Source organism: Bifidobacterium saguinibicoloris, from assembly GCF_019331725.1.
Classification (GTDB): Bacteria; Actinomycetota; Actinomycetes; order Actinomycetales; family Bifidobacteriaceae; genus Bifidobacterium; species Bifidobacterium saguinibicoloris.
On the sequence record NZ_JAHBBF010000001.1, the window covers coordinates 1 to 57016 of the forward strand.

Here is a 57016-nt window from a genome sequence, read left to right on the forward strand (position 1 = left end):
TCGGCCTGTATCTGATGTGGATCTTCAGCGAGCAGGCCGTCCCGACCGAACTCCTGGAGGCCGCGCGCGTGGATGGGGCGAGCGAGTTCCGCACGTTCTGGACGATCAGCCTGCCCCTGCTCGCCCCTGGTATCGTGACGACGGCGTTGTTCACGATCGTGGCGACGTGGAACAACTACTTCCTGCCCCTGATCATGTTGAAGGACGCGGACTGGTATCCGCTGACGATCGGCCTGAACCAGTGGAAGGACCAGGCCTCGACTGCTGGTGGCCAGGCGATCCAGAACCTGGTGATCACGGGTTCGCTGATCACGATCATCCCGTTGGTCATCGCGTTCCTGTGCCTGCAGAAGTACTGGCAGTCCGGCCTCGCCGCCGGCGCCGTCAAGGAATGACTCGACAACAACGCAACCCCGTCGCCATCGCACATCCACTGGCACGGACAATACGAAAGGCAATGACATGAACCACACCCTCGACCTCACCGGATTCAAGCCGAAGGCCATCACCCCGTTCCCCATCACCCGCAACGACTGGGGCGTCTCCCCGGATGGCGCCTCCGTCGACTTCACCAACTACTACATGACCTTCGACGGCAAACCGTTCTACGGCGTGTGCGGCGAATTTCACTACTCGCGCATGGACCCCTCCCGCTGGGACGCGGAACTCGCCAAGATGGCCGCCGGCGGCGTCAACGTCATCGCCACCTACGTGTTCTGGAACCACCACGAGGAGCATGAGAACCAGTGGGACTTCACCGGACGCCGCAACCTGCGCCGGTTCGTCGAACTGTGCGCCAAGCATGGGCTCAAGGTCATCGTGCGCATGGGGCCCTTCGACCACGGCGAGGTCCGCAACGGCGGCATCCCCGACTGGATGTACGGCAAACCCTATGAGGTGCGCTCCGTCGACCCCGGGTTCCTCGACAAGGTGCGCGACCTCTACGCGCACATCGCCGCACAGCTCGACGGCCTCTACTTCAAGGACGGCGGTCCGATCGTCGCCGCCCAGCTCGACAACGAGTACATGCATTCGGCCGCCCCGTGGGAGATGACCACCGGCATCTCGGACGAATGGGTGCCCGGCGGCCACGACGGCTTCGAGTACGTGCACGCGCTGCGCCGCATCGCCGAGGAGGAAGGCATCTCGGTGCCGTTCTACACGAACACCGGTTGGGGCGGCTCCCCGGTCCCGGACGACGTGCTGCCGCTGTGGGGCGGCTACGCCTACCGCCCGTGGCTGTTCTACGCCGGCCCCGGCGACCATCCGGTCACCGACGAATACCTCTACCGCGACTTCCACTCCGACGACTGCCCGCGCAACGAGGCGTTCGACCCCACCTACGAGCCGGAAAGCAAGCCCTACGCCTGCTGCGAGATGGGCGGCGGCATGTTCAGCTCCTACAACTACCGTTTCGTGCTGCCGATGAAGTCGGTCGACGCGATGGCCAACATCAAGATGGCCTCCGGCTGCAACTTCCTCGGATACTACATGTTCCAAGGCGGCTCGAACCCGATCGGCGACGGCATCTACCTCAACGAAGGACAGTTGCCTAAGATCTCCTACGACTTCCAGGCCATGCTCGGCGAGTTCGGCCAGGCGCGCGAATCGTACCGTCGCGCCAAGGCGCTGCACTACTTCGGACTGGCGTTCGCCGACCGCCTGTGCCCGCTCGGCGTCGTCGTGCCGGACGGCCAGGACGGCATCGACCCCACCGACACGGACACGCTGCGCTGGTGCGTGCGTACCGACGGCGAGCGCGGATTCGTGTTCATCGACAACTTCCAGGACCACGCCACGATGCCGGCCAAGCACGGCGAGACCATCACGGTCACGCTCGCCGACGGTTCGACGGTCACGTTCGACGGCATCGGCCTGGCCTCCGACGAGAACTGCATGCTGCCGTTCAACATGGATCTGGACGGGGTGACGCTCGTCGCTGCCACCGCACAGCCGATCACGGCGATCCGCACGCCGGGCGCCGCGAACCGCACGTTCGTGTTCCTGCGTCCCGAAGGCATGGACGACTGCTGGTTCAGGTTCGCCGACGGCACGGTGCGTCATGTCACCGACGACCGTGAGCTGTTCGAGGTCTCCGACGGCGAGGGTCACGCCGCCACGATCCTGTGCGTGAGCCGCGCCGACGCCGATGCGATGACCGTCCTCGACGGCGAAGCGCTCGTGTTCGCCGGCGACGTGGTGTCGCAGGACGTCGCGGCCCCGTCCATCGTCAACGACGGCGCGGTCGTGTACGAGACGGACGGCAGGGTCGTCGTCGAATCGACGCGTCCCGACGTCGCCGTCGCGACGTACCCGGCCGGATACCTTGCGGACGTCCCGACGGACGGCGATGTGCGCCTCGGCGACGCCGAGACGGCCGACGCCCAGCCGAAGGTCACGCGCCTCTCCGACACCCGATACGTCATCGACCTGCCGGACGGTTGGATGGCCGGCGACGGCGTGGACGACGCGCGTCTGCGGATCCGCTACTCGGGCGACATCGGCTGGCTGTGGTGCGGCGGCGTCCTCGTCGACGACAACTTCTGCAACGGCGACGTGTGGGAGGTCGGACTCAGGGAGTACGCGCAGCTGCTGGCCGACAACCGCAACCAGCTGGTCCTCACCATCACGCCGATCCGTGAGGGCGCCAACGTGAACGTCGAGTCCACGATGGCGGCGCGCATGGAGAACGCCGAAAGCACGGTCGCCGGACTCGGCTCCGTGAGCCTGCAGCCGGTGTACTCCGCGCGTCTCGCCAGGGCGTAGCGCGCACCTCCTCCCCATCCTTCCGTCTCCCGTGTTCCGGGGCATCGAACGGCATCGCGTCCGTCCGATGCCCCTTTCCTGTTCATCCCCTCCCGACCCACATCCGACCCACACGGCAAGGAAAGGCGGCCCGTCATGAAACCGGCCGAACGCAACGTCATCAGAGAGCAGTCCGAGCACTACCAGTACCGTCTGTCCAACTCCGGCGCGCAGGTGTTCCTGTACCCCGAATGGCTCGGCGTGTACCGGTACGTCGCCGGATACACGCTGAACCGCGGACCGTTGGACAACTTCCTGCTGTTCTTCATCCGTTCCGGCAGGTTCTCGATCGATCTGCCCGACCGGGAGCGCATCGTCGCCCACGCCGGCGACTTCGTGCTCATCGACTGCTACGCGCCGCAGTCGTACCGGGCGCTGGAGCCCAGCGAAGCCCTGTGGATACACTTCAACGGCGTCTCGGCGCGCATGTACTACGACTTCATCAGCGCGCGCAGGGGCAACGTGTTCTCTGCGGTCAACTCGCAGTTCGCGGTCAACCGGCTGCAGCGCATATGCGCGGGGTTCCGCGCCGGCAAGCGCATGTCGGAGCCGGTGATGGCGCGCTATCTGACCGACATCCTCACCGAATGCGCCGGCGTCCCCGACGACGGTCCGGCGGACGAATCGGCCCACGGCTACGCGATGGAGGACGTGCAGGACTTCATCGTGGCGAACCTGTCGCGGGACCTGACGAACGACGAGCTGGCCGACATGGCCTCGATGAGCACCGGCTACTTCATCAAGGAGTTCCGGCGCGCCACCGGCACGACGCCGCACGCGTTCGTCGTCAACGCGCGCATGGACGCGGCGAAGCGGATGCTGGCCGGCTCGGACGCCTCCCTCAGACGCGCTGCGGGTTCTCGTCGCCCAGCGCGTTCTGCCTGGCGTTCAGGCGACTGGAGGGGATGACCCCGCTGGAGTACCGGCGCTCGATGCACGACGCCGCCCCGCGCGCCGGCCGCGGAGCCTGAGCATCCTTCGATAACCGCAGAGCATTTTTTATATATTTCGACCCCGGTTTCGGGCATACCGTTGATGGTGACAACGCAGTCGATGGCAATAATCCACAATCGACATTCGTCCAACGAAGGAGTCCATCATGTCCTACAATCCCGTGACCGCCGGCGTCGAGAGGATGATCATCCCGACCTACGAGCCGCCCGCCCCCGACGAGATGCCCATGTACTCGGAGTTCCGCCAGCACCAGGGCTCCACAGGCTACGCCTACCCGAACCGCGTGACGCTCGGCGTCGAGCGCGACAGGCTCACCGATCACGAATACACCGTGGTCCGCCTCGAGAACGACTACATCCGCCTGCTGATCCTGCCCGAGCTCGGCGGCCGCATCCTCGAAGGCTACGACAAGGTCAACGACTACAACTTCCTCTACCGTCACCACCGCATCAAGCCCGTCATCGTCGGCTCCTACGGCAACTGGATCTCCGGCGGCATGGAGTTCAACTTCCCGTTCCATCACCGTCCCGGCACATGGATGCCCGTCGACTACAGCATCGAGAAGCTCAACGACGGCACCGTGATCGTCTGGTGCTCCGAGGCCGCACCCTCGCCGGGCCAGTACCGTCTCAAGGGCACGTGGGGCGTCAAGCTTCGCCCGGACGTCTCCTACTACGAGACCGTGGTGAAGATCGACAACCGTACGCCCGTCAAGCATCCGTTCCTCTGGTACGAGAACGCCGGCATCCACGTCAACGCCAACTACCAGCTGTTCTTCCCGCAGGACGTCGGCTACGTGCACCACCACTACGACCGCCACCACGCCACCTTCCCGATCACCAAGGGCTGGTACGCGGTGGAGAACCACGAGGAGGAGACCGACATCAGCCTCCACAGGAACACGCTGAAAGGCAACTCCTACTTCGCCGCCCCGTCGAAGTACGACTTCTTCGGTGGCTACGACCACGACCGCGACTGCGGCACCGTGCACGTGGCCGACCATCACGTGGTGCCCGGCAAGAAGCAGTTCATGTGGGCGCTCGAGGACCTCGGCGACGCGTGGAACGCCAACCTGACCGACAACGACGGCGAGCACGCCGAGCTCATGGCCGGCGCCTACTCCGACGACCAGCCCGACTTCACGTATATCGCCCCCTACGAGGTGAAGACCTGGTCGCAGTTCTGGTATCCGATCCACGGCACCAAGGCCCCGACCTTCGCCAACATCCACGGCGTGGTCACCCTCGACAAGGCCGACGGCGAAGTGCGCATCGCCGTCACCAAGAGCGTGGCCGACGCCGTGCTCGAAGTGTCAGACGGCGAGAACACGGTGCTGCGCGAGAGCATCACGCTCGACCCCGGCAACTACCGCGAGTTCGACGTGGCGCTGCCCGCCGACGTCTACACGCTGCGCCTGACCGCCGCCGATGGCACCGTGCTCATGGACTACACCGAGGACAAGCCCGACGTGCTGCGCATCCCCGAGGACAACCCCGGCATCCCCACCCCGCACGAGCTCACCACCGCGCAGGAGATCTACGTGGCCGGCGAACACATCGACCAGTACCGCGACCCGTCGTTCAAGGGCCGCGACTACTACCTGGTGGCGCTCGAACGCGACCCCGAGCACCTGCCGTCGCTGCTCGCCATGGCCGAGGACCGCTACAACAACGCCCTGTACGACGAGGCGCTCGCATACCTGCGCCGCGCCGACAAGGTGCTCAACAGGTTCAACCACAACCCGTACGACGGCACCTATAGCTACCTCAAGGCGCTGTGCGAGTACGGCAAGGGCGAGGTCGACGCCGCCTACGAGACCTTCTTCAAGGCCGCGTGGAGCAACAACGTCATCTCCCCGGCCATGACCTTCATCGCCGGCATCGACGGCCAGCGCGGCGACTGGGCCAAGATGAGGGAGCACGCCGGGCAGGCGCTCAAAAAGGAGGCCGACCACGCCGTCTGCGGCACCTACAAGGCCATCGCGCAGATCAAGCTCGGCGACCGCGAGACCGGTCTGGCGGAGCTCGAGGACATCATCGTCCGCGACCGCCTCGACCACCTGGCCCGCTTCGCCTACCTCTACTACTCCGGCAGGGACCTCGGCGAGTTCTACTCGATCCTGCTGAGCAACCCCGCGCAGACCATCCTCGACGTCACGTTCGACCTGCTGCGCGCCGGACTGAAGGACGAGGCCGTCGCCCTGCTCGAAGGCACCACGCTCGCCGGACAGTCCACGCCGATGACCCACTACACGCTCGCCTTCGTCTACGACGCCCTCGGCAGGAGCGAGGCCGCCGCCTCCAACCGCGAGGCCGTGTCCGACAGCCCGATCGTGGACGTGTTCCCGTACCGCCTCGAGGAGCTGCCCGTGCTCAAGGCCGCCGTCGAAGCCGACCCGACCGACTACACCGCCGCCTACCTGTACGGCTGCCTGCTGTACAACAAGCTGCAGTACCAGGCCGCCGCGGACCAGTGGAGGAAAGTCACCGAAATCAGACCCGACTTCCACATCGCATGGCGCAACCTCGCCATCGCCTACTTCAGCAAGTTCGACCGCCGCGAAGAGGCGCTGGAACTCATGAAGAAGGCCGTGGCGGCCAAGCCGAAGGACGACACGCTCGTACGCGAGACCAACTACGTGGCCGCCAAGCTCGGCGTCGACGGGCGTGAACGCCTCGACTGGCTGCTCGCCAACCTGCCCGACAAGCCCTCCGACACCCTCGCCTGGGACCTGGCCGACGCCTACAGCAACGTGTTCGAATTCGACAAGGCACTCGACGTACTCAAGCACCACGAGTTCGTGGCCGCCGAATGTCAGGAGACCTACCTCACCGAGTCGTACACCTTCGCGCTGTGCTGCAAGGGCCGACTGCTCGAACGCGACGGCAAGGTCGAGGAAGCGCTCGAATGTTACCGCAACGCGCAGATCGTGCCCGCCAACTTCCGCGCCGGCTGGTGGGACACCCAGCAGCTGTACTACGCCCGCTGGTTCGAGGCCGCCGCGCTGCAGAAGCTCGGCCGCGAGGACGAGGCCCGCAAGGCCGCATCCCGCCTGCTGCCCTTCATCCACAGCAACTACAGCCCCTACATGGGACCGGAGACCGACTACTACGTGGCGCTCGCCGAACGCCTGCTCGGCGACAACATCATCTCCCGCAAGGACATGAGCGCCTCCGTGGTCAAGTGGGAGGAGGACGCGAGGAACGACCTCGACCGCAAGCCCATCGTCACCTCGCTGCACCTGTCGTTCGTGCCCGACGGCGTGACCGAGCACAAGGCCGAAACGGTCCGCGCGCTCGCCTACAGCCGCCTGTTCTTCAACGACAAGGCCGGCGCCCGTGAGCTGTTCGAGGAGAGCCTCAAGCTCAACCCCGACAACCCCAAGGCCAGGTTCGAGCTGCACCTGCTCGAGCTGGACGGCGAGTGACGCCGACGGTTCGGCACTTGCCGCGACGATGACGCCGCACGCCCCGGTCCCCGCCGGGGCGTGCGCATGTCCGGACACGAATCCGCGGCGCGTCCCCTCCGGGACGGGGGCACGCAGCCGTCCCGCCTCCCCGTTGTACACTGGAATGCGGCGCATGCGGCGGGACGACGAGGAGGCGGGCCTGTGGACATCAACGAGATCGAGTATGCGGACGCCGCCTCTCATCTGGTCTGGGGCGGCGACTACGACTACTACATCCACACGCCGAGCAAGGTCGCGCGCGACACGTTCCTCTACCCGCTGCAGACCGGTATGTTCCACTACAAGGAAGGCATGAAGGCCGAACGAACCCGATTCGACAGCTTCCTGATCATGTACCTGCGTGACGGTTCGATGCTCGTGCGCACCAAGGACGACGAGGTCACCGCGCGCGGAGGCGATTTCGTACTGCTCGACTGCTACGAATACCACCGCTACCAGGCGTTGGAGCCCACTGACGCGATCTGGCTGCACTTCGACGGCGGGTACGCCCGCGCCTACTGCGAGCTGATCCACGAGCGGCGGGGAATCGCCTTCGCGCTGCGGAACCCGGCCTACGCGCTGAACCAGCTGGCGCGCATCTACGAGACCTTCAGGAACGGCGAGCGCATCCGCGAACCCCTTCTGGGCAAATACATCGTAGACATCCTGTGCGAGATGCTCGCGGAGGACAACGGCATCGAGCCGGCCAGACGCAAGGAACAGGACGACATACGCCGGGTGATGTCCTACATCGCGCAGCATCTCGACGAACCGTTGACGGTGGGGGAGCTCGCCGCCGCGGTCTACATGGGCGAATACGCCTTCATCCGCGCGTTCAAGGCGCAGACCGGGTACACGCCCCACGCGTACGTGGCGCAGGCGCGGCTGGACGCCGCGAAGTATATGCTGGTCAACTCGCAGGCCGCCCTGAAGGAGATCTGCGAGGCATGCGGCTTCTCCACCACCTCCGTGTTCTGCGCGTCGTTCAGGAAACGCATGGGCGTCTCGCCGCTCGAATTCCGTAGACGGTCCGGGACGACGGCCGGCGCGTCCGGAACGTCATGAATATGCGGGGAGGGTGTCGCGGACGCATTGCTGATGCGCCTGCGACACCCTCCCCGGGGAATGACTGCCGATCGCCGTCGGATCGGGCTACTTGCGCGTCACCTCGTAGCGGACCACGGTGGTGACCGTCTCGCCGGGAGCGATCGTCGTCAGATGGTCGCCGGAGCGGAACGCGTTGGCGGGCGCGGTCATCGGTTCGACCGCCACGCCGTACGGATGCTCCTCGAGCGGCGCGCCGGTGGCGGTGTAGCACTGCCACGCGTTGATCGTCCCGTCGCCGATGAGCTTCACCTCGATGCCGTCGGGACGGGTGAACACGGTGGTCGTGGTGCCGTCGGCGGCGCGGTTGACGTCCAGCCAGGCGTCGTCGAAGGAGCGGCCCTCGAGGGTCGGGCCCTCGCGCAGGTCGGTGACGCCCTCCACCGGCTCGACGCCGGTGGGGATCAGGCCCGCGTCGACGACCACGTGCTCGTTAGCGTCGATCTTCAGATGGCAGGCGGCGGAGTCGGCGTCGCGCTCCGCGCTCGTCGCGCCCTGCTTGCCGTTCGCCAGCCACGGGTGCAGACCCAGCGCCCACGGGGCCGGCTCGTCGCCGCCGTTGGACGCGGAGACCGTCACGGTCATGCCCTGCTCGCCCAACTCGTAGGTCGCGGTCACGGTCACGTCGAACGGGTAGCCGTCGAGGTTAGGGAAGCGCAGCGACTGGGTGACGGCGTTCTCGGTGAGCGATTCGAGCCTCCACATGTAGTGGTAGGCATAGCCGTGGTTCGCGTTGTTGCGCGGCGCCGGATGCTGCTCGTTGACCGGCGCGCAGTAGTGACGGCCATTGAAGTCGTATTCGCCGTCCTTGATGCGGTTCGGCCACGGCGCCAGGATGTATCCGTTGCAGGTGGGGGTCAGGTCGTCCGGGCCGAACGGGCAGAAGATCTCCTTGCCCCGCCAGTCGAACCGGCGCAGCTTCGCGCCGAGCTCGCAGACGACGGCCGAATAGTCGCCGTAATGGATGGAATACTGGTTGCCGGTACGTGGCGTAGTGCTCATGGTCCGCTCCAAAGTGAGAGATGTTGTTACCGTTACCATCCTAATGCGTGGGCGGCTCCGACGCACATGCGGGACCTGCGCGGCATATCGTTTTCCTGCGGTTCCCACGCCGTTTCTTCACGTTCCCCGCGCGTCCCCGGACCAGGTGGACGCGGAACGGTTGCTAGGCTGGTGGCGGACATGTCCGGGACACCCGTCCGCCACGCCGTCCACGGGGCGGCGGACGGGGCCCGGCATATCATCGACGATCCGACATGAAGGAGACGGGACTTATGGGCAAGCGCATCGTGTTGGCCGATCCGCGCGGATTCTGCGCGGGCGTGGACCGTGCGATCCTCACCGTGCACACGATTCTCAAGGGGAGCCCGGTCTCGGTCGCGGACCCCGCCGTGCTCGCGGCGGAGGGATTGCCGCCGGTCTATGTGCGGCGTCAGATCGTACACAACAAGCACGTCGTGGAGGACCTGTCCGCGCAGGGGGCCGTGTTCGTCGAGGAGCTCTCCGAAATCCCCGAGGCTGCGGCGCGCGCCGGCGTGCCGGTCGTCTTCTCCGCGCACGGCGTCTCGCCCGCGGTCAAGGCCGAGGCGAAGGCGCGCGGGCTGAACGTCGTGGACGCCACCTGCCCGCTGGTCGGCAAGGTGCACCGCGAGGTGCTGCGGTTCGCGAAGAGCGGCTACGAAATCGTCTACATCGGCCACAAGGGCCACGACGAGGCGGTCGGCGTGGTGGGGGAGAGCCCCGAGCACGTGCACCTCATCGAGCATGAGGACGATGTGGCCGCGCTCGACTTCACGCCGGACACGAAGCTCGTGCTGCTCACGCAGACCACGTTGAGCGTCGACGAGACCGCCGGCACCATCGCCGCGCTGCAGGCCCGGTTCCCATGGATCGAGATGCCGCCCAGCTCGGACATCTGCTACGCCACGTCCAACCGTCAGGCCGCGGTGAAGGTCGTCGCCGAACGATCCGACTGCGTGGTAATCGTGGGGTCGGCCAACTCGTCGAACTCGGTGCGCCTCGTCGAGGTCGCGCAGGAGGGGCTGGGGGAGCGCGGGCGAGCCCACCGCGTCGACGACGCCGGCGACCTCGACGACGCATGGTTCGAAGGCGTGGAGGCCGTGGGCGTGTCTTCGGGCGCCTCCGTGCCGGAGGAATACGTGGACGGCGTCATCGCCGCGCTCGGATCGAAGGGCTACACGGAGATCACCTCGGTGGAGACCACCAGGGAGGACATGCATTTCGTGCTACCGGCGGAACTCCGCCGCCGGTAGCCTTCGCAGCGGAGCTGCTCACTTCGCCTACGGACAGTCCACCGGACTGTCCGTTTCACGGCTCAGCCGGCGGAACTCCGCCGCCGGTAGCCTTCGCGGTGACGTGCCGTCACCACGTGCCGATGGGCGCGGCGACGGCGTCGAGGACCTTGAGGAGGTCGTTCGGATTCACGCCGACCGAGAAGCCGCGTTTGCCGCCGGAGACGAGGATCACGTCGAACTTGAGGGCGCTGTCGTCCAGCACCGTCTTATGGTGCGTCCTCTGTCCCAACGGCGAGATGCCGCCGACCACGTAGCCGGATTCGCGCATCGCGACCTTCGGATCGGCCATCGACGCCTTCTTCGCGCCGACCGCCGCGGCCAGCGCCTTGAGGTCCATGTGACCGGACACCGGCACGACGCCGACCACGCGTTCGTCGCCCGTGTCCGCCATCAGGGTCTTGAACACCTGATGCTCGTCGAACCCGAGCTTCGTGGCGGCCTCCACGCCGTAGCCGTCGTCCATGTGGTCGTTCGAATGCTCGTACTCGTACGGGGTGAACGGCACGCCCGCACGTTCCAGTTGGACCGTCGCCGGAGTGGAGCCGGCGCCCTTCTCGTGTTTCTTCTTCTTGGCCATGGGTCCCATGATACGAAGAACCCCCGCTCGGTGGAGCGGGGGTTCCATTCACCTAGAGCCGTGGTGGCGCCGTGCGGGGTTCACCCGCGACGGTTCACTCGGAGATCTCGGCGAAGTACAGCAGGGTACGGATCATGTTGGAGGTGAAGCCGTACTCGTTGTCGTAGAAGGAGACGGTGCGGGCCAGAGTCAGGCCGTCGATGTTGTTCACATCGGTCTGGGTCGGATCGAAGACGCCACCGTGGGTGTCGCCCAGGATGTCGGAGGACACGATGCCCTCGTCGTTGTAGCCGTAGTACTCGCAGTTCTCGAAGGCGTCCTTGAACGCGGCGTTGATCTCGTCGGCGGTGGTCTCCTTGTTGAGGACCGTGGTCAGCTCGGTGACGGAGCCGTCCGGGACCTGAACGCGCTGGGCGTGGCCCTGCAGCTTGCCGTTGACGGACGGGACGACCTTGCCGATGGCCTTGGCGGCGCCGGTGGAGTGGGCGATGGTGTTGATGGCGGCGGCGCGCAGGTTGCGGCCGGTCTTGGTGCCGCGCGGGCCGTCCAGCAGCATCTGGGTGCCGGTGTAGGCGTGGATGGTGGTCATGAAGCCTGCCTTGATGCCGAACTTCTCGTCCAGCAGCTTGACCATGGCGGCCATGGAGTTGGTGGTGCAGGAACCGGCGGAGACGATCACGTCAGAGGCCTTGAGGATGTCGTGGTTCACGCCGAACACGACGGTCGGGGTGACGTCGTCCTTGGCCGGGGCGGAGATCAGGACCTTCTTGGCGCCGGCGTTGATGTGGGCCTGGGACTTCTCGGCGGAGGTGTAGAAGCCGGTGCACTCGAGCACGTACTCGACGCCGTCGTTCTTGACCCACGGGATGTTGTTGGCGTCCTTCTCGGCGTAGACCTTGTATTCCTTGCCGTCGACGACGATGGAGTCCTCGGTGGCCTTCACGTCGACCGGCGTGCCGTCGTCGTGACGGAAGGTGCCGTGGGTGGAATCGTACTTCAGCAGGTAGGCCAGGGTGGCCGGAGTGGTCAGATCGTTGATGGCGGCAACTTCGATGTCGCCGGCCTGGCCGCCGCGAGCCTGAAGCTCGAAGATGCGACGGAAGGCGAGACGCCCGATGCGACCGAAGCCGTTGATACCAATCTTAACTGTCATGTAATTCTCCCTTGGGGAAGACCCCGCATGCATGGGCGCACACGAAGCCATTGTTTACCAACGCTCCTTACTCTAATGCCCCACCTGTACTTACGGCAATGCTTTGCGGGGTGTTTCCTCGAAAAAGACGAAAAATTCCGTGAGCGTTCACAATCCAGACGGCGCATGCCTTCGACGGGCCGCGGCCGCGCCTCGGCGAGTCAGCGCACCAGCAGCGGGGAGACGTGCGTGTCCAGCTCGCCGATGCCTCCGTCGAACGCATGACGGCGCACCACCTCGGGCGTCGGGGCTTCCGCCGGGAACGTGACGACCAGCGTGCCCTCCCGCACCGACACCGCCCCGGGCACGCCGGGACGGAACTCATTGCTCACGCCCTGCACCGCGTCCGCCTCCAGCGTCCCGTCCATCAGCTCATAGCGGAGCCCAGGCTCGTCCACGCCCCGCGCCGGACCACCGTGCGGGAACACGGAGACCATGCGTCTCGGCGCCGCGTCATGCGCCGCGAACCGCAGCTCGCCGTCGCACACCGCCGTGACCGTCGTCCCGTCGCCGTGCAGGAACCCGATGCCGCCGTGGCGGGCCAGCATCGCCGTCAGCTGAATCGCGGAGAGGGTGTGGTCGATGCGTCCGCCCAAGGCGCCGTAGACATGGAACGTGCGGCATCCATGGGCCCATCCGATCTTCAACGCGCTCAGCAGGTCGGGATCGTCCTTCATCGGCGGCAGCGCCACGGTGCCGGCGCCCGGCGCCGGACGCGCCCCACGCAGCGAATCGAAATCGCCCACCACCACGTCCGGCGTGACTCCCGCCGCCCGCGCATGGTCGAGGCCGCCGTCCGCCGCCACGACGAACGCGCCGCGGGGCACGACGACGCGGTTCGCCGGATTCGACGCCGCGTCATAGTATTCGCCCGCGGCGAACACCACGCACGTTGTCCCGTCGTCCCTCGACTCCGCCGCCATCGCGTCCTCCCTTGCTTCCGGCCCGCCTGCACGCCAGCCGCAGGACGCCGTGAGGCGCCCGCTGGCATGGTTCACCAGTCTACGCGCCCCATCCACGCGTCCGCGGTGTACGTTCGCCGTAATACCGTTGGGGCCATGGCAGTGAAAACAGGGGCGAGCGAACGCCCGATCCTCAAATCCAAGACGTTCCTGTACGTCACGGAATTCTTCTCCGGCATGGCCGTCATGGCCGCCGAGCTCGGCGCGTCCCGCCTGCTCGCCCCCCTACTTCTCCAGCTCGCAGATCGTATGGACCATCATCATCGGCACCATCATGATCGCGCTCGCCCTCGGCGCCGTGTTCGGCGGCCGCTGGGCGGACCGTGATCCGGACCCCGACAAGCTCTACCTGCGCATCATGGCCGCCGCCGTATGGATCTCGCTCATCCCGCTCGTCGGCAAATACGTGGTCCTCCTGGTCTCGGGCCTCCTCATCGTGACCGTCTCGACGAACTTCCTCATCATCGCCGCGTTCGTCTCCTGCATGCTCGTCTTCGTGCCCCCGCTGTTCCTGCTCGGCACCGTCACGGCGGGACTCAACAAGTTCGCCACCGACTCGCTCGACGACAACGCCACCGTCGTCGGTCGCCTGTCCGCATGCAACACGATCGGCTCCATCCTCGGCACGTTCCTGCCGACGTTCGTCACCATCCCCGCCGCCGGCACGTTCGTCACGTTCCTGCTCTTCTCCGGCGCGCTGCTCGCGATCCCGCTCGTCTACTTCGTCTCGATGAAGGCACGCCTGATCGCATGCGCCGTCTCCGCGGCCGTGTTCGCCATATCGTCCGTCCTCTCGCCGATGACCGGGTTCGCGTTCTGGGAGAACCGGACGACCCTCGCATACGAAGGCGAATCCATCTACAACTACCTGCAGGTCAGGAACCTGTCCGACCGGACCATCCTGTCCACCAACGTGCTCTTTGGCGTCCAATCCGTCACGATGAAGGACCAGAGACTCACCGGCATGTACTACGACACCGCGCTCGCGGCCCCGGCGCTCGCCGACCATGCGCGCTCGGCGCTCATCCTCGGCATGGGCACCGGCACCTACGCCCGCCAGCTGAAGCGCTACTACCCGAAGATGAAGGTCGCCGGCGTAGAGATCGATCGGAAGATCACCGACCTCGCCGTCAGGTACTTCGACGAGCCGGACGACGTGCCCGTCTCCACCTACGACGGCCGCGCATGGCTCGCCGCCTCGCACGACACGTACGACGTGATCATGGTCGACGCGTATCAGGACATCACCATCCCGTTCCAGATGAGCTCCGACGAGTTCTTCACCATGGTGCGGAACCATCTCAACCCGGGTGGCGTGATGGTCGTCAACATGAACATGGTCTCGGACGGCGAGGGATCCATCAACGAGGCCCTTCAGGCCACCATCGCCAACGTGTTCGACGGCGCGTGCCGCATCGGCACGACCTACACCGCCGACGTGCCGGGCACCACCAACCGGGAGCTGTTCGCCAAAGCCCCCACGCGGGAGGAGCTCGCCCGCTACGGCGGGTGCAGCGACTCCCGGCGGCGCACCGGCGAGATCGCCACGGTCTCCAAGCCGATCGGCTCCTCGATGCGCGGCGACGTCAGGGCCGAGACGCTGCGTGCCGCGACGTGGGAGCGTACCTCCGACGGCGAGCTCGCCGCGTACATGAGCGAGGTCGGCGGCCGCATGACCGCCGTGCGGGACCCCTCGGACGCCGCCGGCGACAGGTCGCTGATCCTCACGGACGACCATGCGCCGGTGGAGCTGCTCGGCATGCGCGCCATAGACAGACTCATCGCCGAGCAGGCCGGACCGTACCGCGACATCCTGAGGAAGGAGGGCATCGGCGGACTGCTGCGCGCCGTGCAGTGAGCACCCCGCGACACGCCCCGGTCCCGGGGTGTGGTATAGTACCTTTTCGGCTTGAGAAATCAAGAAAGCGGGGCAACCCCACCTGGAAACCTGTCATGGTCTCGGGTTCAAGGCAGCAGCCTTCCTTTCCATGCGGACATGAGGTCCGCGGCATCCGAGCGATGCGGAAAGCGATTGATGATTATGCATCATGCCAAGGGCATGGCGGCGTCACGTCGTCACGCGCAGACATGAGGCTCTGTCGTGAAATCGAAGCGATGACGGTGCTCCCGGATGGTCCCGCGCAGGACAGTTAGAGGATTGGAGTCATCATCAGCGACGAACCACGCATTAACGACGAGATTCGCGTCTCGCAGGTGCGCCTGATCGGCCCGAACGGCGAGCAGGTGGGAGTCATCGCGACCTCGGTCGCCCTCAACCTGGCGAAGGAAGCGAACCTCGATCTCGTCGAGGTGGCGCCCAACGCGAAGCCTCCGGTCGCCAAGCTCATCGATTACGGCAAGTTCAAGTACAACGAGAAGATCAAGGCCCGCGAGGCCCGCCGCAATCAGAACACGGCCGAGATCAAGGAGATCCGTTTCCGTCTCAAGATCGACGACCACGACTTCGAGGTGAAGAAGGGCCACGTGGTCCGCTTCCTCTCCGGCGGCGACAAGGTCAAGGTCACCATCATGCTGCGTGGCCGCGAACAGTCCCGTCCGATCGGCGGAGTCGAGCTGCTGCAGCGCCTCGCCGCCGACGTGGAGGAATACGGCACCGTCGAGTCCAAGCCCAAGCAGGAGGGCCGCAACATCATCATGACGCTTGCGCCCAAGGGCAAGAAGGTGCATACGCAGTCCGAACAGCGCCGCCGCGGCGCCGAATCCCGCGCCGAGCGCCAGGCCCGCCAGGCCGCCCGCCTCGCCGCCAAACAGGAGGCCCAGGCCCAGGCCGCGGCCGAGGCCCAGCAGACGATTTCCACCGCGACTTCCAGCAAGAAGCACATCAACAAGGAGGGCAGCAATGCCGAAGATGAAAAGTAATTCCGCCGCTTCCAAGCGCGTCCGCCGCACCGGCACGGGCAAGCTCATGCACGTCGGCAGCTCCATGCGCCACAACCTCGAGCACAAGTCCGCTCGCAAGCGTCGCGCCCTGAGCCGCGACGAGGTCGTCCGCAACGGACAGGCCAACAAGATCAACCGCATGCTCGCCAAGTGAGCCACGGTTCCGCAAACAAGACTTTCAGAAAGCTGAGGAAATAGATTATGGCACGTGTCAAGCGCGCAGTGAACGCCCACAAGAAGCGTCGCGTCGTTCTCGAGAGGGCCTCCGGCTACCGCGGCCAGCGCTCCCGCCTGTACCGCAAGGCCAAGGAGCAGCTGCTCCACTCCTTCAATTACAACTTCCGCGACCGCAAGGCCCGCAAGGGTGACTTCCGCAAGCTGTGGATCCAGCGCATCAACGCCGCCGTCCGCGCCGAGGGCATCACCTACAACCGCTTCATCCAGGGCCTGCACCTCGCCGGCATCGAGCTGGACCGCCGCGCCCTCGCCGAGCTCGCCGTCTCCGATCCGGACACGTTCAAGACCATCGTGGAGGCCGCCAAGGCCGCCCTCCCGGAGGACGTGAACGCCCCCGTCGAGGCGTGACGCCGCGCCGCTCAGGCGGCGAGACGTATGAGACATCAGGGACCCGCATCGCGGGTCCCTTTTTTCGCCCGAGACGCCTACCGTAGGACACCATGACCGACACCGACGCATTCGACAGACTCACCGAACGGTTCCTCGCCCACATCGACGTGGAGCGTGGACTCGCCAAGGCCACCGTCTCCGCGTACGCCGCGGACATACGCCGGTACGTCGCATGGCTCCGCGGGCGGGGCATGACCGATCCGGCGCAGGTATCCCCGGCCGACGTCGAGGCGTACGTCGCGTGGATGGACGCCCAAGGGGAGAGCGCCCGTTCCAAGGCCCGCCGTCTCGCCGCGGTGCACGAATACCATCGTTTCGCGTTCGCGGGGCACATGGTGGCCCGGGACGCGTCCGCGCGGATCAAGGCGCCCAAGGGCGCGCAGACCCTGCCCGACGTACTCACCGTGGACGAGGTGTCCCGCCTGCTCGACGCCGCCCCCATGCCCGATCCGGACGGGGAGGGACGGTACGGGTTCGAGGATGCCGTGCTCGCACGCGACAGGGCGCTGCTCGAATTCATGTACGCCACCGGATGCCGCGTCTCCGAAGCCGTCGGCGCCGACCTCGCCGACCTCGACCTCGACGACGACCATGTGGCCAGGCTCACCGGCAAAGGCGACAAGCAGCGTCTGGTCCCCATCGGCTCGTACGCGTGCAAGGCGATGCGCATCTATCTCACGCGTGGCAGGGACGTCCTCGAGGCGAGATCAACGGCACGCACGCCGGAACGCTGGGCCGTGTTCCTCAACAGGCGCGGCCGCCGGCTGTCCCGCCAATCGGCGTGGGACATCGTGCGGAGGGCGGGGGAGCGCGCCCACCTCGGCAAACCGCTCCACCCGCACACGCTGCGGCACTCCTTCGCCACCCATCTCATCCAGGGAGGGGCGGACGTACGCACCGTGCAGGAGCTGCTCGGCCACGCCAGCGTGACCACCACGCAGATCTACACGCACGTCAGTCCGCAGACGCTCATCGAGACGTACCTCAACTCGCACCCCAGGGCGAGATGAGGGCCGCGGACGCCCACGGCCGAAGCGAAGACCGACATGGATGATGATGATAAGGTGAACAGTATGCCTACGGATATGCTTGGACGCGAATATGAGACCTTCCCGGCGCCGGAACCGCTGAGACAGCACGGTCCCGCGAGGGTCATCGCCATGTGCAACCAGAAAGGCGGCGTGGGCAAGACCACGAGCTCCATCTCCATCGCCGGCGCGCTGAGCCAGTACGGACGCCGGTGCCTCATCGTGGACTTCGACCCCCAGGGCGCCGCCACCGTGGGCCTCGGCATCAACGCCAACACGGTGGAGAGGACCATCTACGACGCGTTGTTCGACGTGCGCATGGACGTGCACGATGTGGTGCGCCACACCGAGTTCGAGAACCTCGACATCATCCCCGCGAACATCGACCTTTCGGCCGCGGAGGTGCAGCTCGTCACTGAGGTGGGACGCGAGCAGATTCTCGCCAGCGTGCTTCGTCCGCTCAAGGACGAGTACGACGTGATCATCGTCGACTGCCAGCCGTCCCTCGGCCTGCTCACCGTGAACGCGCTGACCGCCGCCGACGGCGTCATCATCCCCGTGGCCGCCGAGTTCTTCGCGCTGCGCGGCGTGGCCCTGCTCATGCAGTCCATCGAGAAGGTCCAGAGCCGCATCAACCCGGACCTCAAGGTGTACGGCGTGCTGGTGACCATGTTCACGCGCACCCTGCACTGCGAGGAGGTCATGCAGCGCATCTACGAGGCGTTCCAGGACAAGGTGTTCCATACGGTCATCTCCCGTTCCATCAAGCTGCCCGACTCCACCGTGGCCGCGGCGCCCATCACGATCTTCGCGCCGGAGCACAAGACCAGCAAGGAGTACCGCGAAGTGGCCCGGGAGCTCATCGCCAACGGGGTGGTCGCCTGAACGGGGGCGGCGCGCCGGGAGAGGACGCGACGGCGGGCGCGCCGGCGTCCCCTGGGTTCTCTGTGGATCTGGACGTCTATGCGGGGCCGTTCGACGTGCTGCTCGGCATGATCGCCGACAGGCGCCTCGAACTGACCGAGATCGCGTTGAGCCGTGTCACCGACGAGTTCCTCGCCTACGCCCGCGGGCTGGACTTCACGGCCGACATGGACGAGGCTAGCGCGTTCCTCGACGTCGCCGCCGTGCTGGTCGAGGCGAAGAGCGCCGCCCTGCTGCCCGCGGAGGAGACCGGGGACGGCGGGGACGCGAGCGGCATGGAGGCGTTGCGCGAGCGTGACCTGCTGTTCGCCAGACTGCTGCAATACCGCGCGTACAAGAACGTCGCCGCCGATTTCCGCGCGCGTCTCGCCGCGAACGGCGGCAGCTTCGCGCATCCCGGGATCATGGACGACGCCGTGTCGGCCATGCTGCCCGATCTGGTGTGGACGACGGACCCCGCCGATCTGGCGATGCTCGCGGCGCGCGTGTTCGCGGATGCCCCGGCATCCGAGGTGAGCGTCCATCAGCTCCATGTGCCGTTGGTGGACCTCAGGGCGCAGGCGCGTCTGGTACGCGACCGTCTGCGCGGCGCGGGCGACGGCGGCTCCCTCACGTTCGCCGAGCTCATCTCCGACGCTTCGGATCGGGCCGAGGTGGTGGCGCGGTTCCTGGCCGTACTCATGTTCTTCAAGCAGGGAACGCTGCAGTTCAGGCAGGACGGGCCGTATCGCCCGCTGCACCTGCGGTGGATGCCGGGTGCCGGCGGCGACGCCGGCATGGACCTCGAGGAGGGGGATTTCGCATGATCGATGGACGGGGACGTACGGAGAACGCCACGGCGTCCGCCGCCGGGAATCTCGCCGTGGAGGATTTTCCGGGCGGGCTGAAGGCGTGCCTCGAGGCGGTGCTCATGGTGACCGACCGGCCGCTTCAGACCGGCGAGCTGGCACGGGTGCTCGGTGTGGGCGAGCCGTTGGTGGAGGAGGCGTTGGAGCGTCTCGCCGACTCCTACGAGGTGTCCCGCAGAGGGTTCGAGCTGCGGCGCGGCGTACGCGGGTGGCGGTTCGCAAGCCGCGCCGAATACGAGCCGGTGGTCCGCGCGTTCGTCACCGACGGACAGGCCGCGAGACTCAGCCAGGCGGCGCTCGAGGCGCTGGCGGTGATCGCCTACCGGCAGCCGGTGACGCGCGCGCGGGTGGCGGCGGTCCGCGGCGTCAACTCCGACGGCGTGATCCGCTCGCTCGCGGTGCGTGGCCTGGTGCGCGAGGACGGCACGGATCCCGAGACGCGCGCCGCGCTGCTGGTCACCACCGACGCCTTCCTCGAATACATGGGTCTCGATTCCCTCGGCCAGCTGCCGTCGTTGGCGCCGTTCCTCCCCGACGTCGGTGAGGTGATCGGCGACGGCGTCTGACGATCCCCCTTCGTCGTTCCGTGTTCCGCTCCGGCGGGGCCGCACATGCGCGGCCCCGCCGGAGCATTCGCATATCATGCCGTCGGAATCCTTGGAATTTCAGGCGTTTCCATTTATGGTCATTATGACCATAAATGGTGTTATGCTTCTTTCCCGATGACAGGCCATGGGCCGCGACCCAAGGTCACATGCAGGGAAAAGAGGTCCGGATGGGCATCGGCAACGTCTCCGAACGGCGTCTCGCACCGCCGCAGGTCGGCATCTCCGTCGTCATCCTCGCACTCGCGCCCGATCGGGACGAATCGGGGCGCGGACGGCTGTGGCTGCCGCTGGTCAGACGCGTGCGCCAACCGTATCTGGGGATGTGGGCGCTGCCCGGCGGCGGTCTCGCGGCCGACCGCACGCTCGAACGCTCCGCCTACGCGGCGCTCGAATCGACCACGTCCCTGCACCCGCGCTACCTGGAGCAGCTGTACACGTTCGGCGGCCCCGACCGCTCCCGCGGGGGACTGCCGATGGTGTCCATCGTCTACTGGGCGCTCGTCGGCCAGGCCGAGACGAAGGACCTCGTCGAAGCCGACAACGTCCGATGGTTCCCCGAAGACAAGCTGCCCGAACTCGCCTTCGACCACCGCCGCATCATCGACTACGCGCTGTGGCGCCTCAGAAACAAGATCGAATACCCGGACGTGGCCGTGCGCCTCGTCGGCGAGACCTTCACGCTGGGCCAACTCCACGACGTGTACGAGGCCATCACCGGCGAATCCATCGACCTCGCGAACTTCCGGCGGCGGATGCTCGCCTCCGGGGAACTTGAGGACACCGGCGCCAAGCAGCGCGTCGGACGACACCGGCCGGCGGCCGTCTACCGGTACGTCTCACCGCCGGCCGGACCCGCCGACGGGGAACGGCGCGACCTGTGGAACCCCGCGCAGTGGGCGTCGGAACCAACGCCGGATGCGGGACGCGACGGGCCGCATGGGCGTCGTCCGGACGCGCGCGAGGACGCCGACGCCCTGTCGGCGCTCGCACGCTGACCGTACGCCGACACACGCCGACACAAGCCAACCGTCCCGTTCCACCGCATGGAACGGGACATGCACGAAAGGAACGAACATGTCCTCAACCTTCACCGCGCCGTCCGTCGACGAGATCATCGCCCGGCTTGGCGTGCAAAGCACCTGCGACGCGGGCCTCACCCTCGACCCGTGGCATTTCGACACCACCAAGCCCAGCTACGGCCCCGGCGCCTCGATGCTCGACCGTCTGCCCGTGGGCGCGCCGCGCCAGCAGGTCCTGCCCGACGAATACCGCAACGCCTCCGAAGAGGAGCTCCAGAAGCGCATCGCCGACGCCAAGCGCCGCCTCGGCTCCAAGCTCCTCATCCTCGGCCACTTCTACCAGCGCGACGAGATCATCAGGCACGCCGACTTCGTGGGCGACTCCTTCCAGCTCGCCAAGAACGCGACCGAACGTCCCGACGCCGACCACATCGTCTTCTGCGGCGTCCACTTCATGGCCGAGACCGCGGACATCCTCTCCGCCCCGGAACAGACCGTGACCCTGCCGAACCTGTCCGCCGGATGCTCGATGGCCGACATGGCCGACATCGACCAGGTCGAGGAGGCATGGGAGCAGCTCGGCGCGATCTGCGGGACCAAGCCCGGCTCCGACGGCCTCCAGCCGATCGTCCCCGTCACCTACATGAACTCCTCCGCCGCCCTGAAGGCCTTCTGCGGGCGCCACGGCGGCATCGTATGCACCTCCTCCAACGCGCGCGCCGTGCTCGAATGGGCGTTCGCACGAGGCCGCCGCATCCTGTTCTTCCCCGACCAGCATCTGGGGCGCAACACCGCGCGCGCCATGGGCATCCCGCTGAGCCAGATGCCGCTGTGGGATCCGTTCAAGGCGATGGGCGGCGCCGACGACCCCGCCGACTACGCGAACGCCAGGATGATCCTGTGGAAGGGCTTCTGCTCCGTGCACCAGCGCTTCACCGTCGAGCAGATCGAACGCGCGCGCAAGGCGTACCCGGGCGTCAAGGTCATCGTCCACCCCGAATGCTCGATGCAGGTCGTCGACGCGGCCGACGGCACCGGCTCCACCGCATACATCGTCAAGGAGATCGCCAACGCGCCGGCCGGCTCCGCCATCGCCGTGGGCACCGAGATCAACCTCGTCAACCGCCTCGCCGCCCAATACCCGGACAAGACCGTGTTCTGCCTCGACCCGGTCGTCTGCCCATGCTCCACCATGTACCGCATCCACCCCGCCTACCTCGCCTGGGCGCTGGAGAACCTCGAACAGGGCAATATCGTCAACCGCATCACCGTCGACGAGGACACCGCCCGCGAGGCCAAGATCGCGCTGGAGCGCATGCTCCGCGTCCATCCGTGACGCTTCCGTATCAGGGGAGAAGCAATGAGCGATAGCGACATCATCGTCATCGGCGCCGGCGTGGCCGGCCTGTCCGCCGCACTCGCCGTGGCCGGCACAGGACACGACGTCACGCTGGTCACCAAATCCGAACTGGTCGAATCGAACACCTACCACGCGCAGGGCGGCATCGCCGCGGCCATCTTCGCCGACGACGACCCGAAACTGCACGCCGCCGACACCATCGCCGCCGGACACGGCCTGTGCGACCCGAAGGCCGTCGACATCCTCACACGCGAGGGCGCCGACCGCGTGCGCGAATTCGCCGCGCTCGGCGTCCGGTTCGACCGCGACGCCGAAGGACACATGCTGCGCGGTCTCGAAGCCGCGCACTCGCGCGCACGCGTCGTCCACGCCGGCGGCGACGCCACCGGCAGGATACTGGAACTCGACGTGTCCGCTATGGTGCGCGACAACCCGTTGATTCACATCGTCGAGCTCGCCTTCCTCAAGGACCTCGTCGTCAAGGACGGCCGCATCGCCGGCGTCGAGCTCCTGATCGACGACGATGACGCGCATGGGGCCCGGCCGGAGACGCTGACCGCGGGCCGCGTCATCCTCGCCACCGGCGGCGCGGGACGCATGTACCCGTACACCACCAACCCGGCCGTCGCCACCGCCGACGGGCTCGCCGCCGCATGGCGCGCCGGCGCCCAGGTCGCCGACCTCGAGTTCTACCAGTTCCATCCCACCGCGATGGCCGTCGGCGAACACTTCCTCGTCTCCGAAGCCGTGCGCGGCGAGGGCGCCGTCCTGCTCGACGAACACGGGCGCCGCTACATGAAAGACGTGGACCCGCGCGCCGAACTCGCCCCTCGCGACGTCGTCGCCCGAGAGATCTTCCGCGTCATGCAGCGTCAGAACGGCCGACCCGTCATGCTCGACGTCTCCCCGATGCGGAAGGAGAACCCCGACCTCGCCGCGTTCCTCAGACACCGGTTCCCGACCATCGACGCCTACACGCGCTCCCTTGGCTTCGACTGGAGCCGTGAGCCGATCCCCGTCGCGCCCGCCGCGCACTACTTCATGGGCGGCATCCGCACCGACCTCGACGGAAGGACCTCCATCCCCGGCCTCTACGCCGCCGGCGAATGCGCCCGCACCGGCGTCATGGGCTCCAACCGCCTCGCCTCCAACTCGCTGCTCGAAGGACTCGTCTACGGCCGCCGCGCGGGACTCGCCGCCGTCAAGGACGCGGCCGACACGGTGTGGTCGCCCGAACCGTTCCTCAACTCCGTGACCGGTGCGGCCTACGACGCGGCCCCGATCCGACTGACCGACCCTGCCGGCCCGGTTCCGACGGGCGCGCCGGACCGCGGCGGTGACCGCGTATGGGACCGCACACGCATCCAGCACACGATGTGGGACGGCGTCGGCGTCCTGCGCGACGCGGACGGGCTCATGCACGCCATCGACGCGCTGACGCAGGGACTCGCCGCGACGAACGTCGCCATCGAAGAGGCCGGGACCGCGGACGACGTCACCGCGCTGGAGAACCGCGACATGCTCACCGTCGGACGCATCGCCGCCGTGGCCGCGCTCGCCCGCACCGAATCGCGCGGCGCCCACGCGCGCACCGACCATCCGGAACCCCGCGACGAATGGGCGCACTCCGTCGCCTACGTCAGGGCCTGAACCGGAACACGAGGAGACCATCCATGCTCACCCAGCACATCATCCGCACCGCCGTCGAGGCGGCGCTCGCCGAGGACGCGCCCTACGGCGACGTGACCTGCGAGACCACCATCCCGGCGGACGAAACCGGCTCGGCCGCGCTCACCGCCCGCGAGGACGGCGTCATGAGCGGCCTCGACGTGTTCGCCGCCGCCTTCCGGGCGCAGAACCCACGCATCGAGACCGCGCCCGCCATCGCCGACGGCGAACGCTTCCACGCAGGGCAGATGCTCGCCACCGTATCGGGGCCCGTCAGGGACCTGCTGACCGCCGAACGCGTCGCCCTCAACTTCACCCAGCGCATGAGCGGCATCGCCACGATGACCGCCTCGTTCGTCAAAGCGGTGAACGCCATCTACGCGGACGGGTACGAGAGGGAGCACGGCCCGGTCGTGCGCCCCCGCCGCTACGCACGCACGCGCATCGCCGACACGCGCAAGACCACGCCGGGACTGCGCCCGTTCGAGAAATACGCGGTCGTATGCGGCGGCGGCCACAACCACCGCTACGGCCTGTCCGACGCGGTCATGATGAAGGACAACCATCTCGCCGCACTCGCCGCGCGCGGCATCGACCTCGCGGGCGCGATCAGCCGCGTGCGCGAACAGGTCGGACACACCACGCACATCGAGGTCGAAGTCGACTCGCTCGACCAGATCCCCGCCGTGGTCGAAGGCGGCGCCGACACCATCATGCTCGACAACTTCACGCTCGCCGACACACGCCGCGGCGTCGAACTCATCGACGGCCGCGCCATCGTCGAAGCCAGCGGCAACATGAGTCTCGAACGCGTGGCCGCCGTCGCCGCCACCGGCGTCGACGTCATCTCCGTGGGCGCCCTCACCCACTCCGTACGCTCCATCGACCTCGGACTGGACTGGCTGGAGGAACGTCCATGACCGACGACAAAGAGACACTGTATCTGGACGCGGCCGCCACCGAACCGGTCAGCCGGGACGTCATCGACGCGATGCTCCCGTTCCTGACCGACGCATACGCGAACCCGGCCAGCGTCCACCAGCCCGGCAAAACCGCCGCCCGCGCGCTCGACGCCGCCCGCGCCTCATTCGCCGCCGACCTCGGCGCCAAACCCGACGACGTGATCTTCACCTCCGGCGGCACCGAATCCGACAACCTCGCCGTCAAAGGCATCGCGATGGCGAGGATGCGGCGTCTCGGTCTGGGCGGCGACGCCGCCCGGCCCCCGCGCATCATCATCTCGGCGATCGAACACCCGGCCGTCACGCGGTCCGCCGAATGGCTCGCACGTTGGCTCGGCTTCGAAGTCGTGCGCATCCCCGTCGACGCGCAGGCGCATCTCGACCTCGCCGCGCTCGAACGCGCGCTCGACAGCGAGGCGGGGGAGCGGACCACGCTCGTCGCCACGATGCTCGCCAACAACGAGGTCGGCACCGTCGAACCGGTCGAACGCATCGTCGCGATCGCGCACGCGCACCACGTACCGGTCCACGTCGACGCCGTGCAGGCCGCAGGACTCATCCCCATCCGTATGCGCGACTGGGACATCGACTCGCTCGCCGTCTCCGGACACAAGTTCGGCACGCCCAAAGGACTCGGCGCCCTGCTCGTACGCGGGCGCGTACCCATCGAACCGATCCTCTCCGGCGGCGGGCAGGAACGGGGGCTCAGATCCGGCACGCAGAACGTGGCCGGCGCCGTCGCGCTCGCCATCGCCCTGCGACGTTCGAACACCCGCATGGCCGCGCACTACCGTGAGCTGGTCGCCTCGCGCGACATGCTCATCGACGCGGTCCGGCGCGTGGTCCCGCGCGCGGAGCTCACCGGCGACTCGGAACGCAGGCTTCCCGGACACGTCTCGTTCGTGTTCCCCGGCGTCACCGGCGAGGCGCTGCTCGTCGACCTCGACGCGCGCGGCATCGCCTGCTCGTCCGGCTCCGCCTGCGCGATCGGCCGCCATGAGATCCCTCCCACGCTCCTCGCGATGGGAATCGAGCCGGCCGTCGCCAAATCCGCCCTGCGCATGACCTTCCGCGAACCGTTGACCCGCGAGCAGATCGAGCGCGTCTCCCTCGCCATCGAGGACTCCTACACCGCCCTCACCCGAGGCTGACGCGGCACGGTCGGGCCGTATGGGTATCATCGTGACGGTTTGTGTCAGTGACAGGTGAAGAACCGAATCAAGTACCAGGCAGGCAACGTCGACGCCGCACGGCCGGAACGGCCGGCGCGCGACGGCGACCAACAAACTATCAGGCAAGTATCTAAGAGAGGTTTCGATGGCGGTTCGCGGTGATATCCGTAATGTGGCGATTGTGGCTCACGTCGACCACGGCAAGACCACGCTGGTGAACGCGATGCTCCAGCAGTCCCACGTGTTCAACGAGCGCGAGGAAGTGCCGGACCGAGTGATGGATTCCAACGATCTCGAACGCGAGAAGGGCATCACCATCCTCGCCAAGAACACGGCCGTGGAGTACACCGGCCCGCTGGCCGCCAAGTACGGCCACCCGGAGGGCATCACCCTCAACATCATCGACACCCCCGGCCACGCCGATTTCGGCGGCGAGGTCGAGCGCGGCATCTCCATGGTCGACGGCGTCGTGCTGCTCGTCGACGCCTCCGAAGGCCCGCTGCCGCAGACCCGCTTCGTGCTGCGCAAGGCCCTCGAGGCCAAGCTCCCGGTCATCCTGTGCGTGAACAAGGTCGACCGTCCGGACGCGCGCATCGAGGAGGTCGTCTCCGAATCCACCGACCTGCTGCTCGGCCTCGCCCAGGACGTCGCCGAGGAGGGCATCGACCTCGACCTCGACCAGCTGCTCGACCTGCCGGTCATCTACTGCGCCGCCAAGGCCGGCTATGCGTCCGCCAACCAGCCGGCGGACGGCGCCCTGCCGGACAACGACAACCTCGAGCCCCTGTTCGAGGACATCATCAAGTACATCCCCGCCCCGGAGTACGAGGAGGGCGCCCCGCTGCAGGCGCACGTCGCCAACATCGACTCCTCCGACTTCCTCGGCCGACTCGGCCTGGTCCGCATCTACAACGGCACCCTGGAGAAGGGCAAGACCTACGGCCTGAGCCGTGTCGACGGCTCCATCGAGAACTTCCGCGTGGCCGAGCTGCTGCGCACCCAGGGCCTCGAACGCCAGCCCGTGGCCTCCGCCGGCCCCGGCGACATCGTGGCGGTCGCCGGCGTCAACGACATCATGATCGGCGAGACCATCGTCGACCCGAACGACCCCAAGCCGCTGCCGCTCATCCACGTCGACGACCCGGCCATCTCCATGACCTTCGGCGTCAACGACTCCCCGCTGGCCGGCCGCGAGGGCAAGGACCACAAGCTCACCGCCCGCATGATCAAGGACCGTCTCGACCGCGAGCTCATCGGCAACGTGTCCATCAAGGTGCTGCCCACCGACCGTCCGGACGCCTGGGAGGTGCAGGGCCGCGGCGAGCTGGCGCTGGCCGTCCTCGCCGAGGAGATGCGCCGCGAAGGCTACGAGTTGACCGTCGGCCGCCCGCAGGTCGTCACCAAGAAGATCGACGGCGTGGTCAACGAGCCGATGGAGAACACCACCATCGACGTGCCCGAAGAGTACATGGGCACCGTCACCCAGCTGCTCGCCGACCGCAAGGGCCGCATGGACTCCATGTCCAACCACGGTTCCGGCTGGGTGCGCCTGCAGTTCACCGTGCCGTCCCGCGGCCTCATCGGCTTCCGCACCGCGCTGCTGTCCGCCACCCGCGGCACCGGCATCGCCTCCTCCATCTCCGCCGGCTACGCCCCGTGGGCCGGCCAGATCGTGACCCGCCAGAACGGCTCCATGGTCTCCGACCGCGCCGGCGTGGCCACCCCATACGCCATGCAGCGTCTGCAGGCCCGCGGCAACTTCTTCGTCGAACCGCAGTCCCCGGTCTACGAGGGCCAGGTCGTCGGCGTCAACAACAAGCCGGACGAGCTCGACGTCAACATCACGCTGGCCAAGCACATGACCAACATGCGCTCCTCCACCGCCGACGTGCTCGAGACCCTCACCCCGCCGATCAAGATGAGCCTCGAGGAGTCCCTCGACTTCGCGAACGAGGACGAGTGCGTCGAGGTCACCCCGGAGTCCATCCGCGTGCGCAAGATCATCCTCGGTCGCGAGGATTGGTACAAGTGGCGCGCCAAGCAGCGCCGCCAGAACGCGGCCCAGGCCGCCGCCCAGGGCAAGTGAGCCTGAACCTGGCCCAAGAGGTGGATTAGCGATAGAGGGAGTCTTCCGCGGATGCGGAGGGCTCCCTCGCGTATCTAGGGACGGTGTACAGTGGCCCGTATGACCACACAGCACGCCCCCAGCCCGCGCCGGGACCCGTCCGCCCCCTGGTCGCACCGGTTCGGCCCCGTGGGCCGTACGCTCGTCACGTTGGCGGCCGGCGCCGGCGCGGCGTTCTTCGGCACTCTCGCGCACCGCATGGGCGCCTCCGCCGACATCCCCTACGGGCTGGCGCTGGCGTTCCTCATCATCGGCCTGTCGACGTTCTGCGCCCGCGCGCGGCAGGGCGTCACCGGGCTCGCCCTGCACCTCATCGTCTCCTCCATCACGGCATGGGGGCTGGCGGTGGGAGGCGCCGGCGACGACGCGCTCGTCGTGGCGGGGTTCTCCACGCCGATGCCGTTCTTCAGCCAGCATGCCGGCTACATATGGCTGTACGGCGTGATCGTCGTGCAGGTCGTCATGCTCGCCCTGCCGTCGCGCTGGTTCGTCATTCCGCCGCGCAAGGCCGAATGAGTCCGCCGTACCTCGTCCGCGGACAGGGCCTCCCGTCCATATCCGGGCGGCGTCATCGGCGACGTCGTGCGGATGCCGGTACAGTGGTGCGGTATGACATGCAGGGAACTGTTCTATCTCGGGCCGGAAGGCACGTTCACCCATCAGGCGGCAATGGAGGCCGCGGACCGGTTGCGCCCGTCGGTCGGCGGGGGAGCCGACGCCGGTGACGCGGCTGTCGCCGACGGCTTCGACCTCGTCGCCCTGCCCGACGTCCCCTCCATCATGGACGCCGTCCAGTCGGGGCGCGGCTGGGGCGTCATCGCCTGGGAGAACAACGTCGAAGGCTACGTGGTGCCGAACCTCGACGCCCTGATCGACGCGACCGACATTGCCGGGTTCGCACGCGTCCGCGTCGACGTGACGTTCGACGCGTTCGCCGTCGCTGGCGACGACCCTCTGCACCGTTCCGGCGACGACCCCATCGTCGTCTCCGCTCATCCCCATGGTCTCGCCCAATGCAGGCGCTTCATCGCCGACCACGGGCTCAGGGCCGTGCCCGCCTCGTCCAACGCCGCCGCCTGTCGTGACCTGAAGCCCGGGCGCATCGCGTTCGGCCCACACATCTGCGGCGAACTGTACGGGCTCGACACGCTCGCCGAACGCGTGCAGGACTTCGACGGCGCCCACACCGAATTCCTCGTCCTCGCCCGACGTGATGAGGTACGCGACCTGTCCCGCCGGTTCCGCGAGGATGCCATCGGCGAATTCGAGACGATCATCACGCTGATTCCGCTCATCACCGGCCCCGGCGTCCTGGCCAACATGCTCGACGTGATGCGTGACGCCGGTCTCAACATGACCAGCTTCATGTCCCGGCCCATCAAAGGCACCGACGGCACCTACAGCTTCATCGCGACGCTCGACGCCGCCCCGTGGGAGCCGCGTTTCCGCACCCTGCTCGAAACCTTCGCCACACATGGCATCTGGCTCAAGACGCTCGCCGTCTACCCGCGACGTGACCGGCCCAGCCCCCCGGTCGAGGCGTGGCGGCTGCCGGAAGGCGGCGTCCATCTCGACGCGATGCGCATCGAACCCGACTGGGAGCATACGGACAAGGCCGGAAGGGAACTGCTGTGGTAGACGCCGGCGCGAAGGACATGAGGAACGGAGACGACATGACGGACACGGAATCGACTTCGACGGCGGGAACGAGACCCCGTCTCGTCGGCGTCGTCGGCATGGGGCTCATCGGCGGCTCGCTCGCCCGACGTCTCGTCGAACGCGGCGTGGACGTCGTCGCATGGAACCACCGGCCCCACCCGTACGCCGAAGCCGAGAAGGACGGCATCCGCTGCGTGACGACGCTCGCCGCGCTCGTCGACGCCGCGCCGGACGTCATCGTCCTATGCAACCCGCTCAAGGCCATGCCCGCCGTCCTCGGGGAGCTCAAGCCGCTGCTCGACGCGGCGCCCGGCGTCACCCTCACCGACGTGGGCAGCGTCAAGGGCATGGTGCGGGCCCAGGTCGAGGCAGCCGGCCTGTCCGACCGCTACGTCGGCGCGCACCCGATGGCCGGCAACGAGCTGTCCGGCTGGACCGCCGCCGACCCACACCTCTACGACGACGCCCTGTGGGCAGTCACCGTGACCGACGCCACCGACTATGGGCGGTTCCTCACCGTCGCACGGCTCATCGTCGACGGCGTCGGCGACCGGCTCATCGTCCTCGACGACGACACGCACGACAAGGCCGCCGCGATGATCAGCCATATGCCGCACGTCGTCGCCACCGCGCTCATCAACGAACTGACCGGCGATTCGAACCGCAACGTCGCCGCCGCGCTCGCCGCGGGCAGCTGGCGCGACATGACACGCGTGGCCCTGACCGACCCCGACCGCACGCGCGCGATGGTCGAGGAGGACGCCGAGAACGTCGAGGCGCTGCTGCGGCACATGGCCGCGCGGCTGACCGCCATCGCCGACCTGCTGCGCGACGAACGCGCGGGAACAGACAACGGGGAAGACGGCGCCGACGCGGCAGCGCGTCGCGCGATGGGCGGCTTCTTCGCCGAAGGTCAGCCGTTCCGCGACTACAAGGCGCGGCAGAGGGCCGTCGGTGACGGCATGGCCGCCCGATACGAGGAGCGTGACATCCGCATCGGCCGGGACCGTTGGCAGGCCGATTTGCTCGCGTCGGCGCGTCGCGGCGAGCACATCGTCGCGATCGGCGATGCGGGACGCATGCGGGTCCAACTGCGGTCCGCGCTCTGAACCCGGCGGCGTGGGGGAACGGCCGCCGGCGGGAAGCTACGGGCGCACGCGCGGACGCTCCGGCACGGGCTTCAACGTGGCGATCGTGTCCGCGTCGATGCTCACCCGCTGCTGGGGACGTGAACCATTCGCCGCGGCATCACGTGACAGTTCCAACGTGCGGCCGTCCCAGGACAGCACGTGACCCACGAAGTCACGGAACTTCGTCCTCCCGTCCTTCGGATCGACGCCCTCGATGACGCGCACCACGATGCGCGCCCCGGCCGGAATCTCCTTCGGCAACGACATGATGACCTCCCTTGGAACCATGATGCCCATATGGCACCAACTGTACCCGAGCGGCGAACGGAACCGCCGATGTCCACCGGATGTGGGGTGATGGAGGACATGGCGAGACAGACAGGAAACGCGGCGGTCCGCGTGGTGTTCGGAGGCGACACGTACCTCAACGGGCGAACCGTGCGCGAATGGTGCGACAAGGCGCTCAGACAACGGCCCGACGCCGAATTCATCGAACTGGACGCGGCCACGGCCGACCGGTACGCGTTCGACGAGGCCGTCAGCCCCTCCCTGCTCGCCGACGCGTCCGTCGTACGCGTGGACAACCTGCAATCCGCCGACGAGAAACTCGGCGACGCCATCGTCGACTACTGCGCACACGCCTCATCAGACCCCAACCCCACGGGCATCGTCATCTGCCGGCACGAAGGCGGCAACAAAGGCAAACGGCTCGTCGAACGGCTCGTCAAGGCCGGGGCGCGCAAGGAGGACGTGCCCGACCTGAAGAAACCCGAGGCCAAACTCAACATGGTCTACCGATGGTTCGAGGAACAGCACCGGCGCATTGAACCACTCGCCGCCCAACAGCTCGTCGACGTGCTCGGCGAACGCACCGGCGAACTCAACGCCATGTGCCGCCAACTGTGCTTCGACTTCGACGACGACCCCATCGGCCTCGAGCGCGTAAACCAATACCTCACCGCCAACCCGCAGGTCGACGGCTTCGCCGTCGCCGACGCCGCCATGGCCGGACGCACCGCCGACGCCATCGTCATGATGCGCTCCGCCGTGGAACAGGGCATCGAACCCATCGCGCTCATCGGCGCGCTCGCCATGAAACTGCGGAGCGTGGCCAAAGTGTCCGCGTTCAACGCCGGGACCATCAGCGCGGCCGAACTCGGCATGTCCCCATGGGCGCGCAAATACGTGAAACTCGGCGGATGGACGTCCACCGGCATGGCCACCTGCATCAGGACCCTCGCATGGGCGGACGAGGAATGCAAGACCAACGGGGGAGACCCCATGTACGCGCTGGAACGCAGCATCGAAACCATCGCGACGAAAGGACGGGCATGAGCGGAACGGAAGCGAACGAAACGGACGGACGGATCGTCGTCGAAGCGCCCACGAGAGACGACATGCGCGCGCTGGGACGCCGCATCGCGGCACACGTGCGCGGCGGCGACGTATTGCTCCTGTCCGGGCCGCTGGGCGCAGGCAAGACGACGCTCGCACAGGGATTCGGTGAAGGACTCGGCATCGGCGAGCCGATCGTCTCGCCCACGTTCACCATCGCCCGCGAACTCGACGGACGATTCGCCGACGGCAGCCCGGCGCATCTCGTGCACGTCGACGCGTACCGTCTCGGCGGCGCCGACTACGCGCCCGGACAGGCGGCCGTCAACCGTCTCCTCGACGAACTCGAATCATTGGGGCTTGACGAGGAGCTCGAGGACACCAGTGACGACACCGTCGTGCTCATGGAATGGGGCGAACAGATGGCCGCCGCCCTCGCGCCCGAACGCCTCGAAATCCACATCGCGCGTCCGATCGACGACGCCGATGCCGCCGCCATGGACGCCGACGGCGAACTCACCGGCGACGGCACGCGCATCGTCACCCTCGTGCCCGTCGGCGCACGCTGGAACGGCTTCGCGCTCTGACCGGACGCCGCCGCCGTCCGCGGTGTACACTCTCTACAGGCCGGAGGAAACACGTCCGAAGGCGACAGACAGACGTCGGGAGGATGCACACATGGGCTGCGTATTGGTGATCGACACGTCATACGGTTCCACCGTGGGCGTCACAGGACACGAGCCGATCGTCGAAACCGATTCGCGCACCCACGTCGAACGATTGCAGGTGAACATCGCGCGTGCGGTCAAGGACGCCGGATACACGCCGCAGGACATCGACACGGTGATCGTCGGCACCGGACCAGCGCCGTTCACCGGACTCAGAGCCGGCATCGTCGCCGCCAAAGCGCTCGCCTTCGCCACCGGCGCCGAACTCATCGGCCACGACGTGCTCACGCCGCAGGCGCAGTGGAACCTCATCCGGCGAAGCAAGTCCGGCACGCTCGGCGACCCGAAGACGAGCCACGTGCTCACGCTCGCCGTGAACGACGCCCGCCGCAAGCAGCTGTACTTCGCACTGTACGCAGGGCTGACCGCCTCCGACGACGTCACTGACACCACTGACGTCACCGGAACCGTCGCGCGCACGCTCATCGACATGGACATCGACTATCCGGCGTCGATCGCCGATCGCGTGAACGCCGCCGTACGCGAATACGCGACAACGGTCGAAGGCGAGATCGTCATCGACGTCGTCGGTCATGGCGCAACCAAATACGCCGACGCGCTGCGCGGCATCGAACATCTCGGCGACATGACCGACGAGTCCGTACTCGACCAAGGGCGACAGGGCCTCGACATCTTCGCGGCCGACGCGACGATTGCACACGCGCACGACCCGCAGGCGCCCGTCGAACCGCTGTACCTGCGCCGACCCGACGCCGAGGTGCCGGCGCCGCTCAAGCATGTGCTCGGCCATGAAGGCGCAGGGAGGAAGGACTGATGCTCGTCGCACTGGACGACCTCGACCGCGGGATCGCCGTCGCCGCCGTACGTGCGCTGGAGGTCGAGCTCTTCGGCAACCACGCATGGAGCGAGACGTCGATACGGCAGGAGCTCGACGCCCCCGCACGCACCTACGTGTTCGACATAGAACCCGACATCATGACGGATGAAGGCCCGACAGTGCCGATCACGGTGTCGGCCTCGGCCATACGCGGATTCGCCGGCTACTGGTACGACGGCGACGACGCCGAAATCATGGACGTCGGCGTCGGAAAAACCCACCAGAGGCAAGGCATCGCAGCCGGTATGATGACCTGGCTGATTGAACGCGCGCACAAACAGGGCGCACGACGCATGCTGCTCGAAGTCAGCGTCGACAACGAACCCGCCATCGCACTGTACAAGCGCTTCGGCTTCGAACGCATAGGACTGCGCAAACGCTACTACCAGCCCGAAGGCATCGACGCATACGTCATGGCCCTAGACCTCGAACCACACATCGTCGGATTCCAAAGCGCCGGCGACAATACGACGAACGACGCACAGCCGCACACGCATCACACGGACGACGAACCCACAAGCAACGAGGAGACGAAATGAGCGAACCGATCGTACTCGGCATCGAATCGACCTGCGACGAGACCGCCGCCGCCATCGTGCGCGGACGCACGCTCGTATCCAACGTGGTCGCCTCCTCCATGGAGGAACACGCGCGCTACGGCGGCGTCATCCCCGAAATCGCCTCGCGCGCACACGCCGAGGCGTTCGTCCCCTGCGTGTCCAAGGCGCTCGCCGACGCGGACATGACGCTCGCCGACGTGGACGCGATCGCCGTGTCCGCCGGTCCGGGACTCGCCGGGTGCCTCGCCGTCGGCGTCTCCGGCGCGAAGGCGCTCGCATGGGCGTCTGGCAAACCGCTGTACGGCATCAACCATGTGATCGGGCACATCGCCGTCACCCAGCTGCAGTTCGGTCCGTTCCCCAAGGACACGTTGGCGCTCATCGTCTCCGGCGGCCACACGTCGCTGCTGCACGTCGAGGATGTGGCACGCCATATCGACGTGGTCGGCACGACGCTCGACGACGCGGCGGGGGAGTGCTTCGACAAGGTCGCCCGTCTGCTCGGATTCCCCTATCCAGGCGGGCCGCACATCGACCGTCACGCACAGCACGGCGACCCGCATGCCATCAAGGTGCCGCAGGGCCTCACGCAGGGGCAGGCCGGCGCGAAGCACCCGTATGACTTCAGCTTCTCCGGCGTCAAGACCGCCGTCGCCCGCTGGGTGGAAGGGGAGCAGGCCGCGGGGCGCGAGATTCCCGTGGACGACGTGTGCGCGTCGCTCGCTGATTCGGTGGCCACCGTGCTTGCGAAGAAAGCGATGCGCGGCTGCCGTCAATACGATTCCGACACGCTCATCGTGGGTGGCGGATTCTCCGCGAACTCGCAGCTGCGCGCCAAACTGCTTGAATTCGGACGGTCGAACGGCGTGGAGGTACGCATCCCGGAATTGAAGCTGTGCACCGACAACGGTGCGATGGTGGCCATGCTCGGCGTGAACCTCGTGGAGGAGGGCGTCGCCCCCAGCGCCCCCGATTTCGCCATCGATTCGGCCATGCCGCTGACCAAGGTGTCGATGTAGCGGATTCGACGGAGGATGGAAGGAGACGGCTGCGTCAGCCCCGTTCCGCCAGCCAGGCGGCGGCGACCTTCTTCGAGGGGAACACGCCCTGCGCGCCGTTGGCGCCGTCGGCCAGCCACATGCGCCGCATCCCCACCAGCTTCCTGCGCACGGTCCCGGCGCCCACGCCGTCGTGCAGCACCGCGAATACACCGCGTTCTATCCTCATGATTCTCACGTCCATGGTTCCCGGCCTCCTTGCCGATCACACTCCTCCTGTTCCCGATGGTAGCGTCGTGCGCGGCGACGCGCCGGCGTTACGACAGTGGGCAGCATAGGAACCCGGGTGGACCGTGGGACACGGCGGGGCGTCGCGTGTCCCACGTCGTTCCGCCGTCGTTCCGGCTCCGTCCCGCGCATGCCGGAACGACGCATATGGGTTGGCCCTCCGATTCCTTCCGGAACCGGAGGGCCAACCCATATGGCGACGAGGTCGCGCACGTCCGATGTCCGCGGCGTCCGGGCCGCGGGGACGGTCACTTGATGATGACGTCCTCGGGCTTGATGTCCGAGGTGAAGCTCGGCGCGAGCTCGCTCTCGTAGGCCTTCTCGAAGAAGCCGTCGGCGGTCAGCGACTTGATCTCCTTGTTTGTCCAATCAAGCAGGCTCTTGTTGCCCTTCTTCACGGCCGGCGCGATGGTGGATTCATCGCCGAGCGTCTTGATGCCCACGGTGTAGCCCGGGTTGTCCTTCGCCCACGCGTACAGGTACGTGTTGTCGTCGGCCAGGGCGGCGACGCGGCCGTCCTTGAACGCCTGGAACTGCTGGGTCTTGGAATCGAACTTCTGCAGGTTCACGTCCGGGTAGTTCTGGGTGAAGTAGGTTTCGGCGGTGGTGCCCTTCGTCACCGCGAGGTCCTTGCCCTTGAGCTCGTCGGCGCTGGTGATCTTCGCGCTGTCCGGGGAGACCACGCCGATGGACACCTTCATGTACGGTTCGGCGAAGTCGACGACCTGCTTGCGCTCGTCCGTCACGGTGAAGTTCGCGAGCACGAGGTCGACCTTGTCGGACTTCAGGGAGTCGACGCGGCCGTCCGCGTTGACCTGCACCCAGTCGACCTTGACGCCCAGGTCCTTGGCGATCTGGTTGCCGAGCGCCACGTCGTAGCCGGCGCGCGTGCCGTCGTTCTTCACGTAGCCGTAGGGCGGCAGGTCGCCGAACGTCGCGATGCGGATGGTGCCCGCCTTCTTAATCTCCTCGACGGTCTGGCCCTGCTGGCCGGAGGCGGATGCGCCGCCCGCGGCCGGGTCGGGGCCGTTGCCGCAGGCCGCCACGGACAGCAGCGTGACCGCGGCGAGCGCGCCGGCGGCGATCTTCTTCAGATTGAACATGATGGTTTCCTCTCTCATGTCGGTTGGTTTGTTGGTTGTTTCGGAATACAGGTCGTAGCGGTGGCGGGATGGACCCCACCGCCGGGTCATTCGTCGCCCACGGGCGACATGCTGTCCAGGAACGCCTTGGCGCGGTCCGTGGACGGATGGGTGAAGAACTCGTCGCCGGACTGACGTTCGAGGATCACCCCGTTCTCCAGGAACATGACGGTGTCGGCCACGCGGCGGGCGAACTCCATCTCGTGCGTGACGACGATCATCGTCATATGGCGCTTGGCCAGCCGGAGCATGAGCTCCAGCACCTCGCGCACCATCTCCGGGTCGAGCGAGGCAGTGACCTCGTCGAACAGCATGAGCTCGGGGTTCATGGCGAGCGCGCGCACGATGGCGATGCGCTGCTTCTGCCCGCCGGACAACTCGCGCGGGTACGCGTCCCGGTATTCGCTCAGCTGCACGTCGGCCAGCAGACGGTCCATCTGCTCGTCGACCTCCGCCTTCGGACGTTTCTGCACCTTGGTGGGGCCGAGTTCGATGTTCTTCGCGACCGTGAGGTTCGGGAACAGGTCGTAGCTTTGGAACACCATGCCGATCTGGGTGCGCAGGCGCCGCCACGTCTTCTCGCTGTTGTTCGGAATCACCTGGCCCTTGAAACGGATTTCGCCGCCCTGGATGGTCTCCAGGCCGTTGAGGCAGCGGATGAGCGTGGACTTGCCGGAGCCGGAGGGGCCGAGCAGGACGAGCACCTGCCCACGCCTCACATCGAAGCTCACGTCCTTGAGCACCTCATGGTCCCCATAGGATTTGCGCAGGTGCCGGACCGACAGCAGGATCTCGCCGTCGTGCGGTGCCGCGTCTGTACGGTCGGTGAAGGCGGCGGCCGTATCGCTGGATCCGATGGTTTCAGCCATTGTTACGCTCCTTGGCTCGTTGTTCGAGTGCCTTGGCGATCATCGCCAGAGGCCAGCAGATGATGAAATACAGGAAGAAGATGAACCCGTACACCCAGAACGCGGCGTCCGGATGGGTCATGCGGTTCGCCTCCATGATTTGCTGGCCGACGGTGACGACGTCGATGACGCTGATGAGCAGCAGCAGGGACGTCGTCATGATGACGCGCGCCGCCAGATTGATGACGGCGGGGACCATGAGGTTCACCGATTGGGGGATGCGCACGTACCACAGGACCTGCAGGCCGCTCATGCCGAGCGCCTTGCCGGCGTCGATCTGATGGTCGGAGACGGAGATCAGAGCGCCGCGCACCACGTCGCTGATCTCGGCCGACACCCACAGGCCGAACGCGACCACCGCGACGGTCACGCCGTCCACCTGGACGCCGAGCTCGCGCGGCAGGATGTAGTACGAGAGGAACAGCAGCACCAGCGTGGGCACAATGCGGAAGAACTCGAGGTACAGACGCAGCACGGCGCGCAGCACCGGGTTCGGCAGGATGCGCAGCGCGCCGAGCACGACGCCCAGCGGGATACCGAACAGCAGGGCCAGGCCCGCCACCGTGACGGACGTGCCCAGACCGGACAGCAACCTCATGAGGTTGTCGCCGGTAACGATGACGCTCGCGCCTGAGGCGAGCGTGACGGATGCGGGATCAGTCATCGCCGAAAGTACCACGACGCACCCTCCTTTCCAACAAGGTCAGCAGCACGGACAGCGGAATCAGGATGATCGCGTACGCAACCACCAGCATGAGCAGGTATTCGTCGCTGCGGTAGTACATGCCGATGAGGTCGCGGGCCGTGTTCGTGAGCTCGGGCACCGCGATGACCGTGAACACGGACGTCTCCTTGACCATGAAGATCACGTTCGCGGCGAACGCCGGGACGCTGCGCGTCAGGCCCTGTGGCAGCGTGACGTGGCGGATCATCTGCAGCGGCGACAGTCCCAGCGCGCGCGCCGATTCGTTCTGCACGCGAGGAATGCCGCTGAAGCCGCCTTCGAACGCGCCGCACATGTACGCGGCTCCGAACACGGCCATACCCACGATCGCGCACGTCTGGGCGCTCCACTTCACGCCGATGGACGGCAGGCCGTAGTACAGGAAGAACAGCTGGATGAGCAGTGGGGTGTTGCGGAACAGCTCCTGAAAGACGGTGCTGACCTCACGCAGCACCGGCACACGGTACTCGCGCAGCAACGCCAGAACCAAACCGAATATGGTGGCCAGCGCGACGCTGATGGCGGACAGCCGCAGGGTCAGGACGAACGCCTTTTCGAACAACGGCAGCGCCGACTGGATGATGGTCCAGCTCACCGTACCCCTCCTCTCCATACGGGCGTCGATGCGAACATGATCATCGATGTTTCTCTCTATCGGATTCCCTTGCGTGATGTTCTCCGGTGGCATGGCCTGGGCGTTCTCCCGGTCCGCGTCCCGGCTTGCTGGCCCTCGCGCGTGAGCCGCGGACCGGGACGGCGACGGCCGCGGACCCGCGGCGCATCTGCCTTGCTAGCCACAAGGATAACGTTCGGACGAAGGGCTCGGAGCCGGCAGCGAACCGGCGGACGGGCATCCGACGGCGGTCACGGTCTCGGACATCGGAGGAAACGAAGAGGGACGCGGGACGTCGTAGGGCGTCGGAACCCAACTGGCGCAAGCGTTCCGCACGGCACGTCGAGGGCGATGACGTACGACGGTGGGGGACCGTGCGGTACGTACGTTATGAGCGTCGCTTATACCCTGCTATCGGATAGTCCGAAGCACAAGGCATGGCGGATATGGACATGTCGGTGGTTTCCGAGGTGACGCCGGTCGGATGGCTCGGAGAGGATGACGTAGGGACGCCGTGTGGCCGATTGTCGCTTTCGCCCTTAGACTGGAAGCCATGTCTCTAACTATCGGAATCGTCGGACTGCCGAACGTCGGCAAGTCCACCATGTTCAACGCGCTCACCCGCAACAACGTCCTGGCGGAGAACTACCCGTTCGCCACCATCGAACCGAACACCGGCATCGTGCCGCTGCCGGACGACCGCCTGCCGGTGCTCGCCAAGCTGGTGCACACCGAGAAGGTCGTGCCCGCCACCGTGACGTTCGTCGACATCGCCGGCATCGTCAAGGGCGCCTCCGAAGGCGAGGGGCTCGGCAACAAGTTCCTGGCGAACATCCGCGAGGCCGACGCGATCTGCGAGGTCGTGCGCGCGTTCAAGGACGACGACATCGTGCACGTAAACGGCAAGATCGACCCGGCCGACGACATCGACACCATCAACACAGAGCTCATCCTCGCCGACATGCAGACCATCGAGAACGCGCTGCCGAAGCTCGAGAAGGACCTGCGTGGCAAGAAGATCGAGAAGGAGTACTTTGACGCCGTCAAGGAGGCGCAGAAGATCCTCGAGAACGGTGAGACGCTCGACAAGGCCGCGCGCGAGGGCCGTTTCGACAAGGACTCCGTCTACGACCTGCACCTCATGACCGCCAAGCCGTTCATTTACGTGTTCAACGTGGACGACAACGAACTGCAGAACGACGATCTGAAGAAGGAACTCGCCGCCTCCGTGGCCCCGGTCCCGGCCGTGTTCCTCAACGCCCAGTTCGAGGCCGACCTGACCGAGCTAGACGAAGCGGACGCCCGCGAGATGCTCGAGGACGCAGGCCTCAAGGAGTCCGGTCTCGACCAGCTGGCACGTGTGGGCTTCGACATCCTCGGCCTCCAGACGTTCCTCACCGCGGGCGTCAAGGAGGTGCGCGCCTGGCAGATTCATAAGGGCTGGACCGCCCCGCAGGCCGCCGGCGTCATCCACACCGACTTCGAGGAGGGCTTCATCAAAGCCGACATCGTCTCCTACGACGACTTCGTCGCCGCCGACGGCTCGATGACCACCATCAAGGAGGAAGGCAAGCTCCGTCAGGAGGGCCGCGACTACGTGATGCAGGACGGCGACATCGTCGAGTTCAAATTTAACGTGAGCAAGTGATCGCACCCGCGATTGCCGCGTAATGCCGAGGGTCTTGGAATCCCAGTGATTCCAAGGCCCTCGGCTATACTGTATTCAGTTGTTGTCGTATAGAGTCATCGTGATGGACACGGTGCATTGGGCATCTGATCGGAGGAGCGGGGATATGACCGGTTATGTGCTGCGTCTGTATGATGTTCCGCTGCTCCAGTTCGATGCCTCATATGGCGAGGGACTGTTGGCCGGCAAGGTCGAGGCCCGTATTCGCTGGTTCGACGAGTCGAAGCGGGTGCTGCTGCCGTTCCCGTTGGCTCCGGAGCCGGATGATGTGAAGCTCACCGCTTGGCTGGAGCGGCGCACCATCCCAAAGAACCGTGAGTTCGCGGCTCAGATCCTCGCACAGGCCGGACTGAACATCGCGGATACACTCGGCATCATCGACCTGTGCAAGGGGCTGTCGGTCAATGACTCGTTCTGGGTCGAACGGGACGACGAGAATCTCAGGTTCGCGGACATCAATCTGTACGATAATCCGTTGGATGAGACGCTTGCCATCGTGGCGTACACAGGCTACACGTCGAGCGAGAAGCATGCGATCGGTTTGTCGAGCGAGTGGACGACGGACGGGCAGTTCCCGAAGGCATGGCGGCACACGGGCAACGGGCTGGAACTATGGAAAGCCGGTTCCGAAGGTTACGCGAATGCAGGCTTGGAGCCGTATTCCGAATATCTCGCCTCGCAGCTGGCGCGAAAGCTCGGTGTGAACGCGGTCGAATATCGCATTGCTCGCTGGAAGGGCAAGCTGGCGTCGGTGTGTCTGTCGATGAACACAAAGGACGTGTCGTTCGTGCCGTTCTACGCGGCCACGCAGCTCGCATCGTTCCCGGAGATTCTCGCGGCCGCCCGTGCCGTGTCGGAACCATCGTTCGAGGCGATGCGCACGATGCTCGTCTTCGATGCGCTCATCGTCAACCAGGATCGTCATGCCAACAACCACGGGTTCCTACGTGACAACCATACCGGACGCATCCTCGGCCCGGCACCCCTGTTCGATCACAACATGTCGTTGTTCAAGAACGACATGCGTGCCGATTGGGAGCATGGTGCGTGGACGCCGAAGGTACTGGAGGAACGTCAGCCGTCGAATTCGCGCATGACGTTCCGAGACCAGTGTGCGGCCATCATGGGAGTCGCGCAGCATGAGATGCTGCGCAAGGCATTGGACGTCACGTTGGAGAACGATCCGACGTATCCGCTTGAGGACGGCCGCATCGAGGCATTGAACGACTATCTGCACGCCACGGCCCGCACGCTGCTCGACATCCCCGTGGTGGACGAGGCGAAGCTCGCCGCGCAGCTCGACGCACTGCAGCCCGCGGTCAAGAACGCGCCCGTGATTCTCAACGACAGACTGCTTGAGAAGGGATAATCGGACGAGTTCAATCTCCCCAACGTCTAAGAAGTGATTGCCGAGTAGTGTCGTGGGCTTGGACGGGGAGTGGCCCTAGAACCTCCGCGCTACGTGTGCGACCAATGGCAACATGGCAACGGCCAGCATGAACGTCATCGCCAGAACCGCTCCCGCTGGATAAACGCTGTACGCCCAGCCGTATGCGATCTGCCCGAGAGGCTGGGCGCACATACTCGTGGAGAGCGCGAGCGACATCACCTTGCCGGTCATGTCCTCGGGGCAGCTCATCTGGATCGCCGGCACGGCGATGAGGTTCGCGAGGGTGATGGCGACCATGGTTCCGCAGGTGCTCGCCGTGAGCGTCGCAAGGCGCACTCCATCGCCGGCGGGAAGCGCCATGACGAGCGCTTGGGGCAGGATGGTGAGTGAGAAGGCGGCGATTGCCATCGGGAATCGTCGTCTGGAAAGCGACTTCGCGGCCCGTCCTCCAACGAGCGCGCCAAACAGTCCGGACGCTCCCACGAGACCATATGCAAGACCGTACGCCGTGGAGTCGAACCCCAGCACGGTCCGCACCATGTAGGGGAAACCGACCTCCGCATAGCCCGTCACCAGAAAGTTGAGCGCAGCGCAGAGCAGCACCAGATACAGTACATGGGGGCGCTCGCGAGTGAGGAAACGTCCGGCGCGCGCAAGGTCATCGAGGGCCGAGGTGCGCCCATCGTCACCGCGTTCGGGGGCACCGAGCCGGATGAAGCACTCCACGACTGCTGCCGTGCCGAACCCCGCGATGGTGATGCCCATCATGGGCATGGCGCCCACCGCCGCATAGAGCACGCCGCCGAGCACGGCCGGCACGAGCGTGCTCGTTTGGTTTACCACGTTCACCACGGACATGGCGCGACGCATCACGTCCTCGCCGTGGGAGCGGAACATCTGCGGCAGCGCCGCCTGCACCGTGGGCGTTTCCATGGCATCGAGCACGGCGAGCACCACCTGCATCACGGCAATCGCCGCCAAATTGAAACCGATGACCGAAAAGATGGTGGCGCAGACGAGCACCGTTGCAGCGGAGAGCGTGTCGAGCGCCACCATGACGGTCCGGCGGTTCGTGCGGTCCGCCACCACGCCGCCAAGGGGTGAGAGCAGGATCGTGGGCAGGATGCTCGCCGTGAGGATGGACGCGAACGCCGCGGCCGAGCCGGTCTCGTCAAGCACCCACATGGACATGGCGAACCGCAACATGAGGTTGGCGAAGAGCGATATGCCGAGACCTGCGACAAGCAGATAGAAGTCGCGTACGCGAAGAGGGTTCGCGGCTGGGCTGCTTTGCGGTTGAGTCGTGTATTCGGACGTGTTCGTCATTATCGAGTTCCTTTCCTTGGTATTCATGGATATCCATGCAGACCGACCGTCGGTCTGTTATGGTGATAAAAAATGCGCCACGGCAAAGGCCGTACAAACGTCCTTCCACTTGGGCGCCATAATGTGCAAACCAGCATGCCCGGGGACGGTCTATGCGGACGCCGCTTCCCCTTCTGGCATCAGGGCCATGAGGCCCTTGACCGCTCGCAGGATGAGCGTCTCGTCGAAGACCGGTACGCCGATGGCGTCAAGCATCGTGGCGAGGCAGCGGATACGCCGTTCCATGTCGTTACGGTCGGCGGGATAGAAGCAGGGCATGAGCCAATAGTTGCCGAGGAGCGAGAGCAGTTGCGCCGCCTCCTCGGGATATGCCGTGGGAATCGAACCGTCCTGCACACCCATGTCGATGAGCGAGCGGAAGGACTCCGGCAGCCTCGTTGACCAGAAGCGCATATTCGCGGTAAAGAACGCGGGATCCTTGAGAAGTGCGAGCTGGGATCGAACGAGATCCAAGTGATCGGGGGCGTCCACGGCGGAAATGACGAGTGCGCGCAACTTCTCCAACGCGCTCATGTCATCACGCTCGATGAGTTCGTCGAGGAGACGCGAGGTGACGGCCCACTCATCGGCGTTCAGCTGGTCGAGAATCGCCTCCTTCGATTTGAAATGGTGATAGAGCCCGCCCTTGGAAAGACCCAGATCGTTCAGGATGTCCTGGATGGATGTCTTCTCGTAGCCCTTCTCGGCGAAGAGCCTTCGTGCGGAATCGCGGATTCGCCGTTCAGTGTCCTCTTGGTGCGTATGGTGCGCCATGACCTCCTCCTTTCTTTTCTCCCCAGAGCATACAGACCGTCGGTCGGTCTGTCAAATGGTCGAATAGACTATCATGCGCTGTGCTTGAATATCCACAACGCGGCAGGATGAAAAAAGACCGACAAACAGCGAGCTTCAATTCAACGGTGCGAGGGGTATGGAGGCGTTATTCCGGCAGCGGAGTAGGGTGGCGATGCAACCGTCTACCTCATCTGGTCATATGGCAGACGTACATCCGAATCGCAGCTACGAGCGCGTTCGTCGATGCCGCACGCAAAAATACGAATCGTTATTATCGACAAACCGATAGAACTTGATAAGTCTCATATCGCCTCCCGTTTGACGGTACTAACGTGGCGTGAATGCATACTGTCGTCGTATATATGTCCTTAGTGGTCATTTCCATACCTGAGGTACGGGGATGGCGAAGCGCCTACATCATCGAGGTTCGTCTCCACGGCGGCCGACGACATGATGCGGGCGCTTTCGCATATCAGTTCTTGTTTTTCCTTGGTCTGCCTCCGCCGACTCCACGGCCGGGGCGTGCGGCGTCCCATTCGTCGATGGTTTCGGGGAGCCAGCCGCGTGCGCGTCCTACCGTCACGTCCGCTTCGGGAAGTTTGTACTGGGCTAGAGCGCCTTTGGTGATTCCAAGCTTTTCGGCCACTTCGGTCAAACTGAGATAGTGTCTAGTCACGATGGCCTCCGAAAAGCGAGAGCGTGAGGCAGTCGATTCCCGTTGCGATGGCGAACAGGGCGGTGATCCACGGCGTGGCCTCGGCGATTGCACAGCCGGCTGCTATGAGGGCGAACGCCAGTCCGCCCAGTCCCTGAATTGTGATTTTCATGGTGTTCTGCGAGATGATTGGGGCGGGCCCCGGATGGCTGGAGAATCAGGGACCTCGTTGCTACTTGTGCCTCTTCTTGTCGCGCGTGTGGCGTTCGTCGCGCTTCGAAGACCAGCTTTGCGGTTTCCGCCGTCGAGGCGATGATTACCGCCAGCACCAGCATTGATTCGTTACTCATCTCGCTTCCTCCTTCCTTCCGGTGCTGTCGTCGGTCTTCCCTGCCGGCATATCTATACTAACAGAGTATCGATAGATATGTGAGCCGGGAGCATGCGGCACGCCGGATATTTCAGCGATTCCGGGAAATAGGCCTATGGGCTGGTTGGTTTGCTCCATGCCGAGCTCTACCAATGAGGGAGAGCAACTGCAACCGCAGCCGGTTCCCTGATGCCATGAAACGCGGGCTTATGGCGAACGTGGAAAGAATGGTGAGGGCCGGAGGCCGCGAAACCATCGGCAAGGCCGTAAGGAACGACCCGCACGGCGTCCGTTACGCCAGAATCCCCAACGGACCCACCTGCGGCTTCTGCATCATGCTCGCATCCCGCGGCTACGTGTACCTTTCCGCAGCCGCCGCAGGCGCGGACACCGAATGGCACAACGGCTGCAACTGCGAGGTCTCGGTCAGCTGGGACGGCGGGAAACCGCATATCGAAGGCTGTGACTACGAGGATTTGGAACGGCGTTACCTGGCGTACCGCGGCACGATCGAGGACATGCTGACCGAGAAACGCTACAGGGAAACCTATGTGGACACGTTCATCCCCGAATTCGAGGATGACGAGCCGGTCAGCTTCGACAAGTGGGCGATACGGCAGATCGTCGCCGAAATGGACACTCGTGACCGTCAATGGCTATTCGACGGCAAACCAGTGTCATAACCAGCCGTTGCAGTCTGGTCGAGTGGCTCATTTCAACCCCGGAACAGGACTCATATCGATAAATTCATCAATGATAGGCGTGAATCGTCTAGGGCATGGCCAATATGGAGCAATCATTCACGAAGGATCCCACGCGATCGATTACCTGCTCGGCAAAGACGGTGCCCCGTATTCGGGAACGTATGATGACGTAAGGTATGGGAAGGTTTTGACCGAGGGCGCGGTCAGGCTTCTCGCATCGAAGATGGACGACAGACAGGAAGGCGACTATCTAGACGGACATCAGGAGCTCTTTCTGATTTCTCTGCCGATGTGTATGCTGCGGGCGGCGAACACAGCCTTGCAGTGCATGACATGATTCAAGCCGGGGTCAATGACTACATGGCAGGTCTTGGCGACATGTATAAGATGTATTCTCAGGCAGGACGCGTCTCTGGATATTATGGTTCGGGAAATAGGCCTTATGCTCAGGTTTCGGAGGCCTTCGCCGAAATGCTGACTGCCCAGATCGCCGACGAGGAATCGTGGACATTGATCCAACACTTTTTCCCCAACGCTGCGAACCTGTTTTCCGAAATGATCAAGGATATGCACTGACGATGGATGATAACGACTCGGGAATCGACATCTCATCACTCACCGACAAGCAGTTGGCCGACCTGTACTATGACACGTTTGGAACATGGTATCCCTTCATTCCAGACGCGTTCCCCGTGTTCTTCAAATATGGAGGAATCGACTGTGACCCGCAATTCCGAGATAGAGCAATAACCGCCATCTCAACAAAGACACCATTGCCGGAACTTCCCTTTACGGATGACCCACCGGCACTCTACTGATTTTTCTGTTTATGACCACCCGCACGGGTGGTTTTTTATGCCCGAAACGGGCCCTTATCAACCAATTAGGAGGAATCATGGCCGAGGAAGCTGACACCGCCGACCAGTCGCAGGACGTGCAGGAGCCGCACGGCGAAGCCACGCCGACGGATTGGGAGGCCAAGTATCGCGAAGCGGTATCGCATTCGCGTGAATGGGAGAAGCGTGCCAAGGACAACAAGGCGGCCGCCGACGAGCTGCAAACAGCTCAAGGAATCCCAGATGAGCGAACAGCAGAAGGCCGAGGCCAAAGCCAACAGACTTCAAAAGGAGTTCGACCAGCTGAAGGTCGAGAAGCAGACGGGCGAATGGCGTTCAAAGGTTGCCGGGGAGACGGGGCTTCCCCGAGAACCTCATCACCGGTTCCTCGCTGGAGGAGATGCAGGCGAACGCGAAGGCCATCAAGGATTACGTGGAGTAGAAGACCGTCACGCCGGGCATCCCCGCGCCGACGAACGGCACCATCTCGGTCGCATCGACGGGCAATCTGACCGCGATTGTCGACAACGCTGACGAAACACCGTGAATACGCAAGGTCTGGTACATGCTACGTCGCCTAGTTTGACATGGGCATGAACAGGACTCGATCCTTGATTATTGGAGTGGGGCCCTTCTGTTTCTGCGGTTCAGTGATAGCATGCAGGCTTATTGATTCCGGTCAGCGAAAGGAACGATATGAGCGAAACCATCGGAACCGAACGCCTGCTGCTGCGCCCGTGGAAGGTTGATGACGCAGCCGAAGCGGAGTCATTGTTCAGGTACGCTTCCGATCCTGAAATCGGATTGCTGTGCGGATGGCCGCCGCACAAGAATGCTGAAGGCAGCATGAACGACATCAGGAACATTCTTGCAGTGGAGAATAACTGGGCCATCACCATCAAATACGACGGTAACGAGCCGGTCGGCAGCATCGCGCTCAAGCCGGTCAGCCACTACACCATTGACCCGGTCGAGGCCGATGATGCACTTGGGGAGCGCTATGGCAAGTATCTCGGTGACAATGCGATGGAGCTTGGCTATTGGATCGGACGCCCGTTCTGGGGCAGGGGCTATATGCCCGAAGCCTTGAACGCCGTGCTCGGATACGCTTTCGATACGTTGCACAAGGACGCCGTGTGGGGCGGACATTACAAAGAGAACACCCAATCCGGCCGTGTGATGGCCAAATGCGGCATGAAGACGGTCTTTGAATCAAGGCACGACTACTTCGGGCTCATTGACGAATACCATGACGACGTCTTCCGCATCATCACCGCCGACAACCGGGAATCGAAACATGAGGCCATCAAGTATGCGAGCGGCCTTGCGCGGAAGATGTCGGAAGAAGCGGAATAAACAGAGCCCTCCGGGTTGTGCACTGTACCTCCGGGTTGCGCATTGTAAGGAGGCATGGAAGGCTGCTGTTGATTTGAATTGTATCGTCGTGCGACCGGACTGTGTTGCTGATCGCCGGTGACGCCCTTGCTGCGGGAATATACTCGACATAGGGTCTTTCTCATATGAGCCGTCGGAATGGAGGCGGGCGTGCCGGAGCTGAGTCGGTTCTTCGGAATCATTATTCGTATGATGTATCAGGACGAGAACGAGCATCACAAGCCGCACGTCCACGTGTACTACGGAGACTTCAAAGCATCCATCGGCATCGATGGCGAACTGTTGGCCGGTTCTCTTCCCGCCAAGCAATACAAACTGGTAGCCGCATGGCTGGTCTTGCATGAGGATGAACTGTACAAGGCGTGGAACGCGGCTGTGTCCGGACGCCCGTTCGATCGTATCAAGCCGCTTTCGTGAGATTCGTAAGGGGAAAGGAGCCCGTCATGTTCGAAGTGAACGGCATCCTGTATGCGGATGAACCTGTTCGGGAGTTGGAGATCCGGTCGGCCCGCGTCACGGATGACCACGTTATGCTGGTGACGTTTTCCACTGGCGAGACGCGGCTGTGTGATTTCACTGAAATGTATGGTGATGTTCCCGCCTTCGCCCCGTTGCGGGATGAGAAGACGTTTGAGAATTTCCATATCGACCACGGAATTCTGACTTGGTGCGACGGTGCTATTGACATTTCTCCCACGTATCTATACGAGCACTCATATGAATACGCCGTTCACGACGAACTGGTTTCGGCTTGATGTCGTATAGCGGCTTCGTCGAGTTCACGTTCGTTTCCAGGTAATGGCTGTCTTAGCCGCATAGGGGCGTGGCCTTGGAACCCCGGATTCCAAGGCCCACGTTTATTTCGGTCATATGGAACTCTTCGGAGCGGGCGAGGACTCGTCCCCTTCGACTTGCCGTACTGAACGGCATTGGAGGCGGTGACGCGATGAGCACAACAATCGCGATGAACAAGGTCCCGATGAGATACTTCTGGGACGGGGATTTCGACAGCTTCGTCGCCGACGACACCGCGCCTGTCGAAACCTCGCTCGACAGCTATGCCGACATGTTCGGCAAGCCATTCTTCCAAATCGGCGCACAAGGCCCATACGTGAATGACGATGAGCTGAAGCGCTGGGTCGACTGGTGCCTTTTCTACGGCAAATCACGTGACGAATACCCGCTCGCCAACCGGGATTAGCCCATAATCGTTTCCCTGTTTATGACTACTCGTACGGGAGTCTTTCCCATACCCGAAACAAAGAAATGCCAACCCATGCGGCTTAATGGACGTGAGATGAAGTCGTCGCCTTGCCGGTTTCCGCGCGCGCCGTCATTGCCGACATCCTATCCACCCACACGTTCGATACGCGAACGCCGCTTGCGCATGTCGGCATGCGTGCCTATCGTGTGACCTGTTGATTACACGTCCAGGCCTGCCCATTGGTAACGCGGGCCCCGATAGCAAAGGACACATCATGGCGCAAAGCTCCATCTCCATAACGGTCAACGGCGAAGCGAAGGAGGTGGAAGCAACCACCACCGGCGTCGAACTGTTCGCGGATGACAAGAACATCATCGCGGTGCGTCTCAACGGCGAACTGCGTGACCTGTACACGCCGCTCACGGACGGTGACACGGTCGAATCCGTCGCGCTCGACTCCGAAGACGGTCTCGGCATCATGCGCCACTCCGCCACGCACGTCATGGCCCAGGCTGTGCAGGAGCTGTTCCCGAACGCCAAGCTCGGCGTCGGCCCGATCATCAAGGACGGCTTCTACTACGACTTCCAGGTCGACCAGCCCTTCACGCCGGACGATCTCAAGAACATCGAGAAGCACATGCAGCGCATCATCAAGTCCGCGCAGTCCTTCCGCCGCCGCGTGACCACCGAGGAGGAGGCGCTCAAGGAGGAGGCCGACCAGCCGTTCAAGATCGAGCTGATCCAGGACAAGGAAGCGCACCTCGATCCGTCCACCGCCACCGAGATCTCCGGCAAGGAGCTCAGCTTCTACGACAACGTCGACCGTGACGGCAACGTGGTGTGGAAGGATCTGTGCCGCGGTCCGCACCTGCCGAACACCCGCTTCATCAAGGCGTTCAAGATCGAACGTTCCGCCGCCGCCTACTGGCGCGGCAGCGAGAAGAACCCGACCATGCAGCGCATCTACGGCACCGCATGGGCCACCAAGGAGGACCTCAAGGCCTACCAGACCCGTCTCGAGGAGGCCGCCAAGCGCGACCACCGCAAGCTCGGCGCCGAGATGGACCTGTTCTCCTTCCCGGAGGAGATCGGACCGGGCCTGGCCGTCTTCCATCCGAAGGGTGCTGCCGTCATCAACGCGATGGAGGACTACTCCCGCGAGATGCACCGCAAGTACCACTACAGCTTCGTGCAGACCCCGCACATCACCAAGGGCGGCCTGTACGAGACCTCCGGCCACCTGCACTGGTACAAGGATTCCATGTACCCGGCGATGCGCCTTGACGAGGAGCGCGACGCCGACGGTAACATCACCAAGCAGGGCTTCGACTACTACCTCAAGCCGATGAACTGCCCGATGCACAACCTCATCTTCAAGTCCCGTCAGCGCTCCTACAAGGAGCTGCCGCTGCGACTGTTCGAGTTCGGCACTGTGTACCGCTACGAGAAGTCCGGCGAGGTCCACGGCCTGACGCGTGTGCGCGGCCTCACGCAGGACGATTCCCACATCTACTGCACCCGCGAGCAGATGAAGGGCGAGCTGACCAATCTGCTGACCTTCGTGCTCAAGGTGCTGCGCGACTTCGGCCTGGACGACTTCTACCTGGAGCTGTCCACCAAGGACGAGCACAAGTACGTCGGCAGCGACGAGATCTGGGAGGAGGCGACCAACACGCTGCGCGAGGTCGCCGAGGACTCCGGCCTGCATCTCGTGGCTGATCCGGGCGGCGCCGCCTTCTACGGCCCGAAGATCTCCGTGCAGGCGCGCGACGCGATCGGACGCACCTGGCAGGTGTCGACCATCCAGCTTGACTTCAACCTGCCCGAGCGCTTCCAGCTCGAGTACATCGCGGCAGACGGCACCCATCAGCGTCCGGTCATGATCCACCGCGCGCTGTTCGGCTCCATCGAGCGCTTCTTCGCCGTGCTGCTCGAGCACTACGCGGGCGCGTTCCCGGTGTGGCTCGCCCCCGTGCAGGTGCTCGGCATCCCCGTCGCCGACGAGTTCGCCCCGCATCTGGCGGGCTTTGTCAAGAGCCTCGAGGACGAGATGGTCCGCTGCGAGATCGACTACTCGGATGACCGTTTCGGCAAGAAGATCCGCAACGCCTCCAAGTCCAAGACGCCGTTCATCCTCATCGTCGGTGAGGAGGACATGAACAACAACGCGGTGAGTTTCCGCTTCCGCGACGGCAGCCAGCTCAACGGCGTTCCGGTCGACGAGGCGCGCGCGAAGATCCTTGAGATCATCAAGAAGCGTGTCCAGGTCAACTCCGTCGACGACTTCAAGGCCGCGACCGAAGCGTGAGACACGGTCCCGTGATGTGATTCCCGGGCCTTCGACGGCGCCGCGGGACGCGCCCCGGGCGGTCCACCGGCCGACAACATGCGCCGATTGGCGCATGTTGTCGGCGAACCGCCCTAAAATCGTCTCGTTTGTCAGTTATCCGTTACCTATAACCTGCTAGGAGCATTATGTCAGGTCATTCCAAGTGGGCGACCACCAAGCACAAGAAGGCCGCCATCGACGCCAAGCGCGGCAAGCTCTTCGCCAAGCTCATCAAGAACATCGAGATCGCGGCCCGCATGGGCGGCGGTGACCCCGACGGCAACCCGTCGCTGTACGACGCCATCTACAAGGCCAAGAAGGCCTCGATGCCGGCCGACAACATCAAGCGCGCCGTCAAGCGCGGCTCCGGTGAGGAAGCCGGCGGCGCCAATTATGAAGACATCGTCTACGAGGGCTACGCCCCCGCCGGCGTGGGCCTCATCATCGAGTGCCTGACCGACAACCGCAACCGTGCCGCCGCCGACGTGCGTTCCACGCTGACCAAGGGCAACGGCTCCCTCGCCACCACCGGTTCCGTGTCCTTCAACTTCGAGCGCAAGGGCCAGATCGAGGTTCCGTCCGAGGGCGTGGACTACGACAAGCTGTTCGAGGTCGCCGCCGAGGCCGGTGCCGAGGACGTCCAGGACAACGGCGACGTGTACGCCGTCATGACCGACCCGTCCGACGTGCACACCGTGCGTCAGGCTTTGGTCGACGCCGGGTTCGAATACGATTCCGCCGATCTGGTCATGGCTCCGAAGAACGAGGTCGAGCTCACCCTCGAGGACGCCCGCAAGGTCTCCAAGCTCATCGACAACCTCGATGACCTGGACGACGTCCAGAACATCTACTCCAACTGGACCGCCTCCGACGAGGTCATGGCCCAGCTCGACGAGGAGTAAATCCCCGTGATCATCCTAGGCGTCGACCCCGGGCTCACGCGCTGCGGGGTCGGCGTGATCGAAGCCGGCGTCCACCGCCGGCTTTCGTTTATCCACGTGGACGTCGTGCGCTCCTCTCCGGATGTCTCGCAGGATCTGCGACTGCTCGCCATCTACAACGGGCTCGTCGCGAAGATCGAGACGTACGCGCCGGACGCCGTATCCATCGAACGCGTGTTCGCCCAATCCAACCGCAACACCGTCCTCGGCACCGCGCAGGCCGCGGGGCTCGCCATGCTCGCCGCGGCGCAACGCAACATCCCCGTCGCACTGCACACGCCCACCGAGGCGAAACTCGCCATCACCGGCAACGGACAGGCGCAGAAGATCCAGGTCGAACGCATGGTGACGCGCATCCTGAACCTCAACCGGATGCCCACCCCGGCTGACGCCGCCGACGCGCTGGCGTTGGCCATCTGCCATGCCTTGAGACCCGCCGGCGCCCTGCAGGGCGGCGAACGCGAGGAGCATCTCACCGCGGCGCAGCGCCAGTGGGCGGAGGCCTCCAAGAAAGCCACGAAGCGTCGCTTCAACGCCGACCGCGGCATGTGACCGCCTGGCGATGGTGTACACTGTCGAACAGTTGTTCGAAGGAGTTTGCCGTGATCGGTTCGTTGAAAGGTGTCGTCGGTGCCGTGGACGCCGCGGCCGCGTTGATCGAGGTCGGGGGAGTCGGGTACGAGGTCCGCATGCCGTCCGCGGACCTGTCGCGTCTGCATGGCGGGTCGGAAGCGCATGTCTACACGTATCTCAATGTCTCGCAGGACGCCATCACCCTGTACGGTTTCCTCGAGCCTGCCGCGAAACGCACGTTCCTGCAGTTGCTCAAGGTCTCCGGCATCGGTCCGAAGGTGGCGTTGTCCCTGCTGTCCACCCTGAACCCGTCGCAGCTTGCCAAAGCCGTATCGGACAACGACGCCGCCGCACTTGCGAAGGCGCCGGGACTCGGCAGGAAAGGCGCGCAGAAGATCATCCTCGAGCTGAAGGGCTCCATTGATTTGGAATCCTTGGAGGAGTCTGGTGCCGCCGTCACCACAGCTCAGCCTGAAGATAAAGGGGCGTTGCAGGTGGTCGAGGGACTCATGTCGTTGGGATGGCGTCAGCAGGACGCCGAACAGGCCGTGCATGCCGCATGCGAGGCGAACGGCATCGCCACGCCGGTATCCGCCGAGAATGTGCCGATTGTGCTGAAACTGGCCCTGGCGTCGCTGGACCGCGGCGTCTGATGCCGGATATGAGGACGAATACCCACCATGGAACGGAGGTGAACGGATGAACGAACCCTACATCAGCGGCACCGTCGAGACGGGCAATGAGAACATCGGCGCCAATGAGGAGTCGTTGCGCATGGTCTCCTCGCAGCCGGTCGGCAACGAGCCGGTGAGCGATGAGGAGCTGCGTCCCCATGTGCTCGACGGGTTCATAGGGCAGCCGAGGCTCAAGGCGCAGCTGCAGCTGTTCCTGGACGCCGCGCGCAAACGCGAGGTCCCCCCGGACCACATCCTGCTCGCAGGACCTCCGGGCCTCGGCAAGACCACGTTGGCGATGATCGTCGCCAACGAGCTGGGCGTGCCGATTCGCATCACCTCGGGTCCGGCCATCCAGCATGCCGGCGACCTCGCCTCGATTCTCAGCTCCCTGGACGCAGGGGAGGTGCTGTTCGTCGACGAGGTGCATCGTCTACCGCGTGCCGCCGAAGAGCTCTTGTACATCGCCATGGAGGATTTCCGTGTGGATGTGATGGTGGGCAAGGGGCCTGGCGCCTCCTCCATTCCGCTCACTTTGCCGCGATTCACCATGATCGGCGCCACCACCCGTGAGGGCATGCTGCCGTCCCCGCTGCGGGCGAGGTTCGGCTTCACCGCGCACCTCGACTTCTATCCGGTCGAAGAGCTCGAGAAGCTCGTGGAACGATCCTCGGGCGTGCTCGGCGTGGCCCTCGATGAAGGGGCCGCCCACCAGCTCGCGCTCCGCTCCCGTGGTACGCCCCGCATTGCGAACCGTCTGCTGCGTCGTGTGCGGGACTGGGCCATCGTCCATGACCTCGAGCATGTCGGACCGCAGGACGTGAAGGACGCGCTGGCGTTGTACCAGATCGACGCGGAAGGCCTCGACCGGCTCGACATCGCGGTGCTCAATGCGATCGTGAGGAACTTCAACGGCGGTCCGGTGGGTCTCAACACTCTCGCCGCGATGGTCGGCGAGGAATCGGAAACCGTGGAGACCGTGTGCGAACCGTATCTCGTGCGCGAGGGGTTCCTCATCCGCACGCCGAAGGGACGTGTGGCCACGGACAAGGCGTGGCGCCATCTCGGCATACGGCCTGAGCCGGATGATGTCAGCAAGCTTTTCTAAACTTACTGTTTTGGACTACTAGTCGAATCCGATCGGAAGGAATCCCCAGCTTATGGATATCGTGTTTATCGCCTTGCTCGTCGTCGTCATGGGCGGCATGATGTGGTGGCAGTCGAAGAAGTCCAAGGAACAGCAGAAGAAGGTCAAGGACTTCCGCGCCAACCTGAAGCCGGGCACTGAGGTGATCACCATCGGGCAGATCATCGGCAAGGTCGTCTCCGTCGACGAGCAGTATGAGGAGATCGTCATCGATTCCGAGGGCAGCCTGCTGCGTTTCGGCTTCAACGGCATCTCCCGCGAATACGTGCGTCCCGCCTACGTCTCCGATGACGAGGTGGACGAGAACGGCAACCCGCTGCCCAAGGACGAGGACGCCGACAAGGATCAGGCGCAGGTTCCGGTCGAAACCGCGGTCACGGCTGCGGCCGCCGGCACGGCCATCGCCGAGACGGACGCCGAGTAACAATCCATACGAACACCGTGCGGGGAATGATCGCGGGTCTCGTTCCGAGCCGCTCGCCCGCACGGTGACACCAATCGGGCGTCGGTCGCGGCCGCGCCTCAAATACGTACACGTATAAACCAGTCGAACCGACAGGCGGTACAAGATGACACAGTCCGATATCACCATCGAAGACCTCGGCAAGGTCGGTCAGGCAGACGCCGAGTACTTGGTCTCGCTGATCAGAACGATTCCGGGATTCCCCAAGGAGGGAATCAAGTTCCGTGACTTCATGCCCGTGCTCGCCGACGCCAAGGCGTTGGGTATCCTCATGAAGGCGTTGGAGAAGACGTTGCCGGTGCCCGTCGACTCCTTCGACGTGGTCGCCGGTCTGGAGGCCCGGGGCTTCCTCTTCGGCCCCGCACTCGCCGCGCACCTCGGCAAGGGTTTCATCGCCATTCGCAAGGCCGGCAAGTTGCCGCCCGAAACCATCGGAGAGGAATACGACCTCGAATACGGCACCGAAAAAGTGGAGATCGAATCCGACTGCGTGCAGGGCGGCAAGCGTGTGCTCATCGTCGACGATCTCATCGCCACGGGAGGCACGGCCAAGGCCGGTGCGGACCTCATCGAGAAGGCCGGCGGCAAGGTCGTCGGATTCAGCTTCGTCATGGGCCTCACCGGACTGGACGGTCTCGCCAAGCTCGGCGACGTCCCCACCAGCACGCTCATCTCCATGCCTGCCTGAGCCGAACCGGCCAGACACACATCGGTACAACAATCCAACACAACGGATAAAAGCTATGGACCTTTACGAATACCAGGCACGAGAGCTTCTCGAGGAGCAGGGCATCCCCACCCCGAAGGCCATCTACGCGCAGAACTCCCATGAAGTGGCCGAAGCGGCCGAACAGCTCGGATACCCGTGCGTCGTCAAGGCGCAGGTCAAGATCGGGCACCGCGGTCAGGCCGGCGGCGTGAAGCTCGCCAAGACCCGCGACGAGGCCATCCTCGCCTCCGAGGCCA

The 57016-nt window shown here is 65.1% G+C and carries 60 protein-coding genes (1 of these 60 cut by a window edge); 46 read left to right on the forward strand and 14 right to left on the reverse strand.

The window, feature by feature from the left end:
* The 5 genes from KIH78_RS00005 to KIH78_RS00025 form a co-directional block, all read left to right on the forward strand.
* Positions 1-395: carbohydrate ABC transporter permease (locus KIH78_RS00005; RefSeq protein ID WP_219130735.1), on the forward strand; the 395-nt coding region annotated here is incomplete at its 5' end.
* A gap of 67 nt (positions 396-462) precedes the next feature.
* Positions 463-2766 (forward strand): beta-galactosidase, encoded by a 2304-nt coding sequence (locus tag KIH78_RS00010; protein WP_219130736.1) that lies wholly within the window; start codon positions 463-465, stop codon positions 2764-2766.
* 135 nt (positions 2767-2901) lie between these two features.
* Positions 2902-3714, forward strand: coding sequence for an AraC family transcriptional regulator (locus KIH78_RS00015; RefSeq protein WP_219130737.1), 813 nt, complete (start codon positions 2902-2904; stop codon positions 3712-3714).
* A gap of 190 nt (positions 3715-3904) precedes the next feature.
* Entirely contained in the window at positions 3905-7186 is a 3282-nt protein-coding gene (locus tag KIH78_RS00020; protein ID WP_219130738.1) for a DUF5107 domain-containing protein, read from the forward strand.
* Between the two features lie 183 nt (positions 7187-7369).
* Positions 7370-8272 (forward strand): AraC family transcriptional regulator, encoded by a 903-nt coding sequence (locus KIH78_RS00025; protein WP_219130739.1) that lies wholly within the window; start codon positions 7370-7372, stop codon positions 8270-8272.
* Between the two features lie 87 nt (positions 8273-8359).
* Here KIH78_RS00025 and KIH78_RS00030 read toward each other — a convergent pair whose 3' ends face one another.
* Positions 8360-9313, reverse strand: coding sequence for an aldose 1-epimerase family protein (locus KIH78_RS00030; protein WP_214312969.1), 954 nt, complete (start codon positions 9311-9313; stop codon positions 8360-8362).
* Positions 9314-9585: 272 nt separating this feature from the next.
* Here KIH78_RS00030 and KIH78_RS00035 point away from each other — a divergent pair, with 272 nt between their 5' ends.
* The gene (locus KIH78_RS00035; RefSeq protein ID WP_219130740.1) at positions 9586-10584 is read left to right on the forward strand and encodes a 4-hydroxy-3-methylbut-2-enyl diphosphate reductase; all 999 of its coding nucleotides are present in this window, start codon (positions 9586-9588) and stop codon (positions 10582-10584) included.
* A gap of 109 nt (positions 10585-10693) precedes the next feature.
* Here the strand turns inward: KIH78_RS00035 and ybaK are convergent, their stop codons facing one another.
* The 3 genes from ybaK to KIH78_RS00050 all read right to left on the reverse strand — a co-directional run bounded on the left by ybaK (position 10694) and on the right by KIH78_RS00050 (position 13318).
* Positions 10694-11203: a Cys-tRNA(Pro) deacylase gene (ybaK, locus tag KIH78_RS00040; protein WP_214312973.1), complete on the reverse strand. Its 510-nt coding sequence runs from the start codon at positions 11201-11203 to the stop codon at positions 10694-10696.
* A 94-nt stretch (positions 11204-11297) separates the two neighbouring features.
* Positions 11298-12356, reverse strand: a complete 1059-nt coding sequence (gap, locus tag KIH78_RS00045) for a type I glyceraldehyde-3-phosphate dehydrogenase (RefSeq protein WP_214312976.1) — start codon at positions 12354-12356, stop codon at positions 11298-11300.
* 200 nt (positions 12357-12556) lie between these two features.
* Positions 12557-13318, reverse strand: coding sequence for a thiamine diphosphokinase (locus KIH78_RS00050; RefSeq protein WP_214312983.1), 762 nt, complete (start codon positions 13316-13318; stop codon positions 12557-12559).
* Positions 13319-13631: 313 nt separating this feature from the next.
* Between KIH78_RS00050 and KIH78_RS00055 the strand changes: the two genes are divergently transcribed.
* The 17 genes from KIH78_RS00055 to KIH78_RS00135 all read left to right on the forward strand — a co-directional run bounded on the left by KIH78_RS00055 (position 13632) and on the right by KIH78_RS00135 (position 31367).
* Positions 13632-15215: a spermidine synthase gene (locus tag KIH78_RS00055; RefSeq protein WP_236034301.1), complete on the forward strand. Its 1584-nt coding sequence runs from the start codon at positions 13632-13634 to the stop codon at positions 15213-15215.
* 299 nt (positions 15216-15514) lie between these two features.
* The gene (gene infC / locus KIH78_RS00060; protein WP_214313559.1) at positions 15515-16237 is read left to right on the forward strand and encodes a translation initiation factor IF-3; all 723 of its coding nucleotides are present in this window, start codon (positions 15515-15517) and stop codon (positions 16235-16237) included.
* Positions 16218-16412 carry a 50S ribosomal protein L35 gene (gene rpmI / locus KIH78_RS00065; RefSeq protein WP_214312985.1) on the forward strand — a complete coding sequence of 65 codons (195 nt, stop codon included), beginning with the start codon at positions 16218-16220 and terminating at the stop codon, positions 16410-16412. The genes infC and rpmI overlap by 20 nt, the downstream gene beginning before the upstream one ends.
* 47 nt (positions 16413-16459) lie before the next feature.
* Positions 16460-16843, forward strand: coding sequence for a 50S ribosomal protein L20 (rplT, locus tag KIH78_RS00070; protein ID WP_214312987.1), 384 nt, complete (start codon positions 16460-16462; stop codon positions 16841-16843).
* A gap of 92 nt (positions 16844-16935) precedes the next feature.
* Complete coding sequence (xerD, locus tag KIH78_RS00075; RefSeq protein ID WP_219130741.1) at positions 16936-17895, forward strand: site-specific tyrosine recombinase XerD; 960 nt, start codon at positions 16936-16938, stop codon at positions 17893-17895.
* 63 nt (positions 17896-17958) lie between these two features.
* Positions 17959-18798, forward strand: a complete 840-nt coding sequence (locus KIH78_RS00080) for a ParA family protein (RefSeq protein ID WP_219130742.1) — start codon at positions 17959-17961, stop codon at positions 18796-18798.
* Positions 18799-18860: 62 nt separating this feature from the next.
* Positions 18861-19643, forward strand: a complete 783-nt coding sequence (locus tag KIH78_RS00085) for a segregation and condensation protein A (protein ID WP_420830086.1) — start codon at positions 18861-18863, stop codon at positions 19641-19643.
* Positions 19640-20251 carry an SMC-Scp complex subunit ScpB gene (gene scpB / locus KIH78_RS00090; RefSeq protein ID WP_219130743.1) on the forward strand — a complete coding sequence of 204 codons (612 nt, stop codon included), beginning with the start codon at positions 19640-19642 and terminating at the stop codon, positions 20249-20251. Before KIH78_RS00085 ends, scpB begins: the two co-directional genes overlap by 4 nt.
* A gap of 209 nt (positions 20252-20460) precedes the next feature.
* Positions 20461-21288, forward strand: a complete 828-nt coding sequence (locus KIH78_RS00095; RefSeq protein WP_219130744.1) for an NUDIX hydrolase — start codon at positions 20461-20463, stop codon at positions 21286-21288.
* Positions 21289-21367: 79 nt separating this feature from the next.
* Positions 21368-22648, forward strand: coding sequence for a quinolinate synthase NadA (gene nadA, locus KIH78_RS00100; protein ID WP_219130745.1), 1281 nt, complete (start codon positions 21368-21370; stop codon positions 22646-22648).
* Between the two features lie 24 nt (positions 22649-22672).
* On the forward strand, positions 22673-24322 hold the full coding sequence (locus KIH78_RS00105; RefSeq protein ID WP_219130746.1) for an L-aspartate oxidase: 1650 nt from the start codon (positions 22673-22675) through the stop codon (positions 24320-24322).
* A 23-nt stretch (positions 24323-24345) separates the two neighbouring features.
* Entirely contained in the window at positions 24346-25260 is a 915-nt protein-coding gene (gene nadC / locus KIH78_RS00110; protein WP_219130747.1) for a carboxylating nicotinate-nucleotide diphosphorylase, read from the forward strand.
* Complete coding sequence (locus tag KIH78_RS00115) at positions 25257-26453, forward strand: cysteine desulfurase family protein (RefSeq protein WP_219130748.1); 1197 nt, start codon at positions 25257-25259, stop codon at positions 26451-26453. The genes nadC and KIH78_RS00115 overlap by 4 nt, the downstream gene beginning before the upstream one ends.
* A gap of 166 nt (positions 26454-26619) precedes the next feature.
* On the forward strand, positions 26620-28560 hold the full coding sequence (typA, locus tag KIH78_RS00120) for a translational GTPase TypA (RefSeq protein WP_214313008.1): 1941 nt from the start codon (positions 26620-26622) through the stop codon (positions 28558-28560).
* Positions 28561-28659: 99 nt separating this feature from the next.
* The gene (locus tag KIH78_RS00125) at positions 28660-29115 is read left to right on the forward strand and encodes an alcohol dehydrogenase (protein ID WP_214313009.1); all 456 of its coding nucleotides are present in this window, start codon (positions 28660-28662) and stop codon (positions 29113-29115) included.
* Between the two features lie 93 nt (positions 29116-29208).
* Positions 29209-30237: a prephenate dehydratase gene (locus tag KIH78_RS00130; protein WP_219130749.1), complete on the forward strand. Its 1029-nt coding sequence runs from the start codon at positions 29209-29211 to the stop codon at positions 30235-30237.
* A 35-nt stretch (positions 30238-30272) separates the two neighbouring features.
* The gene (locus KIH78_RS00135) at positions 30273-31367 is read left to right on the forward strand and encodes a prephenate dehydrogenase (RefSeq protein WP_236034302.1); all 1095 of its coding nucleotides are present in this window, start codon (positions 30273-30275) and stop codon (positions 31365-31367) included.
* A gap of 36 nt (positions 31368-31403) precedes the next feature.
* On the opposite strand, the gene KIH78_RS00140 is transcribed toward KIH78_RS00135, so the two are convergent.
* Entirely contained in the window at positions 31404-31655 is a 252-nt protein-coding gene (locus KIH78_RS00140; protein WP_214313019.1) for a DUF6725 family protein, read from the reverse strand.
* 99 nt (positions 31656-31754) lie between these two features.
* Here KIH78_RS00140 and holA point away from each other — a divergent pair, with 99 nt between their 5' ends.
* The 5 genes from holA (at position 31755) to tsaD (ending at position 35868) form a co-directional block, all read left to right on the forward strand.
* Complete coding sequence (gene holA / locus KIH78_RS00145) at positions 31755-32723, forward strand: DNA polymerase III subunit delta (protein ID WP_219130750.1); 969 nt, start codon at positions 31755-31757, stop codon at positions 32721-32723.
* Complete coding sequence (gene tsaE / locus KIH78_RS00150) at positions 32720-33310, forward strand: tRNA (adenosine(37)-N6)-threonylcarbamoyltransferase complex ATPase subunit type 1 TsaE (protein ID WP_219130751.1); 591 nt, start codon at positions 32720-32722, stop codon at positions 33308-33310. The genes holA and tsaE overlap by 4 nt, the downstream gene beginning before the upstream one ends.
* Positions 33311-33401: 91 nt before the next feature.
* On the forward strand, positions 33402-34226 hold the full coding sequence (tsaB, locus tag KIH78_RS00155) for a tRNA (adenosine(37)-N6)-threonylcarbamoyltransferase complex dimerization subunit type 1 TsaB (protein WP_219130752.1): 825 nt from the start codon (positions 33402-33404) through the stop codon (positions 34224-34226).
* Positions 34226-34828, forward strand: a complete 603-nt coding sequence (rimI, locus tag KIH78_RS00160) for a ribosomal protein S18-alanine N-acetyltransferase (RefSeq protein ID WP_219130753.1) — start codon at positions 34226-34228, stop codon at positions 34826-34828. Before tsaB ends, rimI begins: the two co-directional genes overlap by 1 nt.
* Positions 34825-35868, forward strand: a complete 1044-nt coding sequence (gene tsaD / locus KIH78_RS00165; protein ID WP_219130754.1) for a tRNA (adenosine(37)-N6)-threonylcarbamoyltransferase complex transferase subunit TsaD — start codon at positions 34825-34827, stop codon at positions 35866-35868. The genes rimI and tsaD overlap by 4 nt, the downstream gene beginning before the upstream one ends.
* 34 nt (positions 35869-35902) lie before the next feature.
* Here the strand turns inward: tsaD and KIH78_RS00170 are convergent, their stop codons facing one another.
* The 5 genes from KIH78_RS00170 to KIH78_RS00190 form a co-directional block, all read right to left on the reverse strand.
* Positions 35903-36076: a hypothetical protein gene (locus tag KIH78_RS00170; RefSeq protein ID WP_214313049.1), complete on the reverse strand. Its 174-nt coding sequence runs from the start codon at positions 36074-36076 to the stop codon at positions 35903-35905.
* A gap of 307 nt (positions 36077-36383) precedes the next feature.
* Positions 36384-37238 carry a transporter substrate-binding domain-containing protein gene (locus tag KIH78_RS00175; RefSeq protein WP_219130755.1) on the reverse strand — a complete coding sequence of 285 codons (855 nt, stop codon included), beginning with the start codon at positions 37236-37238 and terminating at the stop codon, positions 36384-36386.
* A gap of 86 nt (positions 37239-37324) precedes the next feature.
* The gene (locus tag KIH78_RS00180) at positions 37325-38146 is read right to left on the reverse strand and encodes an amino acid ABC transporter ATP-binding protein (protein WP_274608244.1); all 822 of its coding nucleotides are present in this window, start codon (positions 38144-38146) and stop codon (positions 37325-37327) included.
* Complete coding sequence (locus KIH78_RS00185) at positions 38139-38849, reverse strand: amino acid ABC transporter permease (RefSeq protein WP_217625634.1); 711 nt, start codon at positions 38847-38849, stop codon at positions 38139-38141. Before KIH78_RS00185 ends, KIH78_RS00180 begins: the two co-directional genes overlap by 8 nt.
* Positions 38842-39504 carry an amino acid ABC transporter permease gene (locus KIH78_RS00190; RefSeq protein WP_214313056.1) on the reverse strand — a complete coding sequence of 221 codons (663 nt, stop codon included), beginning with the start codon at positions 39502-39504 and terminating at the stop codon, positions 38842-38844. Before KIH78_RS00190 ends, KIH78_RS00185 begins: the two co-directional genes overlap by 8 nt.
* 571 nt (positions 39505-40075) lie before the next feature.
* Between KIH78_RS00190 and ychF the strand changes: the two genes are divergently transcribed.
* Together ychF and KIH78_RS00200 are read left to right on the forward strand one after the other, a co-directional pair.
* Positions 40076-41170 (forward strand): redox-regulated ATPase YchF, encoded by a 1095-nt coding sequence (gene ychF, locus KIH78_RS00195; RefSeq protein ID WP_219130756.1) that lies wholly within the window; start codon positions 40076-40078, stop codon positions 41168-41170.
* Between the two features lie 145 nt (positions 41171-41315).
* The gene (locus tag KIH78_RS00200; RefSeq protein ID WP_219130757.1) at positions 41316-42578 is read left to right on the forward strand and encodes a HipA family kinase; all 1263 of its coding nucleotides are present in this window, start codon (positions 41316-41318) and stop codon (positions 42576-42578) included.
* 75 nt (positions 42579-42653) lie between these two features.
* On the opposite strand, the gene KIH78_RS00205 is transcribed toward KIH78_RS00200, so the two are convergent.
* The 4 genes from KIH78_RS00205 to KIH78_RS00215 form a co-directional block, all read right to left on the reverse strand.
* Positions 42654-43925 carry an MFS transporter gene (locus KIH78_RS00205; RefSeq protein ID WP_219130986.1) on the reverse strand — a complete coding sequence of 424 codons (1272 nt, stop codon included), beginning with the start codon at positions 43923-43925 and terminating at the stop codon, positions 42654-42656.
* A gap of 150 nt (positions 43926-44075) precedes the next feature.
* The gene (locus KIH78_RS00210; RefSeq protein WP_219130758.1) at positions 44076-44738 is read right to left on the reverse strand and encodes a TetR/AcrR family transcriptional regulator; all 663 of its coding nucleotides are present in this window, start codon (positions 44736-44738) and stop codon (positions 44076-44078) included.
* A 493-nt stretch (positions 44739-45231) separates the two neighbouring features.
* A complete protein-coding gene (locus KIH78_RS10505) occupies positions 45232-45435 on the reverse strand; it encodes a hypothetical protein (protein WP_338024086.1) in 204 nt (67 codons plus the stop codon).
* Positions 45428-45586: a hypothetical protein gene (locus tag KIH78_RS00215; protein WP_214313081.1), complete on the reverse strand. Its 159-nt coding sequence runs from the start codon at positions 45584-45586 to the stop codon at positions 45428-45430. Before KIH78_RS00215 ends, KIH78_RS10505 begins: the two co-directional genes overlap by 8 nt.
* A 392-nt stretch (positions 45587-45978) precedes the next feature.
* On the opposite strand from KIH78_RS00215, the gene KIH78_RS00220 reads away from it, so the two are divergent.
* From KIH78_RS00220 to sucC, 16 genes are all read left to right on the forward strand, one after another.
* A complete protein-coding gene (locus KIH78_RS00220) occupies positions 45979-46467 on the forward strand; it encodes a VG15 protein (RefSeq protein WP_476695652.1) in 489 nt (162 codons plus the stop codon).
* A gap of 381 nt (positions 46468-46848) precedes the next feature.
* A complete protein-coding gene (locus tag KIH78_RS00225) occupies positions 46849-47064 on the forward strand; it encodes a hypothetical protein (RefSeq protein WP_214313085.1) in 216 nt (71 codons plus the stop codon).
* 2 nt (positions 47065-47066) lie between these two features.
* The gene (locus tag KIH78_RS00230) at positions 47067-47306 is read left to right on the forward strand and encodes a hypothetical protein (protein ID WP_214313087.1); all 240 of its coding nucleotides are present in this window, start codon (positions 47067-47069) and stop codon (positions 47304-47306) included.
* 261 nt (positions 47307-47567) lie between these two features.
* Complete coding sequence (locus tag KIH78_RS00235) at positions 47568-47858, forward strand: hypothetical protein (RefSeq protein ID WP_214313089.1); 291 nt, start codon at positions 47568-47570, stop codon at positions 47856-47858.
* A gap of 162 nt (positions 47859-48020) precedes the next feature.
* Entirely contained in the window at positions 48021-48680 is a 660-nt protein-coding gene (locus KIH78_RS00240) for a GNAT family N-acetyltransferase (RefSeq protein WP_219130759.1), read from the forward strand.
* Between the two features lie 189 nt (positions 48681-48869).
* Positions 48870-49136, forward strand: a complete 267-nt coding sequence (locus tag KIH78_RS00245; protein WP_214313111.1) for a DUF4160 domain-containing protein — start codon at positions 48870-48872, stop codon at positions 49134-49136.
* A 26-nt stretch (positions 49137-49162) separates the two neighbouring features.
* Positions 49163-49474, forward strand: coding sequence for a DUF2442 domain-containing protein (locus tag KIH78_RS00250; RefSeq protein ID WP_214313113.1), 312 nt, complete (start codon positions 49163-49165; stop codon positions 49472-49474).
* Positions 49475-49665: 191 nt separating this feature from the next.
* Positions 49666-49920 carry a hypothetical protein gene (locus KIH78_RS00255; protein WP_214313115.1) on the forward strand — a complete coding sequence of 85 codons (255 nt, stop codon included), beginning with the start codon at positions 49666-49668 and terminating at the stop codon, positions 49918-49920.
* Between the two features lie 277 nt (positions 49921-50197).
* Positions 50198-52231: a threonine--tRNA ligase gene (thrS, locus tag KIH78_RS00260; protein WP_219130760.1), complete on the forward strand. Its 2034-nt coding sequence runs from the start codon at positions 50198-50200 to the stop codon at positions 52229-52231.
* A gap of 167 nt (positions 52232-52398) precedes the next feature.
* Positions 52399-53154, forward strand: a complete 756-nt coding sequence (locus KIH78_RS00265; RefSeq protein ID WP_214313119.1) for a YebC/PmpR family DNA-binding transcriptional regulator — start codon at positions 52399-52401, stop codon at positions 53152-53154.
* Between the two features lie 6 nt (positions 53155-53160).
* Positions 53161-53745, forward strand: a complete 585-nt coding sequence (gene ruvC, locus KIH78_RS00270; protein ID WP_214313121.1) for a crossover junction endodeoxyribonuclease RuvC — start codon at positions 53161-53163, stop codon at positions 53743-53745.
* 50 nt (positions 53746-53795) lie between these two features.
* The gene (ruvA, locus tag KIH78_RS00275) at positions 53796-54419 is read left to right on the forward strand and encodes a Holliday junction branch migration protein RuvA (protein ID WP_214313123.1); all 624 of its coding nucleotides are present in this window, start codon (positions 53796-53798) and stop codon (positions 54417-54419) included.
* 46 nt (positions 54420-54465) lie between these two features.
* Positions 54466-55548: a Holliday junction branch migration DNA helicase RuvB gene (gene ruvB, locus KIH78_RS00280; protein ID WP_214313151.1), complete on the forward strand. Its 1083-nt coding sequence runs from the start codon at positions 54466-54468 to the stop codon at positions 55546-55548.
* Positions 55549-55600: 52 nt separating this feature from the next.
* Complete coding sequence (locus KIH78_RS00285) at positions 55601-56011, forward strand: preprotein translocase subunit YajC (protein WP_219130761.1); 411 nt, start codon at positions 55601-55603, stop codon at positions 56009-56011.
* Between the two features lie 145 nt (positions 56012-56156).
* Positions 56157-56738: an adenine phosphoribosyltransferase gene (locus KIH78_RS00290; protein ID WP_214313155.1), complete on the forward strand. Its 582-nt coding sequence runs from the start codon at positions 56157-56159 to the stop codon at positions 56736-56738.
* A 55-nt stretch (positions 56739-56793) separates the two neighbouring features.
* Positions 56794-57016: the 5' end (the start) of an ADP-forming succinate--CoA ligase subunit beta gene (gene sucC, locus KIH78_RS00295; RefSeq protein WP_214313156.1), read on the forward strand. 980 nt of this gene lie beyond the right edge of the window; 223 of the gene's 1203 nt are visible here — the first part of the coding sequence; the start codon lies at positions 56794-56796; its stop codon lies beyond the right edge, outside the window.

Bases quoted from the DNA above. Each gene is read 5' to 3' on its own strand.
- KIH78_RS00010 (WP_219130736.1), top strand. From the start codon at position 463: ATGAACCACACCCTCGACCTCACCGGATTCAAGCCGAAGGCCATCACC.
- KIH78_RS00015 (WP_219130737.1), top strand. From the start codon at position 2,902: ATGAAACCGGCCGAACGCAACGTCATCAGAGAGCAGTCCGAGCACTAC.
- KIH78_RS00020 (WP_219130738.1), top strand. From the start codon at position 3,905: ATGTCCTACAATCCCGTGACCGCCGGCGTCGAGAGGATGATCATCCCG.
- KIH78_RS00030 (WP_214312969.1), bottom strand. From the start codon at position 9,313: ATGAGCACTACGCCACGTACCGGCAACCAGTATTCCATCCATTACGGC.
- KIH78_RS00035 (WP_219130740.1), top strand. From the start codon at position 9,586: ATGGGCAAGCGCATCGTGTTGGCCGATCCGCGCGGATTCTGCGCGGGC.
- ybaK (WP_214312973.1), bottom strand. From the start codon at position 11,203: ATGGCCAAGAAGAAGAAACACGAGAAGGGCGCCGGCTCCACTCCGGCG.
- gap (WP_214312976.1), bottom strand. From the start codon at position 12,356: ATGACAGTTAAGATTGGTATCAACGGCTTCGGTCGCATCGGGCGTCTC.
- KIH78_RS00050 (WP_214312983.1), bottom strand. From the start codon at position 13,318: ATGGCGGCGGAGTCGAGGGACGACGGGACAACGTGCGTGGTGTTCGCC.
- KIH78_RS00055 (WP_236034301.1), top strand. From the start codon at position 13,632: ATGATCGCGCTCGCCCTCGGCGCCGTGTTCGGCGGCCGCTGGGCGGAC.
- rpmI (WP_214312985.1), top strand. From the start codon at position 16,218: ATGCCGAAGATGAAAAGTAATTCCGCCGCTTCCAAGCGCGTCCGCCGC.
- rplT (WP_214312987.1), top strand. From the start codon at position 16,460: ATGGCACGTGTCAAGCGCGCAGTGAACGCCCACAAGAAGCGTCGCGTC.
- xerD (WP_219130741.1), top strand. From the start codon at position 16,936: ATGACCGACACCGACGCATTCGACAGACTCACCGAACGGTTCCTCGCC.
- KIH78_RS00080 (WP_219130742.1), top strand. From the start codon at position 17,959: ATGCCTACGGATATGCTTGGACGCGAATATGAGACCTTCCCGGCGCCG.
- scpB (WP_219130743.1), top strand. From the start codon at position 19,640: ATGATCGATGGACGGGGACGTACGGAGAACGCCACGGCGTCCGCCGCC.
- KIH78_RS00095 (WP_219130744.1), top strand. From the start codon at position 20,461: ATGGGCATCGGCAACGTCTCCGAACGGCGTCTCGCACCGCCGCAGGTC.
- nadA (WP_219130745.1), top strand. From the start codon at position 21,368: ATGTCCTCAACCTTCACCGCGCCGTCCGTCGACGAGATCATCGCCCGG.
- KIH78_RS00105 (WP_219130746.1), top strand. From the start codon at position 22,673: ATGAGCGATAGCGACATCATCGTCATCGGCGCCGGCGTGGCCGGCCTG.
- nadC (WP_219130747.1), top strand. From the start codon at position 24,346: ATGCTCACCCAGCACATCATCCGCACCGCCGTCGAGGCGGCGCTCGCC.
- KIH78_RS00115 (WP_219130748.1), top strand. From the start codon at position 25,257: ATGACCGACGACAAAGAGACACTGTATCTGGACGCGGCCGCCACCGAA.
- typA (WP_214313008.1), top strand. From the start codon at position 26,620: ATGGCGGTTCGCGGTGATATCCGTAATGTGGCGATTGTGGCTCACGTC.
- KIH78_RS00125 (WP_214313009.1), top strand. From the start codon at position 28,660: ATGACCACACAGCACGCCCCCAGCCCGCGCCGGGACCCGTCCGCCCCC.
- KIH78_RS00130 (WP_219130749.1), top strand. From the start codon at position 29,209: ATGACATGCAGGGAACTGTTCTATCTCGGGCCGGAAGGCACGTTCACC.
- KIH78_RS00135 (WP_236034302.1), top strand. From the start codon at position 30,273: ATGACGGACACGGAATCGACTTCGACGGCGGGAACGAGACCCCGTCTC.
- KIH78_RS00140 (WP_214313019.1), bottom strand. From the start codon at position 31,655: ATGTCGTTGCCGAAGGAGATTCCGGCCGGGGCGCGCATCGTGGTGCGC.
- holA (WP_219130750.1), top strand. From the start codon at position 31,755: ATGGCGAGACAGACAGGAAACGCGGCGGTCCGCGTGGTGTTCGGAGGC.
- tsaE (WP_219130751.1), top strand. From the start codon at position 32,720: ATGAGCGGAACGGAAGCGAACGAAACGGACGGACGGATCGTCGTCGAA.
- tsaB (WP_219130752.1), top strand. From the start codon at position 33,402: ATGGGCTGCGTATTGGTGATCGACACGTCATACGGTTCCACCGTGGGC.
- rimI (WP_219130753.1), top strand. From the start codon at position 34,226: ATGCTCGTCGCACTGGACGACCTCGACCGCGGGATCGCCGTCGCCGCC.
- tsaD (WP_219130754.1), top strand. From the start codon at position 34,825: ATGAGCGAACCGATCGTACTCGGCATCGAATCGACCTGCGACGAGACC.
- KIH78_RS00170 (WP_214313049.1), bottom strand. From the start codon at position 36,076: ATGAGGATAGAACGCGGTGTATTCGCGGTGCTGCACGACGGCGTGGGC.
- KIH78_RS00175 (WP_219130755.1), bottom strand. From the start codon at position 37,238: ATGTTCAATCTGAAGAAGATCGCCGCCGGCGCGCTCGCCGCGGTCACG.
- KIH78_RS00180 (WP_274608244.1), bottom strand. From the start codon at position 38,146: ATGGCTGAAACCATCGGATCCAGCGATACGGCCGCCGCCTTCACCGAC.
- KIH78_RS00185 (WP_217625634.1), bottom strand. From the start codon at position 38,849: ATGACTGATCCCGCATCCGTCACGCTCGCCTCAGGCGCGAGCGTCATC.
- ychF (WP_219130756.1), top strand. From the start codon at position 40,076: ATGTCTCTAACTATCGGAATCGTCGGACTGCCGAACGTCGGCAAGTCC.
- KIH78_RS00200 (WP_219130757.1), top strand. From the start codon at position 41,316: ATGACCGGTTATGTGCTGCGTCTGTATGATGTTCCGCTGCTCCAGTTC.
- KIH78_RS00205 (WP_219130986.1), bottom strand. From the start codon at position 43,925: ATGACGAACACGTCCGAATACACGACTCAACCGCAAAGCAGCCCAGCC.
- KIH78_RS00210 (WP_219130758.1), bottom strand. From the start codon at position 44,738: ATGGCGCACCATACGCACCAAGAGGACACTGAACGGCGAATCCGCGAT.
- KIH78_RS00215 (WP_214313081.1), bottom strand. From the start codon at position 45,586: ATGAAAATCACAATTCAGGGACTGGGCGGACTGGCGTTCGCCCTCATA.
- KIH78_RS00220 (WP_476695652.1), top strand. From the start codon at position 45,979: ATGAAACGCGGGCTTATGGCGAACGTGGAAAGAATGGTGAGGGCCGGA.
- KIH78_RS00225 (WP_214313085.1), top strand. From the start codon at position 46,849: ATGGCAGGTCTTGGCGACATGTATAAGATGTATTCTCAGGCAGGACGC.
- KIH78_RS00230 (WP_214313087.1), top strand. From the start codon at position 47,067: ATGGATGATAACGACTCGGGAATCGACATCTCATCACTCACCGACAAG.
- KIH78_RS00235 (WP_214313089.1), top strand. From the start codon at position 47,568: ATGAGCGAACAGCAGAAGGCCGAGGCCAAAGCCAACAGACTTCAAAAG.
- KIH78_RS00240 (WP_219130759.1), top strand. From the start codon at position 48,021: ATGAGCGAAACCATCGGAACCGAACGCCTGCTGCTGCGCCCGTGGAAG.
- KIH78_RS00250 (WP_214313113.1), top strand. From the start codon at position 49,163: ATGTTCGAAGTGAACGGCATCCTGTATGCGGATGAACCTGTTCGGGAG.
- KIH78_RS00255 (WP_214313115.1), top strand. From the start codon at position 49,666: ATGAGCACAACAATCGCGATGAACAAGGTCCCGATGAGATACTTCTGG.
- thrS (WP_219130760.1), top strand. From the start codon at position 50,198: ATGGCGCAAAGCTCCATCTCCATAACGGTCAACGGCGAAGCGAAGGAG.
- KIH78_RS00265 (WP_214313119.1), top strand. From the start codon at position 52,399: ATGTCAGGTCATTCCAAGTGGGCGACCACCAAGCACAAGAAGGCCGCC.
- ruvB (WP_214313151.1), top strand. From the start codon at position 54,466: ATGAACGAACCCTACATCAGCGGCACCGTCGAGACGGGCAATGAGAAC.
- KIH78_RS00285 (WP_219130761.1), top strand. From the start codon at position 55,601: ATGGATATCGTGTTTATCGCCTTGCTCGTCGTCGTCATGGGCGGCATG.
- KIH78_RS00290 (WP_214313155.1), top strand. From the start codon at position 56,157: ATGACACAGTCCGATATCACCATCGAAGACCTCGGCAAGGTCGGTCAG.